General features: G+C 61.5%; 33 protein-coding genes. 13 read left to right on the top strand and 20 right to left on the bottom strand.

Annotated elements, in window-relative coordinates:
* Positions 1-668 precede the first annotated feature (668 nt).
* Positions 669-1,805 (bottom strand): substrate-binding domain-containing protein, encoded by a 1,137-nt coding sequence (locus tag P5205_19480; GenBank protein HSA12547.1) that lies wholly within the window; start codon positions 1,803-1,805, stop codon positions 669-671.
* A 304-nt stretch (positions 1,806-2,109) separates the two neighbouring features.
* Here P5205_19480 and P5205_19475 point away from each other — a divergent pair, with 304 nt between their 5' ends.
* Positions 2,110-3,168 carry an HRDC domain-containing protein gene (locus P5205_19475; GenBank protein ID HSA12546.1) on the top strand — a complete coding sequence of 353 codons (1,059 nt, stop codon included), beginning with the start codon at positions 2,110-2,112 and terminating at the stop codon, positions 3,166-3,168.
* Positions 3,169-3,200: 32 nt separating this feature from the next.
* Here the strand turns inward: P5205_19475 and P5205_19470 are convergent, their stop codons facing one another.
* Positions 3,201-4,403 carry a class I SAM-dependent rRNA methyltransferase gene (locus P5205_19470; GenBank protein HSA12545.1) on the bottom strand — a complete coding sequence of 401 codons (1,203 nt, stop codon included), beginning with the start codon at positions 4,401-4,403 and terminating at the stop codon, positions 3,201-3,203.
* Between the two features lie 30 nt (positions 4,404-4,433).
* Between P5205_19470 and P5205_19465 the strand changes: the two genes are divergently transcribed.
* Positions 4,434-5,810, top strand: a complete 1,377-nt coding sequence (locus P5205_19465) for a dipeptidase (GenBank protein ID HSA12544.1) — start codon at positions 4,434-4,436, stop codon at positions 5,808-5,810.
* 30 nt (positions 5,811-5,840) lie between these two features.
* On the opposite strand, the gene P5205_19460 is transcribed toward P5205_19465, so the two are convergent.
* Positions 5,841-6,431, bottom strand: coding sequence for a Maf family protein (locus tag P5205_19460; GenBank protein ID HSA12543.1), 591 nt, complete (start codon positions 6,429-6,431; stop codon positions 5,841-5,843).
* Between the two features lie 106 nt (positions 6,432-6,537).
* Here P5205_19460 and dapF point away from each other — a divergent pair, with 106 nt between their 5' ends.
* Together dapF and dapA are read left to right on the top strand one after the other, a co-directional pair.
* On the top strand, positions 6,538-7,347 hold the full coding sequence (gene dapF / locus P5205_19455) for a diaminopimelate epimerase (GenBank protein HSA12542.1): 810 nt from the start codon (positions 6,538-6,540) through the stop codon (positions 7,345-7,347).
* 40 nt (positions 7,348-7,387) lie between these two features.
* A complete protein-coding gene (dapA, locus tag P5205_19450; protein ID HSA12541.1) occupies positions 7,388-8,266 on the top strand; it encodes a 4-hydroxy-tetrahydrodipicolinate synthase in 879 nt (292 codons plus the stop codon).
* 71 nt (positions 8,267-8,337) lie between these two features.
* Here the strand turns inward: dapA and P5205_19445 are convergent, their stop codons facing one another.
* On the bottom strand, positions 8,338-9,897 hold the full coding sequence (locus P5205_19445; GenBank protein HSA12540.1) for an MFS transporter: 1,560 nt from the start codon (positions 9,895-9,897) through the stop codon (positions 8,338-8,340).
* 222 nt (positions 9,898-10,119) lie between these two features.
* On the opposite strand from P5205_19445, the gene dapB reads away from it, so the two are divergent.
* Positions 10,120-10,854 carry a 4-hydroxy-tetrahydrodipicolinate reductase gene (dapB, locus tag P5205_19440; GenBank protein HSA12539.1) on the top strand — a complete coding sequence of 245 codons (735 nt, stop codon included), beginning with the start codon at positions 10,120-10,122 and terminating at the stop codon, positions 10,852-10,854.
* Positions 10,851-11,381 carry a 2-amino-4-hydroxy-6-hydroxymethyldihydropteridine diphosphokinase gene (gene folK / locus P5205_19435; GenBank protein ID HSA12538.1) on the top strand — a complete coding sequence of 177 codons (531 nt, stop codon included), beginning with the start codon at positions 10,851-10,853 and terminating at the stop codon, positions 11,379-11,381. The genes dapB and folK overlap by 4 nt, the downstream gene beginning before the upstream one ends.
* Positions 11,382-12,033: 652 nt before the next feature.
* Here folK and P5205_19430 read toward each other — a convergent pair.
* From P5205_19430 to kdsB, 6 genes are all read right to left on the bottom strand, one after another.
* On the bottom strand, positions 12,034-12,780 hold the full coding sequence (locus P5205_19430) for a succinate dehydrogenase/fumarate reductase iron-sulfur subunit (protein HSA12537.1): 747 nt from the start codon (positions 12,778-12,780) through the stop codon (positions 12,034-12,036).
* Positions 12,777-14,693, bottom strand: a complete 1,917-nt coding sequence (locus P5205_19425) for a fumarate reductase/succinate dehydrogenase flavoprotein subunit (protein ID HSA12536.1) — start codon at positions 14,691-14,693, stop codon at positions 12,777-12,779. Before P5205_19425 ends, P5205_19430 begins: the two co-directional genes overlap by 4 nt.
* On the bottom strand, positions 14,690-15,412 hold the full coding sequence (locus tag P5205_19420; GenBank protein ID HSA12535.1) for a succinate dehydrogenase cytochrome b subunit: 723 nt from the start codon (positions 15,410-15,412) through the stop codon (positions 14,690-14,692). The genes P5205_19425 and P5205_19420 overlap by 4 nt, the downstream gene beginning before the upstream one ends.
* A 129-nt stretch (positions 15,413-15,541) precedes the next feature.
* Positions 15,542-16,936, bottom strand: a complete 1,395-nt coding sequence (locus tag P5205_19415; protein ID HSA12534.1) for a folylpolyglutamate synthase/dihydrofolate synthase family protein — start codon at positions 16,934-16,936, stop codon at positions 15,542-15,544.
* A 96-nt stretch (positions 16,937-17,032) separates the two neighbouring features.
* Entirely contained in the window at positions 17,033-18,658 is a 1,626-nt protein-coding gene (locus P5205_19410; protein ID HSA12533.1) for a CTP synthase, read from the bottom strand.
* Between the two features lie 102 nt (positions 18,659-18,760).
* On the bottom strand, positions 18,761-19,501 hold the full coding sequence (kdsB, locus tag P5205_19405) for a 3-deoxy-manno-octulosonate cytidylyltransferase (protein HSA12532.1): 741 nt from the start codon (positions 19,499-19,501) through the stop codon (positions 18,761-18,763).
* 104 nt (positions 19,502-19,605) lie between these two features.
* Between kdsB and P5205_19400 the strand changes: the two genes are divergently transcribed.
* Positions 19,606-21,648: a hypothetical protein gene (locus P5205_19400; GenBank protein HSA12531.1), complete on the top strand. Its 2,043-nt coding sequence runs from the start codon at positions 19,606-19,608 to the stop codon at positions 21,646-21,648.
* On the opposite strand, the gene P5205_19395 is transcribed toward P5205_19400, so the two are convergent.
* Entirely contained in the window at positions 21,645-22,427 is a 783-nt protein-coding gene (locus P5205_19395; GenBank protein HSA12530.1) for a DUF481 domain-containing protein, read from the bottom strand. The genes P5205_19400 and P5205_19395 overlap by 4 nt on opposite strands.
* 250 nt (positions 22,428-22,677) lie before the next feature.
* Between P5205_19395 and P5205_19390 the strand changes: the two genes are divergently transcribed.
* From P5205_19390 to P5205_19380, 3 genes are all read left to right on the top strand, one after another.
* A complete protein-coding gene (locus P5205_19390; protein HSA12529.1) occupies positions 22,678-25,821 on the top strand; it encodes a glycosyl hydrolase in 3,144 nt (1,047 codons plus the stop codon).
* A 404-nt stretch (positions 25,822-26,225) separates the two neighbouring features.
* The gene (locus P5205_19385; protein HSA12528.1) at positions 26,226-27,218 is read left to right on the top strand and encodes a DUF4190 domain-containing protein; all 993 of its coding nucleotides are present in this window, start codon (positions 26,226-26,228) and stop codon (positions 27,216-27,218) included.
* A gap of 148 nt (positions 27,219-27,366) precedes the next feature.
* Entirely contained in the window at positions 27,367-28,683 is a 1,317-nt protein-coding gene (locus P5205_19380; protein HSA12527.1) for a hypothetical protein, read from the top strand.
* Positions 28,684-28,758: 75 nt separating this feature from the next.
* Here P5205_19380 and P5205_19375 read toward each other — a convergent pair whose 3' ends face one another.
* Both P5205_19375 and P5205_19370 read right to left on the bottom strand, forming a co-directional pair.
* Positions 28,759-30,588 carry a Calx-beta domain-containing protein gene (locus tag P5205_19375; protein ID HSA12526.1) on the bottom strand — a complete coding sequence of 610 codons (1,830 nt, stop codon included), beginning with the start codon at positions 30,586-30,588 and terminating at the stop codon, positions 28,759-28,761.
* Between the two features lie 131 nt (positions 30,589-30,719).
* Positions 30,720-32,669 (bottom strand): GxGYxYP family putative glycoside hydrolase, encoded by a 1,950-nt coding sequence (locus P5205_19370; GenBank protein HSA12525.1) that lies wholly within the window; start codon positions 32,667-32,669, stop codon positions 30,720-30,722.
* A 345-nt stretch (positions 32,670-33,014) separates the two neighbouring features.
* On the opposite strand from P5205_19370, the gene P5205_19365 reads away from it, so the two are divergent.
* Together P5205_19365 and P5205_19360 are read left to right on the top strand one after the other, a co-directional pair.
* Positions 33,015-35,393, top strand: a complete 2,379-nt coding sequence (locus tag P5205_19365) for an immunoglobulin domain-containing protein (GenBank protein ID HSA12524.1) — start codon at positions 33,015-33,017, stop codon at positions 35,391-35,393.
* Between the two features lie 118 nt (positions 35,394-35,511).
* Positions 35,512-38,667: a glycosyl hydrolase gene (locus tag P5205_19360; GenBank protein ID HSA12523.1), complete on the top strand. Its 3,156-nt coding sequence runs from the start codon at positions 35,512-35,514 to the stop codon at positions 38,665-38,667.
* Between the two features lie 337 nt (positions 38,668-39,004).
* Here the strand turns inward: P5205_19360 and P5205_19355 are convergent, their stop codons facing one another.
* From P5205_19355 to P5205_19335, 5 genes are all read right to left on the bottom strand, one after another.
* Positions 39,005-41,320, bottom strand: coding sequence for a hypothetical protein (locus P5205_19355; GenBank protein HSA12522.1), 2,316 nt, complete (start codon positions 41,318-41,320; stop codon positions 39,005-39,007).
* A 413-nt stretch (positions 41,321-41,733) separates the two neighbouring features.
* Entirely contained in the window at positions 41,734-41,943 is a 210-nt protein-coding gene (locus P5205_19350; GenBank protein ID HSA12521.1) for a hypothetical protein, read from the bottom strand.
* A gap of 16 nt (positions 41,944-41,959) precedes the next feature.
* Positions 41,960-42,850, bottom strand: a complete 891-nt coding sequence (locus P5205_19345; GenBank protein ID HSA12520.1) for an amidohydrolase family protein — start codon at positions 42,848-42,850, stop codon at positions 41,960-41,962.
* A complete protein-coding gene (locus P5205_19340; GenBank protein ID HSA12519.1) occupies positions 42,847-43,638 on the bottom strand; it encodes an amidohydrolase family protein in 792 nt (263 codons plus the stop codon). The genes P5205_19345 and P5205_19340 overlap by 4 nt, the downstream gene beginning before the upstream one ends.
* Positions 43,639-43,836: 198 nt before the next feature.
* Positions 43,837-44,970 (bottom strand): Sb-PDE family phosphodiesterase, encoded by a 1,134-nt coding sequence (locus tag P5205_19335; protein ID HSA12518.1) that lies wholly within the window; start codon positions 44,968-44,970, stop codon positions 43,837-43,839.
* A gap of 272 nt (positions 44,971-45,242) precedes the next feature.
* On the opposite strand from P5205_19335, the gene P5205_19330 reads away from it, so the two are divergent.
* A complete protein-coding gene (locus P5205_19330) occupies positions 45,243-46,844 on the top strand; it encodes a choice-of-anchor Q domain-containing protein (protein HSA12517.1) in 1,602 nt (533 codons plus the stop codon).
* A 112-nt stretch (positions 46,845-46,956) separates the two neighbouring features.
* Here P5205_19330 and P5205_19325 read toward each other — a convergent pair whose 3' ends face one another.
* Both P5205_19325 and P5205_19320 read right to left on the bottom strand, forming a co-directional pair.
* Positions 46,957-48,336: a DegT/DnrJ/EryC1/StrS family aminotransferase gene (locus P5205_19325; GenBank protein ID HSA12516.1), complete on the bottom strand. Its 1,380-nt coding sequence runs from the start codon at positions 48,334-48,336 to the stop codon at positions 46,957-46,959.
* 322 nt (positions 48,337-48,658) lie between these two features.
* A partial coding sequence (locus P5205_19320; protein ID HSA12515.1) for a hypothetical protein occupies positions 48,659-49,159 on the bottom strand: 501 nt, incomplete at its 5' end.

Genomic DNA, 49,159 nt, shown 5'->3' with positions numbered 1-49,159 from the left:
CCGGTGGTGTGGGAGGACGGTGAGGTTCTAACCCTCACCTCCTACCCGATTTCTTCACAGATCTTCGTGAGGTGCCAATGGTGTTTCTCATCCATCCAGATTGGATGGCCTGGAGCGTTTTGAGGAATGGCGTAGCCCCCCAGACGTCAGTCGGCGCACGCCGCATGGGCAGGAGATGAAATGGAGCGAATTAGCGTCTGCGGCTGCGGGATTCATTGAACCGCCATAGCCAGAACCGCATCGGTGCACGTGATTTCCAGTCCCGCACTGTCCATATTTTGGACAGTAATGCTGGTTGCTCGCCTCCTCCAGTGCCTGCTGACCCCGTCATCCTTGGCTGGGCGATCCGGTGCCGACATGGTGGTGCTACGGTGTGTATCCCATGGGGAGCGCTCCCCATGGGATACACACCGTGGTATCGCCACATTACCAAGCCATCCGCAAGCTGACGCCAGCTTGGGAGCACTGTAATGGCGTCGTCGCTCGTCAGGCGGGGGTGCTCTGGGTAAAGAAAGGGGGTGCGAGGCGACCAATCGTCATCGGGGTTGTCCGGAAATACGCGAAGGACCTTATTCTGTCCACGGGATACTGATGGATGGGGCAAGGGGCGACTCCGAACGGTGACAGCGTTGGATCATTCAGCCCGGGATTGCGCGGCTGGCAATATCTCAGCCTGGAGGAACTGGGGGATGAGCCGGGCCGGGGCCGAGCGTCTCGCCTTCGGTAAACGTCGGCATGATCTGGTAATTGGCCGTGCTGACCAAACCGGTTTGCAGGGTCTCCAGCACTGTGGTGAAGGTGCGGTGCGCCATATTGTGGGGACTGATCACGTAGCGGGCCACGCTGGGCACCATTTGGTCCAGGAAAGGCTCGTGATCGCGCGAGATCAGCGCGACGTCCTCCGGGAGGCGCAAGCCGCGCCGCATCAGGTATCCCATGACGGTAAGCACATATGCCGCGCGGGAAACCAGCAGCGCGGTTGGAAGGGGGCTCCGCCTCAGCAATGCCGCCACGACGTTGCAGATATCGGCGACCGTGCCGTCATGGCGGGCAATAGTGGCTTCGACATTCTCCTGTTTGTGCTGGGCGGCGCCTTCGCGGAAACCTTCCTCGCTTTCGAGGTCGCCGGCGGCGCCGGAACCGGGATTCAGGAGGACCGCACGCCGGTGGCCACGGGCCAGGAACAGGCCCACGGCATGCCGGCAGACCGCACGGTGGGCCTTATCCACGGAAGGCAGCTCCACACCGGGGTATTTGGTTCCCCAGATCACGCAGGGCAAACGCCGCCGGGAGAACCAGAGCTGCATCTTCTCTGTCGAGGACACCAGGACGCAGGCTGCCGGGCGGAGTTGCGTGAGCAACCGTTCGAGGTTGGCGACGGAGCCATGCCCGTACAGGCCCCGCTCGGCGTGGATTTCAAAGTGAAATCCGACCTTCTCAAGCGCCTCGCGCAATTCGTTGGCGCAATAGACATGGAGGTGGGAAAGCACGCTCAGGGGCACGGGTGTCAAGAGCAGTACCCGCCCGCTGACCCCCGGCGCGGCTCGCCGCCGGCGCGTCAGGATTTCGCGGCGTTTGCCCTGGCCGGCCCGGACCAGGCCGGCGCGCTCTAACTGAGCCAACGCCCCGCGCAGCGTCATTCGAGCCACCTGCAACTCCGCGCACAGCTCGTGCTCCCCGGGCAGCCATCTATGCCATTCGCCCGCGTGAATTCGCTCTTTGAGGATGGTCGCCGTCTGTGTCACCAGGGACGATCTTTGTGGCAGGCGGGTCTTGCCCCACGTCCGTACAACAGTCGGTCGCATCTCCCGAGGAATAGCCAATTCCGATGATCCCGTCCAAGCAAATCCACACCGGTGGGCAGTTGGGCAGGGGTGCATCAAACTCGACCATTCGTTGGCGGGGACGCCTCGCCGAGACGTCCGATTCCGCGCAAGCACAAACGTCTCGGTGAAACGTCCCTATCCGACCGATGGGCTTGAGGCAACCCTGCCGTCGTAGTTGCCTGGCTGGTAATGCCCGTGCGAGGGGGCTGCCAGGGGAGGATCGGTGCAGGGTTTCGGCGATTTAGCTATCGCCCTTGGCCGCGCCGCAAATATATTCCCATCTGTGATTGACACTGAACGCAAGCTGGAGACCTTCCTGCCCGTGCTCCGGGCGGCGGCGTGGGTAGCCGTGGACACGGAGGCGGACAGCTTGCATGCTTACCCGGAGAAGATTTGCCTGATTCAAGTCAGCACGGTCGCCGGTGACCGGCTCGTTGATCCCCTCGCGCGCATTAATCTGGATCCGCTGCTGGATGCGTTGACCGGACGGGAACTGATTATGCACGGCGCGGATTACGACCTGCGCCTGTTGCGGAAGCACCACGAATTTGTGCCCAGCGCCATCTTCGACACGATGCTCGGCGCGCGGCTGTTGGGTCTCCGGCAGTTCGGGCTGAGCCATCTGGTGGAGAAGTATCTCGGCGTCAAATTGGAGAAGGGGGCGCAAAAGGCCAACTGGGCCATACGGCCGCTGACGCAGCGGATGGAACATTACGCGCGGAACGATACCCATTACCTCAAGCCTTTGGCGGATCGCCTTAAGTCCGAACTGCATGCGAAGCGGCGGCTGGCCTGGCAGGAGGAATCTTGCGCGCGGCTCATCAAGGACTCAACGGCGCACCGCCTCCCGGATATGGACTCGGTCTGGCGCGTCAAAGGCAGCCACCTCCTGGACCGCCCGGCATTGGCGGTCTTGCGGGAGCTGTGGCGGTGGCGCGAAAAGGAGGCCCTCGCCGCCAACCGGCCGCCGTTCTTTGTGTTGAGCCATGAGGCGCTGGTCCGGATTGCCGCAGCCGCGGTGGCAGATCAAGCCATCGAGCCGTTTCTGCCGCGGCACATCTCTGAACGGCGCCGAAGCGGGGTGAACAAGGCTATTGCCCAGGGGCTTGGCCTTGCGCCCGAGCAATACCCCAGAATCCCGCGCCGAGTCGCGCGCCGCTCGAGCGAGGGTGAACGGCGGCGCTATGCGGAGCTGGAAAAGCGACGCAACGCTCATGGCGCCAGCCTTGGCATTGATCCCACACTCATTGCCAGTCGCTCAGTCCTCTCGGACCTGGCCCACGATTGGGATAAGCACGCCGGTGAATTGATGAGCTGGCAGCTCAACCTGCTCAAAGCGTAGGGCGGGCCGGGCTTGGAGACGGCGGCAGAGGCCTACTTTACCACCTCGAACGCAAATCCCTTCAAATACTCCGTCTCCGGGATCATCGGGATGATCGGGTGGTCGGGGGACTGCGAGTAGGTGTCAATACGGCGCAGGATGCGGCGGGCATCGAACGCGGCTGAGAGGACGGTGTCCTGGAACAAACCGGCATTCACATGATGCGAGCAGCAGAAGGTTGCGAGTGTGCCGCCGGCCTTGAGCAGCTTGAGCGCGCGCAGATGAATCTCCTTGTAACCGCGCAAGGCGTCCGGCACTGAAGCGCGGTTGCGCGTGAAGGAGGGCGGGTCGAGCACAATCAAATCCCAGCGGGGAACGAGCTTCTCGTGAGGCTGGGTCGCAGTCTGCATCTTGAACCAATCGAAGACGTTCACTGTTTCGAATGAGCACTGCCCGGCCAGGTTATTGGCGGCCGCATTGCGCGCGGCAGCGGCCAGGGCCTCGGCGCTCTGGTCGAGCATGTGCACGTGCGCGGCTCCGGCCCGGGCGGCGTGCAGCCCGAACCCGCCCACGAAGCTGAAGCAGTCCAGCACCTGCGCGCCTTTCGCCAAATCGGCCACGCGCCGACAATTCACCTGCTGGTCGAGATACAGGCCGGTCTTGTGCCCGCCGAGCACATCCGCCTCGAATCGCAGGCCGTTTAAGGTAACCGAAGCCGGGCTTCCGAGCGTTCCCGCCAGGACACCGCTGGCCTCTCCCAGGCCCTCGAACTTGCGCGAGGCGACCTCGCTCCGTTGCACGATTGCCCGCGGCGCGAAGAGGGCCTGCAGCGCGGCCACAATCAGATCCTTGCGCTGGTCCATGCCCAGCGATGAAATCTGCACGACCAGCACGTCCTCATACTTGTCTATGATGAGGCCGCTGAGGAAATCGCTTTCCGCATTCACCACGCGGAAGGAAGTGGCGCCAGGCAAATGCTTCTGCCGCACCGCCAGAGCCGCCCGAATGCGCTCCTCGAAGAAGGCCTGGTTTACCTCGACGCGATCCGGCGATAGGACGCGCACGTTGATCCTGGACTTGGAGTTGTAAAAGCCTGTGCCCAGAAGACGCTGGCGATGGTCTTTGACTTGCACCAGGGCGCCATCCGCGGCGGGCTGCGTGAGCCGGAGAACGGACCCGTGATAGACCCAGGGGTGGCCGGCGAGGAGGCGGTCGGCTTCACCGGGCTTGAGCAAGAGAGTCGGCAGCGATTGCATAGCGTGACTTTCCCTGCTACAACGCCCGTAATGCAAGCTGTTATTAACTACCTCAAGCAGAACCAACCTCGCGCCCTGGCTGAACTCTGCGACTACGTAAGGTTTCCCAGCGTTTCCGCTCAGCCGCAGCACCGCCCTGATTTGCGCGCGTGCGCGGAATGGGTCGTGAAGCACTGCCGCCGGATCGGCTTGCAGGCACGGCTCTGCGCCACCGCGGGCAATCCCATCGTGATCGCCAGGACGCCGCAGGCCAGGTCAGGGGGGGCGCGCCGCCCGCATTTTGTGGTTTATGGGCATTACGACGTGCAGCCCCCCGAACCGCTCGGCTTGTGGACCTCGCCGCCGTTTGAGCCGCGCGTGGTCCGTGGCGCTATCTTCGGCCGCGGCGCCAGCGATAACAAGGGCCAAAACCTGGCGCACCTTAAGGCGGTGGAGGCGTATCTCAAGACGGAGACGCCGTTGCCATGCGACATCACCTTCGTGATCGAGGGCGAGGAGGAAGTTGGCAGCAGCAGTCTGGCCACTTTCCTGCGGGAGCACCGGTCCGAGCTGGCTTGCGACGCGATTGTGATCTCCGACACCGGCATGCCGACGTCGAAGCATCCCGCGCTGACCTACGCCCTGCGGGGCATTGCCAGTTTCCAGGTGACGTTGCATGGGCCATCGCGCGATCTGCATTCGGGCATTTTTGGCGGGACGGTGGACAACCCGGCGATGGCCCTCTGCCAACTTTTGGGCAAACTGCGCGACGCGAAAGGCCGCGTAGCGATCCCGGGTTTCTACGATGGCGTGCAGCCGTTGTCCGCCTATGAGCGCAAGCAGTATGCGCGAGTGCCCTTTGATGCCCGCGATTACCAGCGTCTGCTGGGCGTGCCAAAGCTCTTTGGCGAACACGGTTTCACCCCGGCGGAACAGCGCTCTGCCCGGCCGACCTTCGAGATAAACGGCCTGACGAGCGGGTACCAGGGCGAAGGGAGCAAGACCATTGTGCCGGCCTGGGCGCGCGCCAAGATCACCGTGCGACTGGTGCCCAACCAGGACCCGAAGCATGTTATGAAGTGCGTCCGGCGGCAATTGGAGAAGCTGTGCCCGCCGACAGTGCGCCTGGACATCCAAGGGGGCCACGGCGCGGAGCCTTACCTGGTTTCCCCCACGGGACCCCAGGCGCGGGCTGCCTTGCGCGCGCTCAAGCGGGCCTTCGGCCGCGAACCGGTGCTCGTCCGCGAAGGCGGCTCAATCCCAATCGTCAACCACTTCAAGAAGATACTCCGCGCCGACGCGCTTTTACTGGGGCTGGCCCTGCCTGACGACAACGCCCACTCGCCGAACGAGAAGTTTGACCTGGGGTGCTTTGCCAAAGGCCAGGCGATGAGCGCTTATCTGTGGCAGGAATTGAGCCGCGGCTGACGCGCGCCACGTGAAAGTTGAGGCGCACCTTCACGTCGCGGCCCACGACTTCAGTTCGGCGGCAAGTCGTTCCATGGGCAAGCCGACCACGTTGCTGTAGGAACCGGTGATCTCCTTCACAATGAGATCCCCGTGCTCTTGAATGGCGTACGCGCCTGCTTTGTCCAGCGGGTTGACCCGGCTCAGGTAACGAGCGATGGCCGCCTCATCCAGCGGCTTAAAGGCCACGGTGGTAGTTTCCGCGAAGACAGCCTGGCGATGGCCCCGGAGATGCAATAGGCAAATCCCGGTTACCACCTGATGAGATCGGCCTTCCAGGCGTCTCAGCATCTGGTACGCCTCCTGGATGTCGCCCGGCTTGCCAAATAGCATGCTATGCAAGTAAACCAGGGTGTCTGCCGCCAGCACCAGTGCGTCGGGAGCTTTCTTGGCAACAAATCGCGCCTTACGGTAGGCGTTGATCTGGCAGAGCTCGCGGGCCGTCAACTGCTCGTGATGGATTTCCGGCAGGTCCGCCGGCACGACCTTGAACTCCACGCGCAACTGGCGCAGCAAGTCCGACCGCCGAGGTGATGCGGAAGCCAGGATCAGCGGCGGCAGAGCGTTCAACGCAGAGCGCATATTGCGAAGATACACGCCCCGCCGGCGGGCGTCGAGCAGCGGCACCTCGCCGTCTGCGGCACTCCCGTCTCGACACCCGACCCTCCGCAGATTATCTTTTGCACTGATGGTACTGGAATTCACCAAGATGAACGGGGCAGGGAATGACTTTGTGCTTATTGATAACCGGGCACAGAAGGTCAGGCTGTCTCCCGAGCAAGTGGTGCGGCTTTGCGACCGGCATCGCGGGGTAGGGGCCGATGGGGTTCTGGTTCTGGTGCCGTCGGCTTCGGGCAAGGCGGATTGGGCCTGGGAATTCTACAACAGCGACGGCAGCACGGGCGAGATGTGCGGCAACGGGGCGCGGTGCTTTTCGCGCTTCGTGCAGAAGGTCGCCGGGCTGAGTGGGGGGTTGACGTTCGAAACGGGAGCGGGGGTCATCACCGCCAGCTTTCAGGGGGGGCGGGTCACGGTGAACCTGACGCCACCACGCGACTTGCGGCTTAACCAGCGGATCCCGCTCTCGACGGGCATGGAGACGATTCACTCGATCAGCACGGGGGTGCCGCACGCGGTGGTGTTCGTGGCCGACGCCGACCGGGTGATGCTGCAGCAGCTTGGCCCTGAAATTCGCCGGCACCCGCACTTCGGCCCGAAGGGCACTAACGTGAATTTCGCGCAGCGGCTTGGGCCGAATCACATTCGGGTGCGGACCTTCGAGCGCGGCGTGGAAGGCGAAACGCTGGCCTGCGGGACGGGTGTGACAGCCGTGGCGCTGGTGGCGGCGCGGCTGCACGGTTTCACGTCTCCGGTGAAGGTGCAGGTCCAGGGCGGGGGAGAACTGGAAGTCAGCTTCAAGGACGCGGATGGGGAGTTTACGGGTGTGCGGTTGAGCGGCCCGGCGGAGTTTGTCTTCGAGGGAAAGATTGAAATTTGAGATGCGGCATCGCGTCTCATTGTGATGACGCTATCCCGGTATGTTCACTGGAACTCACACAGCTATTGTAACGCCATTCAGGAATGGCAAGGTTGACGAAGCAGCCCTCAAGAACCTGGTGCAGGCTCAGGTGCGGGGCGGCGTGGACGGCATCGTGCCGGTCGGCACCACCGGCGAGTCGCCGACGGTGGACTACGATGAGCACATCCATATTATCGCTTTGTCGGTGAAATTCGCGCGGCGCCGGATCAAGGTGCTCGCCGGCACCGGCGGCAACTCCACCAGCGAGGCCATTCTCCTCACCAGGCGAGCCGAGCAGGCCGGAGTCGATGGCTCCCTGCAGGTGGCGCCATATTACAACAAGCCAACTCAGGAGGGTCTGTTCCAGCACTTCCGCGAGGTCGCGCGCCGGACGCGCCTGCCCATTGTGCTCTACAGCGTCCCTGGCCGGTGCGGCATTGAGATTGGCGTGGACACAGTCCGGCGTCTGGCGCGGGAGTGCAGCAATATCATTGGTATCAAGGAAGCGGGCGGCAACGCTGACCGTGTGAGCCAGTTGCGAGCGGTTCTCGGGCCGCGCTTTGAGATACTGAGCGGTGATGATTCGCTGACCCTGCCTTTCATGGCGGTCGGCGCGCGGGGCGTGATCAGCGTGGCTTCGAACGTCATTCCCCGCCCGGTCGCGCAGATGGTCCGGGCATTCGCAGCGGGAAAGATCCAGGCGGCCTTGAGGCTGCACCGGAAGTATTACCCACTCTTTAAGGACCTGTTCATCGAGACCAACCCGGTGCCGGTGAAGGCTGCGCTGGCGATGCTGGGCCGGATCGAGGAAGAGTATCGCTTGCCGCTGGTCCCCATGAGCCCGAAGAACCGCGAGCTGCTGCGCACGACTCTGAAGGCCGTCGGCGTATTGCAGTAGGCAACGAAACGTGGTGCGTGAGTTCAGGCCTCACGCATCACGCGCGGGTTTAATAGTGTAGCGAACCCTGCCTAGGTCTTCGCGGGTTCGGCTGGAACCTCGGCCGGTTGCCGGCCGAACACGATGAACAAGACTGTCCAGACCAGGACGAAGATGGCCGCAGGGATGAAGAAACCCTTCCAGTTATGCCGCTGGGCCTTGAGATAGTCCTCACGGGTAACCTGAGTGCCGATCTTATCGAAAGTCGCCTTCAACTCGGCTTTGCTGTAGGACACCCCGCCCACCTCCCAGGTTTCCGGCAGTTTGGCGAGGTCAATCGAGCCATCCTCCTTGGTATAAAGGCCAAGGTGCTCCCCAAAGTTAAAGACATTCTTGTCACCCCGCAAGTATTTGACCGATTTGGCCAGATCAAGGTACCGCCACCCCGACGTTTCCATTGCTGGATCATTCCAGGCGGGAAGTCCCTTCGCTGGTTTCCCTTCCTCGATCACGACCGTCTTGGTGATCGCCGGGGCGTTGCGCTCAAATTGGTAGCCGAAAGCGTAACCGCTAAGCACCTGTCCAATTCCCAGCAGCAGGAACGCCAGCAGACTCTGCACACTGGCCTTGAGATGCGTCGGTGCGACTCGGTCGCCGAACATGTAAGCCGCTGTATAAAGGAACGCGTAGCCCATCCCGTGACAGAGCAATCCGATCAGCGCGAACTGGAACCCTGTCAGCGTGAAGATGAAATACCGTGCGGCCCAAGCGCTCATGCCGATCACCAGAACCCACTTGAGACCGATCCGGGCGACGCAGAACGGCAGGATGGCCATGAAGAAGAGCTCCGAGAACTGGTTGAGCGTGCCCAGTGCGACCGGCGCCGGATAGCCGAACTCGCTCAGGTAGGGAACCACGGACGGGAAGAAGTAGTTACTCCCGAAAATACTGGCCATGAACGCGCACAAGACGAAGATGGTGAACGTGGGGGACTTGAACATGGCCAATGCCCCTAGGCCAAACAGGTCCTTCTTCTCCCCTTGCGCCGGGGCTCCCTTGGGGGGCGTATCCGGCAAAGTGAAGGAGTAAAGCCCGAGGAAGATACCGCAGGCGCCACCCACGAAGAAGAAATTAGGACGCGCGGCACCGCCCCCGAAGATCTCCACAACCAGATTCACCAGGATCCAGCCGGCGGTTCCAAATATAAACACTTTGGGGGCCGATGCCGAATCTGGAATGTGTTTGAACACAACGGTGTTGATCAATGCGATGGAAGGCATGAAGCAGATTCCCGAAATAAGCATCAACACCATCAGCGACGCAAATGGAACCACAACCGTCCCCCCTGCCGCACCGGCCTCCGCCTGCACACAGATGACACCACAGGCTACCAACGCCGCGCCGCTGATTAGATGCAGCAGCCCCAGAACCTTTTGGGCGGAGAAGTAACGGTCAGCGATCGGACCAATGAACATCGGCGCGATAATCGCCCCCCACGGAATCGCCATGTAGAGATACCCGATGTGAGGGCCGCTCATCTTCCCGTTGAGGTAACCGCCGAGGGCCACACACCAACTCCCCCAAATCGCAAATTGCAGCAGATACGCCAACTGCAATCTCGGATAAACACCGCGCACGTTGTTATTTGTCATTCTAGATTCCGGTTCGTTTTCGGTTGAACTGACTGATGACCCTTACATAAGGGCGGATTTACGCAATGCGTGTCTTATGGCAGGAACCGTTGCGGGCTTCAAGTGAAAAAGGCATTGAATCCAGGCGCTTGACTTTTCCCAGGGCGGTGGGCGTATTGAAGCAGGATAGTGTTGCGTGATGTGTGTTCCACTCTACCACGCTACACGCACCACGTAACACGTATGACCAAAATCGTCGTCACCGGTTCCAAAGGCCGCATGGGGCGGGCGATCATCGCCTGCGCCGCGCGTTATCACGATCTGCGGATCGTCGGCCAGATAGACAAGGGGGATGATCTGCAATCCGTGATCGGGCGGGGCGACGTGATCGTTGACTTCAGCTCGCACAGCGCCACCCCTGCCATCGCCGCACTTTGCGCCGCGCACGGGAAGGCGATCGTGGTGGGCACGACCGGCCATTCGGAGGAGGGCAAGTCGCAGATTGGCAGCTGCCAGGCGCAAATCCCCATCGTTTTCTCCTCGAACTTCTCTGCGGGCGTGAACACGCTGTTCTGGCTGACGCGCAAGGCGGCGGAGATACTAGGTCCGGGTTTTGACCTGGAGATTGTCGAGATGCACCACCGCCTGAAGCGGGACGCCCCGAGCGGGACGGCCAAAACGCTGGCGGATATCCTGGCGTTGGTGCGCCGGCAGCAACGTGACAAGGTGGTGCGGCATGGACGGTCGGGCATCGTGGGCGAGCGGACGCCGGAGGAGATTGGGGTGCATTCGGTGCGCGGAGGGGACGTGGTGGGCGAGCACACAGTGATCTTTGCCGGGACAGGCGAGCGGGTCGAGTTGACGCATAAGGCTTCGACGCGGGAGACTTTTGCTGAGGGGGCGTTGCGGGCCGCGCGATGGGTGGTGCGGCAGAAGCCCGGGCTTTACGACATGCAGGATGTGCTGGGCTTGAAATGAAGTCCGAGATCCGAGGCCCGAAGGCCGAACTCGGGAAGCTGGCGATTGTGGCGCTAGGGGCTAACCTCGGCGACGCCCGAGAGAATATCCTCCTGGGGATGAGCCGGTTACAGGCGTTGTCCGACACACCTTCGTTGCGGTCGTCGCTCTGGCGGACTACGCCGGTGAATTGTCCGCCGGGCTCACCTGTCTTTGTGAATGCGGTCGTGGGCCTGTGGCCGCGAGCGGGGGAGACGCCGGAGTCGCTGTTGCTCAAACTGCAGGCGCTCGAAAGGGAGTCTGGCCGCCGGCCCAAACAGGTCTTGAATGAACCGAGGCCGCTGGACCTGGATTTGATTGCCTTCGGCAATGAGAGGCGCGCGACCGCAAATCTAACGCTGCCCCATCCCCGCGCACACCTGCGCCGATTTGTGCTACAGCCATTGAGCGAGATCGCACCCGACTTCGTCCTGCCTGGCCAGACGATGACGGTAGTGCGGTTGCTCTTGTCGTTGCCGCCGGACGAGGCGATGCAAAAACTCGAGTAGTTCAGGAATCCGCAATGACAAGGCGCCGGCTGCGGGGCGCGTCTCCACCGCGAGGGAGACGCCCCCATGGGACAGTCCCTGGACGGCCAGCACACGGCCAGAGGATGATTGCTTGGTCGGATAAGTGCGCAGGGGTATGGTACTTGCCGAGCAGGTTCCCTCCCTGGTTATTGGGGACTGCTGCCGAGGTCAGGGAGGTTGGCGCCGACGAGAATTCCGGCGCAGGAGGTTAACGCGAAGCAGTCCTGATCTTCCGACCGGTTGCAAAGCTGACGGCGAGAGTTATGTTGCTCGGTGAAGCGATTGGCCATGGATGCGCGAAGGGGAACGATTGTGCAACAGGCGAGGCCGTTGGCGGCATTGATGAGCGGGGGCACCGTGCGACAGCATGGCTAACGGGCGAAAGAGTTTGACTGCGCTGGTGCGGACGAAAGGCCCGTAAAACGGCAGAGCCTGCATCGGCGCAGTCCTATTTGAGCCGGGTCTGCTAGAATTTGGTTTGGCCGTTGGTCTGCGCGGGGCAGGTCGCTGGAACAAGCTTGGTGCGTGGAAGGAGGTGAGACCCCCGTGGGTGTGTTGTCTTGTGCGCTCGTTGCTGTTCGCTACGGTCAGCCGCACCACCCACCAGTTTCCTATCAGAAGTGATGGTTGACTATCGCCCTTTGAGTATGGCCGCTCCGTAGTCGCGATTCATCTTGGCGATGAAGTTGAGGCTGATTTCTTTTGGGCAGACGGCTTCGCACGAGCCAGTGACGGTGCAGTTGCCGAAGCCTTCTTCGTCCATTTGCTTCACCATGTTGAGAACTCGGCGGTCTTTCTCGGCTTTGCCCTGCGGGAGGAGGTTGAGGTGCGAGACTTTGGCGGCGACAAAGAGCATGGCTGAGGCGTTTTTGCAAACCGCCACGCAGGCGCCGCAACCGATGCACGCGGCGGCGTCCATCGCGGATTCCGCGGCGGTCTTGGGGATTGGGATAGCGTTGCCGTCCGGTGCGCCGCCGGTGTTGACGGACACAAAGCCACCGGCCTGGATGATGCGGTCAAAGGCGCTGCGGTTTGTGATCAGGTCTTTGACGATGGGGAAGGCCTTCGCCCGCCAGGGTTCGATGGTGACGGTGTCGCCGTTCTTGAAATGCCGCAGGTGAAGCTGGCAGGTCGCGGTGCCACGATGGCCGCCGTGGGGGATGCCGCTGATAACCAACGAACACATCCCGCAGATGCCTTCGCGGCAGTCGGAATCAAAGGCGATCGGGTCCCCGCCGCGCGCCATGATGTCCTCGTTGACCACGTCGAGCATCTCCAGGAAAGACATGTCCGGGATGAGGTCGCGGGCCTGGTAGGTTTCGAACCGGCCGAGAGTGGTCGCGTTCCTCTGGCGCCAAACTTTGAGGGTCAGGTTCATTTATAGCTGCGGGTGCTCATATGGACTTCTTCATAGTCCAGGGCTTCCTTGTGTAATACGGGCGGTTTGTCCGGGCCCTGGTATTCCCAGGCGGCGGCGTAAGCAAAGTTCTCGTCGTCGCGCTGCGCCTCGCCGTCGGGGGTTTGGAATTCCTCGCGGAAATGGCCGCCGCAGGATTCGCGGCGGTGCAGGGCGTCGAGGCAGAGCAGTTCGGCAAATTCCATGAAGTCAGCCACGCGGCCGGCGTACTCCAGGCATTGGTTCAACTCGCCGCTCTCGCCGGTGACATTGACCGTCTTCCAGAATTCCTCACGCAACACAGGGATTCGTTTCAAGGCCTCTTTCAGTCCGGCTTCATTGCGCGCCATACCGCACTTTTCCCAAAGGAGTTTGCCCAATTCGCGGTGCAGAGAGGTCGGGGTGCGCTTGCCCTTTACTGCAAGCAAGCGGCTGGTGAAGGCGTTGATGTCGGACTCAGCCTTCCTGAATTCCGCGTGGCTGACCGAGGGTTTCGGCTGTTTGGAGGTCACGAGGTAGTGTCCAATGGTGTAGGGGATGACGAAGTAGCCATCAGCCAGCCCTTGCATGAGGGCGCTGGCGCCGAGCCGGTTTGCGCCGTGATCGGAGAAGTTCGCCTCGCCAAGCACGAACAGCCCAGGCAGCGTAGTCATGAGATTGTAATCCACCCACGTGCCGCCCATCGCGTAGTGCACCGCGGGATAGATGCGCATCGGCACTTGGTAGCCGTTCTCGCCGGTGATCTTCTCATACATGTCGAACAGGTTGCCATAGCGCTCGCGGATGACATTCTCACCCAGCCGCTTGATGGAGTCGGCGAAATCGAGGTAAACGCCTAGCCCGCCCGGTCCGACGCCACGACCTTCGTCGCAGACCGCCTTGGCTGCGCGCGAGGAGATGTCACGAGGTGCCAGGTTCCCGTAGCTCGGGTATTTGCGTTCCAGGTAGTAATCGCGTTCCGATTCGGGGACGGAGCCGGGAGGCTTGGTGCAGTCTTCCTTGCGCTTGGGCACCCAGACGCGGCCGTCGTTGCGCAGCGACTCGGACATGAGCGTCAGTTTCGATTGGTGGTCGCCGCTGACAGGGATGCAGGTGGGATGGATCTGGGTGTAGCAGGGATTGGCGAAGCAGGCACCCTTCTTGTATGCGCGCCAGGTGGCGGTGACGTTGCATCCCTTGGCGTTGGTGGAAAGGAAGAAGACATTACCATACCCGCCGGTGGCCAGCACGACAGCATCGCCGGCATGGGAGGAAACCTGGCCGGTGATCAGGTCGCGCACGACGATGCCTTTGGCGTGGCCGTTGATGACCACCAAGTCAAGCATCTCGGTGCGCGGGAACATCTGCACCGCACCGAGGCTAATCTGGCGGCAGAGGGTCTGGTAGGCACCGAGCAGCAGTTGCTGGCCAGTTTGGCCGCGGGCGTAGAAGGTGCGTGAGACCTGCGCTCCGCCGAACGAACGATTGGCGAGGAGACCGCCGTATTCGCGCGCGAAAGGAACGCCTTGGGCGACACATTGATCAATGATGTTCACGCTGACCTGGGCGAGACGATAGACATTTGCTTCGCGGGCGCGGAAATCTCCCCCCTTGATCGTGTCATAGAAAAGCCGATAAACGCTGTCGCCGTCGTTCTGATAGTTCTTGGCGGCATTGATACCGCCTTGGGCGGCGATGCTGTGGGCGCGGCGAGGGCTATCCTGGAAGCAAAAGCATCTGACTTGATAGCCCAGCTCCGCCAGGGAGGCTGCGGCCGATGCGCCGGCCAGGCCGGTGCCGACGACAATAATGTCAAATTTCCGCTTATTCGCAGGGTTGACCAGTTTGAGGTCGAACTTGTGCTTGTCCCACTTCCCGGCCAGCGGGCCGCTTGGTATTTTGGCGTCGAGGGTCATTTCAAGGCTTCCTTTCCGAAGCCGCAGAGGACTGCAATCGGGATGGAGGAATAGCCGAGGAAGATCAGCCACGCGACCACCCGGGCCGCTCGATCGAAGAATGGCCGATAGGTTTCGTTCTTCCAGCCCAGCGATTGGAACATGCTGCTGGCCCCGTGGCTGAGGTGCAGGCTCAGCAGCGCCAATCCCAGCAAGTAGAAGCCTGACACCAGGGGCTTGCTGAAGCCTACAACCATCATCCTGTAAATGTCGTGCCGTTCCGGCGGAAATTGCCCGGGGAGCTTCTCCATGAAGGCAGCGAAGTTCTGGTGAGTGAAATTGAGGTGCTGCACTTGGGCGGTGTAGTGCAGCAGGTGATAGACAATGAACACGAAGACGATGATTCCGCCCATCAACATCGTTCGCGAGGCGTAGCTGGACCCAATGGGTTTATAGGCATCATAGCCTACGGGTCGCGCCGCCTTGTTTTCCAGCGAGACCACTATCGCTGACCAGATGTGCAACACCAGCACCACTAACAGACCCAGCCGCACAGGCCAGATCAACTCGGGATTGGATTGCAGGAAGTGGCCGTAGCGATTTATCGCCTCCCGGCCCAGGAAGATTTGGAGGTTGCCCACCATGTGCCCAATCACAAACAGGAACAGGCAGCAGCCTGTTACCGCCATGATGTATTTCTTACCGAGTGACGACTTGAATACGTTCGTAATGATGTTCATCGGCAATCGCACCCGGCAGGCCAGAGTTTGCCCGGTGCTGGGTAACGCATGAAATCTAGTCGCAAGCCGCCAGCCGTCAAGAAAACTGAACTGATTTCAGCTAGAAGCTCCATTATTAGTCAATCTGACTCATCTGCCAACATCGTTGTTTGGCAGGGGGGTGGTCGGGCTGCTCCATTCATTGAGGCCGCGTTCGTCAGCCGGCTTTGCCGGAGACAGGTGCAGTAGTTCCATGGCCTCGCCGACGAGATAAAGCGAACCGGCGACGGTGACAAAGTCGTCGCCAGAAGTGCTGGCCAAAGCCTCGCCCAGGGAAGGATATGAGCTGACGCGTGCGGTTGGATTGGCGCGCCGGCACGCTTCGGCGAGCTCCTGCGGTGTAGCGCTGCGTTCGCTGGGCGCTGGGACCAGCAGAATGCGCCCGGCCAGCGGTGCTAGAATTCGGCACATGCCTGGCCAGTCCTTGTCGCGAAGGATGCCGAGCACCAGGGTGGGTTTCGCGGATGGAAAGTAGTCCTTCACCGCGGCAACGAGGATTTGAGCGCCGCTCACATTATGGGCGCCGTCGAGCAAGACCTTCTGCCCTGTGGGGCGAGTCACCAGTTGCAGGCGGCCGGCCCAGTGCACATGGGCCAGACCGGCGCGGATCGTGTCCTCACCTGCGGGAAGCTGCGGGGCAAGCGCCCGCACGGTGGCTACCGCAACGGCGGCATTCATCCGCTGATGTTGGCCGAGCAGCGGCAGTTGGAGGGTATCCAGGGGCGGGCGGAGTGCTTCCTGGGAGGAGAGGGTTGTGAGCGGAGCCTTCTGACGCCGGGCGGTATCCGCAAGCACCTTCAGTGGTTCGGTTCCTTCCGTGGCAGTGATAACGGGAATGCCGGGCTTGATGATGCCGGCTTTCTCGGCGGCGATGCTGGCCAGCGTCTCGCCGAGCCACTCCTGGTGATCGTATTGGATGTTGGTTATGACGCTGAGTAGAGGGGTGACGATATTCGTGGAGTCCAACCGCCCGCCCAAGCCGGTCTCCCAAATTACGAGGTCACATTGTCGCTCGACGAAATGGCGCAACGCCATAATGGTGACGACTTCGAAGAAGGTTGGATTTTCCACTCCGCTGGAAGGGGGAGTCACCGGTCCGCGTGGTTCCACAGTACGTGCCGAGCCAAGGGCCTGTGCGGTGCTGCCAGACGTCCCCCAGCCATCTTCCAGCAGCGGCTGCATCTCGGCAACCAACCGCACGGTCTCGCGCTGCGAGAGGGGGTGGCGGTTGACCTGGATGCGTTCGCCAAAGGCGACCAGGTGAGGGGAGGTGAACAGGCCCACCCGCAAGCCCGCCGTTCGGTAAATGCTCTCCAGCATGGCGCAGGTCGAGCCTTTGCCGTTCGTGCCGGCGACGTGGATGAAGCGCAGTCGGTCCTGGGGATTGCCTGCTAGCGCCGCTAGCTTGAAGGTGTTGCTCAGGCCGAGCTTGGCTCCAAACCAGCGGAGGTTATACAGGAACCGGATGGCGTGGGGGTAGGTCATTCGCTGGAGGTGGAGACTGGCGGCACACCCTTCAACACGAGATGGCGACAACTCGTTGGTCAGAGAGGCATCTCTGGGTGATCGTTCGAGATATTCTCACGAGTGAGGCTCCATTGGCTTCTGGCGACCATGGGCCAGGCTTGCGGCGATGAAGCCTGTAAACAGCGGGTGCGGTTGGTGCGGTTTGCTGCGGAACTCGGGATGGAATTGGCTGGCGATGAAGAACGGGTGATCTGGCAGTTCTATGATCTCGACCAGTTTGCCGTCGGGTGTCTGACCGCTAAAGGCAAAGCCCGCCTTGAGGAATCGCTCGCGGTAGGCGTTGTTGAACTCGTAACGATGGCGGTGGCGTTCGCGGACCACGAAGGCCTCGTAGAGCTGCGCCGTCCTGGTCCCCACCTTCAACTGGCATGGCTGAGCCCCTAACCGCATCGTGCCCCCCTTGCGGGTCACCTTGGTCTGAGCGTCGAGCATGGCGATAACCGGATGAGGGGTGCTGGGATCAAACTCCGTGGAGTGGGCCTTGGCCAGCTTGAGGACATTACGCGCGAACTCGATGGTGGCAATTTGCATGCCCAGGCAGAGGCCGAGATAAGGAATATGGCGTTCGCGAGCGTAACGCGCGGCTTGGACCTTCCCTTCAATTCCCCGGTTGCCGAAGCCGCCGGGCACCAGGATGCCGCCCAAGCCCTTGAGGTATCGCTCCGCGCCGTCCCGTTCAATTTCCTCGGCATCAACCTTCTGAACTTCCACCCCGCAATCGTTGGCGATGCCGCCGTGGCTGATTGCCTCATAGACCGACTTATACGCGTCGTGCAACTCGATATACTTGCCCACAACGCCGATGCGGACCCGATGTTGCGGGGCGATGAGCTTGCGGATGATCTCCTGCCAGTGCGCCATTTTGGCCGGCGGTGTATCCAGGTGCAGTAGGTTGCACGCCAAATCATCGACGCGTTCCCGCTGGAGCATCAGCGGGACTTCATAAATCGTGTGGTCAACGTCCTTTTCCTCTACCACCGATTCAAACGGCACATTGCAGAACAGAGAGATTTTTTGCCGCACTTCCTTTTCTAAAGGCTTCTCGCAGCGGCAGACAACGATGTGAGGCGTTATGCCGATTTCACGCAGCTTGGCGACAGATTGCTGTGTCGGTTTTGTTTTGAGCTCGCCGGCGGCTTTGATGAAAGGCACGTATGTGACATGGACGAAGATCGCATTGTGCTGCCCGACTTCGAGCACGAATTCCCGGATGGCTTCAAGGAACGGCAAGCCTTCGATGTCGCCGGTGGTGCCACCAATCTCGGTGATAATTACGTCGGCACCAGATTGCTCCGCCAACACATGAATCCGGTTCTTGATTTCGTCGGTTACGTGCGGGATGACCTGCACGGTCTTGCCGAGGTACTTGCCTTCGCGCTCGTTGTTGAGCACCGTTTGATACACTTGGCCGCTCGTCAGGTTGTTAAGCCGCGTCAACCGCACGCTGGTAAACCGCTCATAGTGGCCAAGGTCGAGGTCTGTTTCCGCGCCGTCGTCTAGCACATACACTTCGCCGTGCTGGTAGGGACTCATGGTGCCCGGATCAACGTTGAGGTAAGGGTCAAATTTCTGCAGGGCGACCTTTAAACCGCGGTTTTCAAGAAGCGTGCCGAGCGAGGCGGCCGTGAGACCCTTGCCCAAAGAACTAACCACTCCGCCCGTTACAAATATGTACTTCATGGATTGGTCTATAGGTGTTTGAGTTAATTCTGGGGCCTGGTGGCGTCGAGCGCGGCGGGTTTCAGGGACTGGGGTTTATTAACGGCCTGCTACCTGTTGATTCTATCCCCCGGTGAGCAGCCGTTCGACACGTTTGACGTCTGCCGGCACATCCACTCCTACGCTATCATATTCCACCTTCACGACGGCAATCGGGATGTCGTTTTCCAATGCGCGCAACTGTTCCAATTTCTCCGCTTGTTCGAGCGGAGAGGCCGGACATTTGACCAGACGCAGCAATGCCTCCCGGCGATAACCGTAAATGCCGAGGTGTTTCAAAAAGGGAAACGCCGCCAACTGTTCGCTCACCGAGCCACTGGCGGCGTCGCGCACGTACGGTATCGTGCGCCTGGAAAAATATAGCGCCCGGCCAGCAGCATTGACAACGACTTTCACCACGTTTGGATCCGCATACTCGCCCGGCTCCTTAATTGGGGTCGCAGCGGTGGATATTTCCGCTCGCGCCAGCGCGTCGGCCACGGCGTCAATCACAGCCGGATCAATCAGCGGTTCATCCCCTTGAATGTTCACGATGGCATCGCAGGCGCAGCGCTCAGCTACTTCGGCGATGCGGTCCGAGCCGGTCGGGTGATTGGGGGAGGTCATCTCGGCATGGCAGAAGCGCTTTGCCAGTTCCCAAATGCGGGTGTCGTCGGTGGCTACGATCACCTGCGCAAGCGATTTGGCCCGCTGGCAGCGTTCGACCACATGCCGGATCAGCGGTTTGCCAGCAACCAGTGCCAGCGGCTTGGCCGGGAAGCGCGTCGAGGCATAGCGGGCGGGGATAATGCCAATCACTTTCATAGCTTTCCTTTTACCCGTGGCGGCAGGGAATTGCACGGACGAAAAGGCTGGCCTTTTGGGGGCTAGGCACGCTAAATGCCCGGAGACCCGCAAGTCGGGGCGTTATGCAACTGGAACTGATTGGACCACACCCTTTTGAGGTGGATGCGCAGGGCCGGCAGATGAGCCGCATCGGCAGCTTGTTTCCGTCCTACGGCGCGCTTTGGACCCAATTGCCCGGCGTGCATGCAGTGCAGCGGCTCGGGTTCATTGAGCGCGTGAACGCGGAACGCACCCGGAAGGAGTTGCCTCCCCTGAGCCGGGAGGAAGAGGAGGGACTTTCCGCCGGCTCGGTGGATCTGATCTTTGAACCCGACCATATCCTGATCCGCCCCAATCCAGAGCGCATGGACTTGGCGTTCATGGCGGACGAAATGCTGCAAGACCTAGTGTCCAAACGACAGGTGAAGTTCCTCTCGGTCGCCGACCGGCGGGTGCGCGAAGCGATCCGGCATCATGGCGAGTACTGGCGGCTGAGCGCCATACCCAAAACCCGTGAAGCCAAGGAGCGCATGGTGTTTAGCTCCAAGGTAGCTATCAGCGGCGAGCCAATTTACTACTACAACCGGCTGACCGGCACCCGTTGGTTGACCTGCCAGGAACTTGATGGCCTCGGCAAGTTGGACGACGCCAGCCTTGCCCGACACCTCCAGGAGATCGCCGATCATGCGGTCCTGCGCAACCACTTGGGCCGGCCAGAGGTGGATTTCTTCGCGGCGGACTTGCGACGGTTCGGAACGAGGCAGTTTCTCGGGGTAGCCTACGACCAACTGCCCGCTGAGCAGGTGCGCGCTAGGTTCGAGGAGTTGCGCGCCCGCTTTCGCTCCGCGGTTCACGAGGGCTACTGGGCTGATAACTGCAATAACACGGCTTGGTGCGAGCGAATGCTTTCTGCACTCTTCCTCGAAGGCAACGAAGCGCAGAGCGAACAGATTCTCAGCGGGCTAAGCCCCGAGTTTTTTCTGCAGATTGAATGGCTGCCGGGTGGGCGGTTCGAGGAAGGGGAGTTTTTGTTCGACTCGATCTTCGACGAGGCGGCAAATCGGCCCGAGGATGCGGAGTTGCAGCGGCTTTGTGACCCGCGGGCCAAGGGCATTATCTTCAATCTCATCCGCGAGTACGGGGACCTGGAATTCGTGAACGTCGGCTGTCTGCCGGAGTCGCTCTCGCTCGACCGGCCGCAGAAAGAGGGGCGCCGGGGTGTCTTCCTGGCGGAGTTCCATTCGCGGAGCGAGAGGGCCACCCTCAAGCGGTTCCTGCGACTTCAGAAATGGGGCGTCTGGGAACACCTGGATGAAGGCAAGGACTTGCTCCAATCCATCAAGGAGAGCGAGGATTACACTGATTTCTGGCTGGACCGGCGGCTGGGCTGCCGCCAATTGGGGATGAACCTCACCCGCCGTGTGGCGGTACGACGGCTGAGTGAAATCTACGGCGGCACCAACGCCCGGTTCCAGGGCGAGTTGATCCGCACCATATACTCCGAACGCCAATACGTGCCCGGCGTTGCCACCGACAAAGTGTCGCCGGCGAAATATTCCCGGCCCGGCTACAGCCTTCGTTTGGCGGAACTGCTGGGCCGGGCTGCGGTTTCGAGCATCATCGTGGGGCGCGCGCTGGAAAACGGCACACGCCCGGTCTTCGATGACGGCGATGAGGTCGTGCGCGAGGGTGAGGATGGCCTGCCGGCGGAAATCATGGTAGGCGACCACAGCGGCGCGTTTGGTGAATACAAGCTGCCGTTAGAGAATTTCGCTTTTCATTATGCCCGGCCGATCAACATCCGTGAGAAGGCCATCCCGGAGCTCCAGGAATTTGCCATTGCCTACCTCAAAGCCTTCCGCGAGCAGTTCCTTCGCATCCAAGGCGATTACCGCAAGCGGCGCCGTGCATTCGACACTCTGTTCAAGCACTGCCGATATGACCAGGCAGGCAGCTTCGCCTACCGTTGGGAATGCGTGCTGCGCCGGTTGGACCAGACGAATCCCTATGCCTTGGTGGACGCGATTCGACAGCAAGTCCATGTCCTGAATCGCGGGGCACCGTCGCCGGACCTAATTAACAAACTATCGTCCAGCCATTCGCAAGCCAACGCCAGACAGGCTTAGAACTTGTACGCCGTGCCGGCAATCAGGCGAATGTCGTTGTGCTGGTGGTCTGGCGCGGGTTGGCTGTCATAGATGTGCTGGAACACGACGCGCAGGCTCCACTTCTTGGTAATGGCAGCGTCAATCCCGGCTTCGGTGGTGAGGATATACTTCTCCGACCATTTCTCCACATCCGGGACGTAGCTTGTGCTCTGCCAAAACTTGGTGGTGGCAGACAGCTTATGCTCGAATCGGTCGGCGATCCGCAAGCCGAGGTAAGTGTTGGCGGGTTCGTGCTGGTATTTCTCGAAAACCACTGAGGGGCCGACCTCAAGTGCCAGAAAGGTGTTCGTTGTCTTGATGAGATAGTAACCCACCAACGGGCCAACGCTCACGCGATAACTCAGCTTGGCAATGCCGTCATAGTTGAAGTCCGTTCGCAAACCTGCATAGAAGCGGTCGGTGAACAACCGGTTGTACTGGCCGAACGCATTGACAAACTCGGTGTTCCGCACGTCGTCGTCCTCGCCATAACCGCCCGCGATGCCGAAGGCGATTTCGTTGCGATCCCACTTGCGTTTGGTGTCCAGGCTAAGCGTGCCCAGCAGGGTCTCGCTATTGCCGCGCGTCAGCGTGAAACCGGCCGAAGCAGTGGTCTCCCAGGGGGCAGGCGGCGGCGGCGCATTGGTGATGGCAGCACTTTGATCCTGCGCAAAGGCCAGGCTGGTTCCAAAGAGAAGAGCAGTGGCGAAGCCCAGCCCGCAACGCGGACGGCACCACTGTGTTTTGACTATAAGCATATGTTTAGTGGTTAGTGTAGGTTTGATGTCAAACAGCGAAGGCTGCCTGATTGAGGCTTGAGTCTTTGGTGCTCCCAACTCCGGATCAAGCCCGAATTGGAGGCGGGTCTCACTTCTGAATTCACTGTGGAATCATGGCAATTGCGGTAGTGTCTATGCAAGTGGTTTTTGAGCCAGAGCCTCGTGGCTTGGAGATTGGCATTGATTACGGGGACATTGTCTGGAGTCATGTAGGGCGTTGAAACGAATTATGAAACCGCTGACGATTGTCTTCACGCGAGCTTGTTACGCAGCAACCTTCGTTCTCATCAGCGCGATGACGTGGCCGTTGCTCGCTCCAGCCCAAACCCAGCCCGCCGCTTCGAGCCTGGCCGCTCTGGAAAAGCAGTTTCGGGAATTGCCCCCTGAAGCGCGGCGACTTACCGGCCCGCTGTTGTGGCTGCATGGGGATGAGTCCAGAGAACACCTCGAAATGTACGTCGGCAAAGTGGCCGAAGGTGGCAACGGCTGCTTCACCACCGAATCCCGTCCGCACAATGATTGGCTGGGGGAGGGTTGGTGGCGAGACCTGGACATCTGTTTGAACGCGGCGAAGAGACACAATCTCCAGCTCTGGATCTTTGACGAGAAGTGGTGGCCCAGCCAGGCGGTCGCCGGAAAAGTCCCACCGCGCTACGCGGCCAAGCGCCTAGTGGCGGCTGCTATTGAGGTGGAAGGGCCCCGCCTCTTTGAGTCCGAGGACTACGGCGGGCACCGTTATGTTGCCGCCATCGCAGGGCAGGTGAGCGCCGACGGCAAGATCCGAGGCGATACGCTTTTTGACCTCGCCTCCCATATCAACAAGGGCAAGCTGAGCTGGCAGGCCCCAGCCGGCAAGTGGCGCATCCTCAAGTTTACCCACGAACAGGCCCCCGGCCTTATCCAGGTCGGTGGCTCGCAGCTAAGCGTGGACGGCGCAAGCCAGGATTGCGTGGATTGGTACCTCCAGGAAGTGTACCAGCCGCACTTTGAGCACTATAAAGCCGAGTTCGGGAAGACCATCCGCGGCTTCTTCTACGACGAGCCCGAGACCCCCGGAGACTGGGGCACCGAAGTGAACCGCGTGCTGGCCGAATGGGGCGTGGACTGGACGAAGGCTTACGCAGCCTACAAGTCCGAGCTGGCTGGCGAGGAGCAGGTCGCGGCGCGCTACCGGTACTTGGATGCCTTGGCGGAGGCCTGGGGCCGAACCATGTACGGCGGCATCGCGAAGTGGTGCCGCCAGCATGGCGTGACGTCCACGGGCCATTTTATGGAGCACAGCCACCTTTACTTCAATCGCGAGTTCTGCGCCGGAGATATGATGCGCCTGCAGGGCCACGGCCACATGGGGGGCATTGACGCCGTGTTCAGACAATTTGAGATGGGAAAGCGTGTCACGCGCGACAAGCCCTGCTGGCAGACACCGAAACTGGGCAGCTCGATCAGTCATGCCTACGGCAAAGCGAATGACGTTGCCATGGTCGAAATCTTCGGCGCCCGCGGCCAGGACCTCACCTATCCGGAGATGAAGTGGTGGACTGACCACATGCATGTATCGGGCATAAACTTCTTCATCCCGCACTCGTTCAATCCGCGCGCGCCCAAAGACACCGATTGCCCGCCCTATTTTTACAACAACGGTTTCGAGCCGCGCTGGCCGCTCTATCGGGTGTTTGCCGATTACACCAGCCGCCTGAGCCTCATGCTTACGGGGGGACGGCATGTCTGCCCGGTGGCGCTGCTTTACCTGGGACAAAGCGCACATTGCGGGAAACACATTCTGCCCGATCAGATGAGCGAGAGCCTCCAGGACGCCCTCTACGATTGCGACTGGCTGCCCTACGAAGTGTTCGAGAGGGACACCAAGGTCAACCGGTCCGCCCTGAAGCTGCGTGAGGAGTCATACCGGGTGCTCATCGTTCCGCCAGTGGAGGTCATTCCTTACGCTACGCTGGCCAAAGCCAGGGAGTTCTTCGACCACGGCGGAGTGGTTCTGGCATATGACTTCCTGCCGACCAAGTCTGCCACGATCGGCAAGACAGCCCAGGACATTGCTCATTTGCGCGAGGCGATCTGGGGCCAGCCGGCACCAAGCGGGGCGGTTTGCAAGACCAGCCCGGCCGGCGGACGCTCCTACCTATTGCCGGGCCAGCCCACACCCGGGCTGCTCCAGCAAGTGCTGGCGGGGGATGCCGGCGTGCACCCGACCCTGGAGGTCATCGAAGGTGCGACCGACAACTGGCTGCACGTCCTGCACCGTGTGAAGGAGGGTCGCGATGTGTTCTTCATTGCCAACCAGAACCACGAAGGCGAGCCGCGCCGCTTCCGGTTTCGCATCACTGCTGAAGGCATCCCCGAGTGCTGGGACGCCATGCGCAACGAGATCACCACCGTGCCATTCTCCCGCAAAGGCGGGCAGGTTGAGCTGGTCCTAACGTTTGAGCCGAACGAGAGCGTCCTGCTCGTCTTCCAGCCAACGCCCCGGACCCTGCCGCCGCGCCTGGAGCCGGGCGGCATTGCGACTCTCCGCACGGTGGCGGTGACGCGAGAAACCGTCCCAGCGCCGCCGGACCCTTTACTGTCCCTCTGCAACAGCCCCGCTCTGGCGCTGCGCGGCTGTTCCTGGACGTGGTATCCGGAGGCGAACCGCCGAGAGAATGCCCCGCCCGGCACCCGCTATTTCCGGAGGACGATTGATATTCCAGCCGGGGCAACAATCCGGAAAGCCACCTTCGCTGGCACGGCGGACAACAGTTTCACACTCTTCATCAACGGCAGGGAAGCCGGCCAGGGCGACAGCAGCCCCGAGGGATGGCGCAACCCGGCGGAACTGGACGTGACAAGGTTCCTTGCTCCCGGCCGAAATCAGCTTGCCATTGCCGCGGTCAACGGCGGTGATAAACCCAATCCCGCGGGGCTCCTGGGCTGTCTGACTGTCGAGCTTGCCTCCGGCCCACCGTTGACCGACCGCGTCGGCAAGACCTGGAAGACCTCTAAAGAAAACCCCGAGCACTGGACTGAGGCAGGCTTCGATGACAGCTCCTGGCCGGCCGCGCGCGAACTCCTGGCCTTCGGCGCCGGCGTCTGGGGAACGCTGAACGGCAAGCTGACCCTCAGCCCGGTCAAGGCCGATCCCTTCCTCGGTCACTGCGACTTCGCTGCGGCTGATTTGCAGCGTTCGCGCGTTTACCTGGAACTGGGGACCATTGCCCCGGAAGTTGCCGCGCGTGTGACGGTCAACGGCAGTGAAGCCGGGGGCTTCATCGGTATGCCCTCGCGCCTGGAGATCAGCAAACACCTCAAGCCTGGCGCCAACACCATCCGCATCGAGCCTTTTGCCCCGGAATCGGTCAGACTGGCGGTCTACCCGTAGCTCAAACAACCAGGCTGCCTGCGTTGCAGTGCCCCTTTTCCAGCCTGGGACCGACAATAACAGGTTAGTGGGGCTTGCGTACCGCGACTGCTGAAGCTCCCATAAGAAATAAGCTGTAAACGCAGAAATTTCAGATGCTTATGCCATTCCTATGGGGACCGCACCGTATCCTCACCGTATCCTCGCCGTATCCACACCGTGGATACACACTTGACACCTTGGGGAGAATCTTGGCGTAAACGCCACTTTTTTAGTGGGTTACACAGAATCCTGTGGAAGTCATGCAGAATCAGCAGGTTATGCAAGCCAGCCCGCTTCTTCGATAGATTCGGTTGACCGGGGCCACGCCCTTGCGGCTTGATTGACACCAGGCTGGCGGCTTTGTATGTAATCAAATCAATCTCATGAGCGACTTCAAATTCAGCTGTTCCAACTGCGGTCAACACCTGACCGGCAACGATAGTCATGCCGGACTGCAAGTCGTCTGTCCCTCCTGCGGCCAGACAATTGTGGTCCCGGCTGCGCCAGGGTTGGCGTGTGCGACCGCCGCACCGACTGCGCCGCCGACTGCCGGATTCCGCCCGCCGCCGGTTTCGTCTCCGGGGCAGAAGACCTGCGGGTTGGCCGTCGCCTCGCTGGTTTGCTCGATTGGGAGTTTCGTCATTATCCCGCTTGGCTTCATCCCCGGCATAATCTGTGGTCACATGGCCAGGAAGAAGATCGCGGCAACGCCGGGCCTGCAAGGGGGCGGACTGGCTAAAGCGGGCCTGATTGTCGGCTACGTCGCGCTCGGCCTGACCGTGTTGGCGACGATCGCCTTGGCGGCTTTCTTTCTCTTCGTTACCGCACGCCTCAAGCAGATTCCGCCCGCTACCCAGCCGCAACAATCCACCTCCAGGACCTTCCCACGGAGCGCGACAAAGGCGGAAAAGGAGACCACGGATACCGAGCCCGACGGCTCCGGCTGGACGATGAACCTCGCGGGCGCCGAAATTCCATCCGGCCCTGTCACCGGCCGCATCCAGGGAGAATCCTTCAGCCCGAACAACATCACCTTGGCAGGCAGTTGGCTGAAGTTCAAGCAGGGAAAGGACTTCATCGCTGACCTGGAGATGGATGTCGTATTATTCGAGAACGACCTGACCAAGCTTAGCAATGGGACCTTCACCGTGCCGAAAGAGGGATCTGGAATCACTCCTCACATCTGGATGAAGTGGAAGGAGACGGACCGCAAAACGCTGAAACAGAGGTGCTTCATAGACCGCTACGTACTGCGGCTGGAATTCGGCCAGCTATCGGACGGGAAACTGCCGGGGAGGATTTACCTGTGCCTGCCAGACCTGGAGAAGAGCTTCATTGCCGGCAGTTTTGAAGTGCCGGTGAAGCAGGGAAGGTAGCTCGCAGAGTTCCAGTTCCTGCAGCCCTTATTTTTCTTTGCCTGAAATGTGTCTGAGATATACCGGTCCTCCACCTATGTCGCGACAATTGCCAGTTGGCTGCAAACTCCCGAGCTGGTTGAGCCGCGTTTTGGCTGGGTGCTGCTGCGTGGCCGCAGTCGCCGCGCAGGGGGAGTGGCGCGTGGCGACGTTTGAGGCAGATATCACCATTCCCATCGGCCACGCCTGCATGGGGGGCGGAGTTGCGAGTGCAAAGGAGATCGCGGACCCGCTTTTCGCCAAGGGCTTCGTGCTGCTCGGGGCGGATCAGCCGGTGGTGGTGGTCGCATTGGATTGGTGCCAGTGCAACAATGATTCGTACGACCGCTGGCGCGAGGCGCTGGCGGAGGCCGCAGGCACCGCCGCCAAACGTGTTGTGCTCGCCACCGTGCATCAGCACGACGCGCCGATTTGCGATCTAACCGCCCAGCGGCTCCTTGATCAGCACGGCCTCAAAGGCTGGAATTGTGATCCTGCGTTCCATGAGACGGCCGTGCGGCGGACGGCTTCGGCGTTGAAGGCTGCCCTTAAATCCCCGCGGCGCGTCACTCACTATGGCATTGGGCAGGCGAAGGTGGAACGGCTCGCGTCGAACCGGCGCGTCGTGCGGCCGGACGGCCGGATTACCTGGGAGCGCGGCAGCGCGAGCGGGGACATTTTCAGCGCGCCGGAAGGTGAAGTGGACCCGTGGCTGAAGAGCATCAGCCTATGGGATGGGGATAAGCCGGTGCTGGTCTGGAGCTGCTACGCCGTGCATCCCATGAGCTACTACGGCAAAGGCCAGGTGTCCGCAGACTTCCCCGGCCTCGCCCGGGCGCGACGGCAAGCGGACCACCCCGCCGTGTTCCAGATCTACTTCACTGGTTGCGCGGGCGATACGACGGCCGGCAAATACAACACGGGCACGCGGGAAAACCGCATGTTGTTGGCGGACCGCCTCTATCGCGCGATGGTGGAGGCCTGGCAATCAACGCGCAGACGACCGCTCAAGGAGGTCGGGTATCGCGTGGCGGACTTGCGCCTGCCCGCTCGGAGCACGGGCAAGTTTACTATTGAGGCAATGCAGTCCACCTTGGCCAGCACCAACGCGACCCGTTGGCAGCGGATCGAAGCCGCGCTCGGGTTAAGCTGGCGGCAGCGCGTGGACCGGGGGCAGGGCATCGACGTGCCGTGTCTCGACTTGGGCAATGGGGCGGCGCTCTTTACGGTCCTGCCGGCCGAATGCTTCGTCGGCTATCAGCTCGCGGCCCAGCAGTTGCGGCCCGCCTCCTTCATCATGGTGGCCGGATTCGGCGACGGCGCGCCGGGCTACGTCCCCACTGACCAATGCTGGCGGGACGGCTACGAAGACGATTACTGCTGGGTGCCGCCCATGACTGAAACCACCATCCTGCGCGCAGTCCGACAGGCATTTGACGGGAAGTGACTTATCACCGGACCGGCAACGCGACCGCAGGCTGGGCGGCCGGAATCAGGTCCACCAGGCAGTTGATTATGCCGCCTATTCGGAAGGCGGAGCCGCCTCAGGCACCGCGCGATAGTAGCGTTGCGCTTCGTCCTCCGCGTCCGGGTCCACGAAGTGGACCGCGCCATCGGTGACGGTAGTGGTGCAGATGGGGGTCCAGTCAACCAGGTTGGCGGACCACTCGATGCGCCAGGAGGTGCCGTTGGCGCCGGGGTGCGTGATGTGAACGCAACGGTCGGACAGCACGCTGGTGGCCGGGCGCGGCGCATCGTTGTCCACGATCACAACGGCGGCGCGGCCTGGATAACCGATGATATACGGCGGCACGGCGGCGGAGGTGTTCGGGGGCACGCAGAGGCGGGCGACGACGCTCTCCAGCCGCTCGGGCAGGAGGTCGTCAATAGGCACCACCTTGAATTCGGCGGCGCGGAGGCCGGGGGGAATGGTCACCCAGGGGGCCAGATGGTAGTAATCCACACCATTGGAAGCGGTGCCGCTGATGCAAAGGTGAAGCGTCAACGCGGCGTTGGTCGGCCCCGAGCGGCGCACGACAAAGGTGGCGGTGTTGGTCCCCAACCAGTTCGTGGGCGCCGGGCAGCAGTTCCATCCCGTCCAGAAGACGCAGTTGGTGCCCTCGGAGGCGACCGGGTCGGGTGCGGAAATGGTCACGACGGGCGGGAGGTTGGTGACGGGCGGTTCATTGGTGCGGACGACCCAGATGTTCACCGGCGGGGAAACCGCCTCGGCGCCGCGGTTGTCCGTGGCGCGGGCGGTGAGCACATGCCGGCCCAGCGGCGGGTTGGTCCAGATCGTCTCATAGACAATCGGCTGTCCGGGCGGCGGCGGGACAAAGAAGTATCGCGTTTCCTCGCCAATCAGGAGGGAGCCTGCGTAGAACTCGATGTGCGGCACGTAGCCGTCGGGGTCCACCGTGACGGCGCGGAGGGGGATCCTGGCCGGGGCCGCAAATGTCTGACCGTCCAGTGGCCTGGTGAGTTGGACAGTCGGCGGCAGGTTCGCGGGCGGATCGTTGTCGGCGATGAAGACGACGGCTTCGCGCGGTGTGCTGAACTTGTAGCAGGCGTAGGGCGCGGGGATAACGGTGGCGGCGCAGGCCGTGGAAAGCTCCAGCCGCAGCACGACAGTTTCGGTCGGCTCCGGCAGGTTGTCGGGTAGCGGATGCACCGTAACCTTGGCGGCGAGTTGACCCACGGGAATGACAACGGAGTTGGAGAGATGGGAGTAATCCCCGCCGTTGCTGGCTGTGCCCGCGATGGAGTAATGCACGATGAGAGGCACATTGGTCCCGTAGCTGCGGGTGATGGTGAATTCACCCGACTCCACGACAGTGAGTACGCCCGGTTCGGCGGCGTGGGGATCGGTCGCTTCCACGGCGACGAACGGCTGCGCGTCGTGGATGAACACGACGGCGTTGCTCGGGCTGCCGATGAGATAAGCGATCGGCGGCATGATGGGCGGGTAAACCAGGCGCGCCTGGACCGATTCGCGTCCCTCGACCAGGTTGTCGTCAATGGGCCGAACGAGAATTGGCACGGTGCGGACGCCGGCGGGGATGGCAATCCAGCTCGGGATGGTGACATAGTCCACGCCATTGGCGGCGGTGCCGCCGATCTGGAGGAACACATTCAGCGTGAGATTGGTCGGGCCCTCGCGCTGGAGGTGGAACACCGCGTTATTATCTCCGGGGTCGAAGGCTTCCGGGTCAATGGCGCGGATGGTTACGATTGGCACGATCGAATTGGAAGTGCCGGTGGATTGGGCAAGACCGCACTCAGCCAGTAACAAGAGCAAACCCGCGGTCAGGCTCACGCAAATCGAGAACTTCAACAAAGGTCTTGTCCTCATAAACTCAAGGGATTGGACTAGGTGACGTGCGTTATGCTGGCATAGTAGCAATCCATCGCGGCGTGTCAATCACCATCTGGCAGGAATTGCTGCCGGTCGCAGCGGGCAGTTCAATGAGCCAAAGACACTGACTACTTCGGCGCCTTCGCCACGTGCTCCCGGATGAGGCCGAAGAAGGTGTAAGGATCAACCACTGCGACCGGTGCCTGAGGGTGCTTTTCGCGCAGGAACTTCGATACCTCCACGTGCCAGGCTGGCGACTTCAGAATCGTGCGTGCCCAGAGGAAGCGTGGGGCGTTGGTCGCCGCGGCGGACTGCTGCGCCAGGTAGGCTGCCGTAGCCTGCGCCGAATCGGGCATGTCCCACTCCCGAATGGTCGGGACGCCAGCGATGACACGCGGGGCCAGATCAAAGTGGTTCCCGCAGCCGTCGGGGCTGAAACGCTGATAAGCGGAGAATTCCTCCTCTGTCGAGGCCCCGGCGGAGCCGTCCAGCATGAATCCGGTGATGCTCATGTCCCATTGCTTGAAATACCTTGCGCAATGCTCTGTCCAGAGCTTGAGTGCCGGCGACAGCTTGGAGTCCGGGCGGACCGTCAGTGCGCGCGGGTTCAGGTAGCCAGCGCCAGAGTCCCCCGCGATGAAGTAGTCGTTGGTGGTCGCGTGGCGATAGGCATAAACCAGCGCTTGTGGGGCCCGGTCGGCGAGATTCGGATCAAAGGCCCAGCCGAGGGGAATACGCCCCCGCTGCGGGTCAGCGAAGAATGCGGCCACTGCCTTGTAAAGCCACGAGGGTGAGTCGTAGTCGCCGACGTAATAGCCCACGTAAAGTCTCGACGCCACCATGCCTTCGACCGTGAGGTGTCCTGCCTTCCGCCATTCCGCGAACGACGGCTTTGGATTAGGCTGCGGGTACCGCTCTCTGAGCGGATAATGCGTGTAGAAAGAGGCGTTGGCGATGGTCCCGACTCCTATGGCGTCGGCCTCCATGTAGCCATTATATTGCGAGATCAGCCGAGCGAACTCCCATTCCGTTTCCACGCCGCCGTGCTTGCCGCCTGCGCCGGGATGATCGGTGTATTTGAAAGCCCACGGCGTGAAGCCCCCCACTTTGATCATGCTGTTCGAGGCTTTGCGGTTCAGGGCAGCCATCATCTGCAAGAAGGTCTGGCGGTCCAGGCCGGGCTTCTGGTCTGGGTCGTCCAGCGGCGCTTCGTCGCCCCAGGTGGCCAGGTCAAAAAAGAATGCCCTGCGCGATATGAAGTAGTCGTGGTTGGGCAGTGTATGCAGGTCCGACTGGCTTCCCCTGGCGCGTTTCATCCAGTAGCTGTCAATGTAATAGGCCGCATAGCGGGGATCACACTTGCCGGAATCAACATAGTGCCGGATCGCCCAGAGGTAGGCGTCGTTCTTGGCGCTGCCCGACGACGGCTCCTTCAGGTCAGGAATCATCCCCTTGCCGGTGAATTTGGGCGTGCCGTCGGGATTCAGCAGCCACAGGCGAACGGGCAACCCTAGCTTCCCGGTCAGCAAGTTGAACATCGAATTCGTCGTGCGGCTGTAGCGCACTGGCAGGAGGTCCTCGCACCCGGCGGCCGTTGAAGCAACGCAGGCAGTAGCCGGAACCGCCGGGTCATAGACAACCAGACCTTTGAAGCACTTCATGAACGACCGGACGACCTCCTCGACGGAGGACAGGGGGGCCACTTCGGCATTCTTCAACCAACCATCCTCCCCGCGGAACCAGTCCAGCCAGAACTGGTCCGTCTCCACTCCGAAACCGGCGCAGTATAGCACGTAGAGCCGCGGCGCCTCGCGATTCGCCAACCCCTGCAATGCGGCCAGCGTGTGCATGGTATCCCAGAGCTGCGCCGTTTGGTTTGTGTCACTTAAGTCCAGGCTGCGAAGGGGGCGGGCATCGAAAACCTGTATCGTTCCCGGCGACCTGGTCCCGGCCGGCGCGGCGGGCGCTGGCGTGGCACACGTCACGGTCGCCGCAAGAACAACCGCCGCAATGACACTAAGAGTCGTTTCTAGACGCACGCGGTATTGGATGTGGAAACTATTCCAGTCGTCAATCATAAAGCCAGAACTGATGGACCCGGGGGGCGCATATTGCCACCACCAGCGCGTAGCGACAGGCATCCTGCCGCCCGGATCGGCGTGTCCAGCCCAGCCCGCGCCTATTCCGCCGGGCCAGAACTGATCCCGGCAATCCGAATTCGGCATTACGGATGATCGGCTGCGAGGCTGAGCCGGGTCACGCGCTAATCACCTGGCTGCTACCGGGGCTTGTTATGGAACGCTAGAGCCGTTTTCGGCGGATTGACTTGGTCCCAAAAAGCACTTGCGCGTAGCGCCGGGTGCGACTGATCATGCGTGTGCGGCCGCCGGGCAGACGTTCGTGAAACCGCATTCAGTGACATTATGAGAACACATTCAGAGTTTCCGTTGCTCTGCAGCGTCGCCGTCGTTTGCCTTTTCATCGCGCTTTTGCCCACGATGGCCGGTCCTCCGCAGCCCAAAATCGGCCCGATACAATTCAACGGCGGGACGCTGTCGGTCAGGGTGAATAACATGCAGGCGGACGCCTACTATACGGTGCTCGCCGCAGACTCGCTCTCGGGCGGTTTCAAGCCGCTGTCGGCTGTGCGGGCCACTTTGGGTGACGCAGCAAATGGCAAATCGTTCAACATCGAAATTGGCGATGCGGATGCCCTGTTCGTGAGGGTCGAAGCGTCCGATATGACGTACTCCGACGGCACGGGCGCAAGCGTATGGAAGCCGTACGAGGCGACAATGACGCACCGCGGCGGCATGGAACTGGAGAAGGTGTCTGGGACGACCGTTACCTCCGGCACCACGTACACGCAGCAGGTGTGCGTCTTCAAGATGAAGACGGATGGCGCCAGTTCGAAGCTCGTGACCTGGGCGATTTCGTCGAACGGTAAGGACTATGTGCGGGCGGCGGTTTCCGCGATCGCCCAGGATTATGAGGCCCATCACCCGGGTTGGATCGTCGTCGGCGGCATCAATGCCGACCAGTACTTTGCGAAGTTCGGGAACGGTCTAATCGATGGCTCCGCCTACGTCCAGCCGCAGCCGTATTATCCGCTCGTTGCGGACTACGGCAATCGCTTCACGGTAAGCCTGACCGGAAACGCGACACAGGTCGTAGGATTCAAGAACGACGGTTCGGCGAATGGTCTCGTGACCAGTAGCGGCGGGGCGGGCAGCTACGTGCTGAGCCTCCTGGGGACCAACGAGGAAGTCCTCACGGAGTACGCCGTCGCAAACATTAACTCCTCGCCGTCCCCCGGCAAGACGGCGGTGTGGGCGTCTCTCCACGCTACGAACTCGTCTTCCTCCTGGGTTCCCACCTCATTTAACACCGCCAACACGCTGTTCGTAGTGGAGGGTGATCTGGTGTACCTGTCAAACTCCTCAGGCTATGCCTATGCGAATGGCATCGCCGGCAGAAACTCATTCTTCGGCATCGGAACGGTTACGAACGTGGCGGTGGGGCCGTTGTCCAGTGTGGCCATCGAGGCTGGCAATTTCGGCATTGACACATCGGATCCGGCCCTCATCGCGGCGCTGACTCTCGGCATGCGGGTCCGCGTGGAGCAGAAATTCGGCAACGCGGCGATGAACGCCGTCGAGGCGGCCAGCGGTTACCATTCCGACCACATCGTCAACGGGGTTGAGCAGACGACGCGCGCCAACGACGGCTACAACACGATGCACTATTCGAGGTCGCTGTTCGGCATGACGGCCGATGGCACCTACTGCCTCATCACCGCCGACATCAATCACGGATACAACGGGCTCACCTACACGGAATGCAACGCTCTGGCCAAGGCCTACGACCTGCGATACCTCTACCAGCAGGACGGCGGCGGTAGCGTGACCGCGGTCTTGCGGACTGACAGCGGCGGCTTCGAGGTGGTCAACACGCTGCGCGACGGCAGCCCGCGCGCGGTTTTGAGCGCGCTGTTGTTCGTCACGAATCTCAACGTCTCCGCCACGCCGCCTACCATTACCATTCAGCCCCAGAGCCTGACCGTCAGCCCGGGCGACAGCGCCACGTTCACCGTGGCGGCCAAGGGTTCCGCGCCCCTTTACTACCAGTGGTTGTTCCACGGCACCAACCTCGCCGAGGCGAGCGGCTCCAGCTACACTCGCGCCAACGTCCAGCCGGCCGATGCCGGTCCCTACTCGGTGATCGTCTCCAACGCGCTGGGCTCAACCCTCAGCGCCGATGCGCTGCTGACCGTAGGCCCGGCCACGCTGGTGCGCAACGGGAGTTTCGAGACGCCGCTCGTGGCCAGCTGGGCTTACCAGAACACCAGCGGAGCCGCCAACACCTATAACTTCAACGGGGCGACGGGGTTCGGCTGGGTTTTGGGGACGAGCGCGGGGATAGACCATAACAGCGGCACATGGTACGCGCCCGCGGCCCCGAACGGGAGCCAGGCGGCGTTCATCCAGGGGGCCAACGGCGCGCTCTCGAGCTTTGCGCAGCTGCTGCACTTCTCCGCCACCGGCAGCTACGCGGTCACGTTCGCGTGCGTAGGCCGGGCCGGCAGTTATGGCCCCAATACGATTCAGGTGCAGATGGACGGCGGCGCAATTTTGACGGTGAGCCACGCTAGCCAGAGCCAAAGCGAGTGGCAGTCGTTCACGGCGACGTACAATTGCACGGAGGCCGGCAGCCACACGCTGGCATTTGTGGGCGCCCGGACCGGAGGCGACTACAGTTCGTGCATTGACAATGTGAGCGTGACGGGCGCCGGCGATCCCTGATGGCGACAAGCTGATGTAAGGGCGCGGACCAGGAAGCTGCCGCATGCGCAGTTGAAGTTGGAAACTGACTATTGCGGGCTTTCGCTCCTCGTCTACTATGTCGGCGCAGATCGAACTTATGACGTCATTACTTTCGAAGGGCACTGAGATGAAGAGAACCTGGATGGCAAGCGTGGATGTGTTGCTGCTATGGTTCGCGTTGCTGGTTGCGCCGGCGTACGCGGACAAACTGGAGGATAGTTTCCGTAGTCCGCCGCCAGAGGCCGCCCCGTGGACCTACTGGTTCTGGATCAACGGCAACATCACCAAAGCGGGAATCACGGCGGACCTGGAGGCGCTGGCACAATCGGGCATCAAGGGGGTGCTGATCATGGAGGTCGCCAACCCCAGAAGCATGGCTCCAAACGGGCCGTATCCCTTCGGCAGCCCGGAGTGGCGGGAGTTGTTTAAGTTCGCCGTCGCTGAGGCGGGGCGCCTGGGGATCGAGGTCAACATGAACAACGACGCCGGCTGGTGCGGCAGCGGGGGACCGTGGAACACCCCGGAGTATTCCATGCAAAAAGTTGTCGGGAGCAGCACGACGGTCAAGGGACCGGCCCGTTTCGAAGGGAGGCTGCCTCAGCCCAAATTAGCAGGCGCGGAACCGGCGAAGGTCGCGCCTGCCGAGGGCAAGAAGCAACCGGCCGCGAAGTCCGCCAAGGCGCGGAAGAAGGCCAAGAGACCCCCCGCGCCCGCACCCGCGCCCGCCAGCCTAAGCCCGGCCGCCCTGGCCGCGGCAAAATACTATCGCGACCTCAAGGTGCTGGCCTACCCGGCCATCCCGAAAGGCGCCGCCATCGCTCCGGACACGATCCTTGACCTGAGCGCCAAGATGGACGCGAGCGGCAAGCTTACCTGGGACGCCCCGGCCGGCGAGTGGATCGTCATGCGCATCGGGCATGTCTCGACCGGAGTAGAAAACCGTCCCGCGCCGGAGGCCGGCAAGGGGCTGGAGTGCGACAAGTTCAGCGCCGAGGCCATCAAGCGCCACTTCGCAGGGCTGATCGGCATGCTGGCGGACGACGTCGGCCCGGCCGCCGGCAAGGTGCTGACCTACACGCATATAGACAGTTGGGAGGTCCATTGGCAGGACTGGACTCCGCGCATGGCCGAGGAGTTCAAGCAGCGCCGCGGTTACGACATTATCCCCTGGCTGATCACCCTGGCCGGCGGGCCGGGGCTCGGCGATGCGGAGCAAACCGCGCGGTTTCTGCGCGACGCCAAACGCACGCAATCCGAGTTGCTCGATGCGAACTACGCCGGCGCCTTGCGCAAGCTCGCCAACGCCCGCGGCCTCAAACTCTCGATCGAGGCCTATGGCCCCAGCTCCCGCGGCATCAATCCCCTGACCTATGGCGCGGAGGCTGACATGCCGATGGCCGAGTTCTGGATCATGCGATGGAACGCCTGGCACCTCAATTCCGCCCGGATCGTCTCCTCGGTGGTTCACGGGCTGGGCAAACCGTTCCTGGGCGCCGAGAGTCTGACCTCTAGCGGGGAAAACGACCCCTTCACGGAGCACCCTTATTCCGTCAAGAACATGACCGACTGGGCGCTCTGCCAGGGCGTCAACCGCTTCATCTTCCACCGCACCGTGCTCAACCCCTGGGTGGACAAGTGGCCGGGCATGACCTTCGGCCCCTACGGCTTCCACGTGGACCGGACGCAGACCTGGTGGAAACCGGGCAAAGCTTACATGGATTACCTGGCCCGCTGCCAGAACCTCTTGCAGCAGGGCCGTTTTGTTGCCGACTTCTGCCGGCTCCTGCCCGACGGGGAGAATTACGGCGGCAGCCCAATGATGGAAACGTTGCCCGCCCAATACGACGCCGCTCCGGCGGGTTACAACTACGATTACATCTCGGACAAGCTCACCATCGAGGGCCTGAGCGTGAAGAACGGGCGGCTGGTGTTGCCCTCGGGGATGAGCTACCGGGTGATGCAACTGCCCAATTACGAGGCCATGACGCCGGAGTTGCTGGCCAAGGTGCGCGACCTGGTCAAGGCCGGCGCCGTCGTGGTCGGACCTCCGCCCCGCCGCTCGCCGAGCCTGGTGAACTACCCCGCCTGCGACACTCAAGTGAAAGAAATGGCCGCCGAACTTTGGGGCGACTGCGACGGCAAGGCAGTCCAGCAACACGCGCTGGGTGCCGGCCGCGTCATCTGGGGCCGGCCTCTCGAGCAGGCGCTCAAGGACCTGGCCGGAGCCGAGGATTTCAGCTTCACGCTGAGTCAACCCTACGATCCCGCCGCGGCCATTCCGCCGAGCTTTGGCCCAAACCGCCCGGCACAATCGGTCGGGGCCGAAGGCAAAGGACCCGGCCTGGCGCAGCAAAAACAGATGCCCACCGACGGCATAAACTGGATCCACCGCCGCATCAATGACGCCGAGGTTTACTTCATCGCCAACGCGCAATACCGAGCCGTGGAGGCCCAATGCGCCTTCCGCGCAACAGGAATGATCCCCGAATTATGGGACCCGGCCGACGGGACCATTCGCGCGCTGCCCGAATACCGCCAGGAAGGAGTCCGCACGATCGTGCCGCTGCGCTTCGACCCGGCCGGCTCCATGTTCGTGGTATTCCGCAAGACGCAAGAGGGTAGTTCGAATGCTCAAGCCGGAACGCGGGGACGAAAGAACTTCCCTGCGTTCAAGCAGGTGATGGAGATTTCGGGACCCTGGGAAGTCGCGTTCGACCCGAAGTGGGGCGGCCCGGAGAAGGCCTCCTTCCAAATGCTGGAGGATTGGACCAAGCGCAGCGAGGAGGGCATCAAATTCTACTCCGGCACCGCCGTTTACCGAAAGTCCTTTACTGTGGACCAAGCCGCGCTCCGCGATTCGCGCCTGGCCATATACATCAACCTGGGTGACGTACGGGAGATCGCCGAAGTAACCCTTAACGGCAAGGCTCTGGGTGTGCTGTGGAAACCGCCGTTCCAAGTGAACGTGCGCGGGGCGCTACGGCCCGGAGCCAACAAGCTGGAGGTTCGTGTGACCAACCTCTGGCCCAACCGCATGATCGGCGATGAACAATACCCCGACGATTGCACGCCGGACGGGAGTTGGCGCACGGGCAAAATCCCAGCCTGGCCGGACTGGGTGCTCAAGAACCAGCCGCGACCAGAGCCTCGACGACTGACTTTTTCGACGACCAAGTACTTCACCAAGGATGCGCCGCTGATTCCCTCGGGTATGCTGGGGCCTGTGCAATTGCAGGCCGAGGCGGCCGAGTAGATCGTGACGGGGGTAGCCATTGAGAATGTCAGGTTTTCACCTGCATAGGCCGGATGGCCGAGGCACAGGGAATACGTTGTTATCATTTCTCCCCAGCCAGGACCGGATGGGATCCCAATCTCTAACCCGCGCACTGTCCATATTTTGGACAGTGACGCTGACTGCCTGCCTTCTCCAGCCCCCTCTGACCCTGGCACCGCTGGCTTGAGTTTACGGTGACGGCACGGTGGTGCCCCGGTGTGTATCCCATGGGGAGCGCTCCCCATGGGATACACACCGTAGCCAGACCGCACTAACAAGCCATACTCCAGCCAGCCGCAAGCAAACGCCAGCGTGGTTACCGGTCCATAGGTGCGGGGACGCGAAGGCGCGTCCAGTTCGTGGTCAGTTGTGTTAACCGGGCGGGCAACGGGCCCGTGTAACCCTGCAAAACTCCCTGCCACTGGCCCTGAGAATTCCGCCACAAGGCCAGATCCGCGCGCTCGGGCAGCTCCAGCGTCAGGTCGGGTGACTCGAACTTCTTCAGGCCGCCCGCCGCCAAGGCTTCAAGCCGGCCCGAGCGGTCATGCCGGGCGGCGGCAATGCCGATGGCGTCGAAAGTCAAATGCCGGCCGCTGAGCAGCATCGTCTTCCGGATGGGGTCGCCCATGACATCTTGCTCGCCTGATGCCAGGATTACGGTGCCGTCCAGCAAATGGCACTCGCCGCTGGGCTTGGGCATCATGGAGCCGGTAAATTGCAGTCGGCGCGGGGTGCAGGTGGTTTGCGGCGTCAGACCTTTCGACCGCACCGCGGCAATGGACTCCTGCGCCGCTTCGGCCGCGGGGAGCGTCTTCATCTGTGGTGGCAATTCCGCTGCGGCAGCGAAGGGTTTGCCTTCAAAGTCCAGCGTCCAGTCGCCTACGCGGAATAGGGCGGTACGGCCGGCAGCGGCAGCCTGGCGGAAGAACCTGGCCACCGCCGGACGTTCGAACTCAGGTTGGTAAAGCACCATGGCGGCATAGCGCTGCGGTCCATACTGGAGGGCCCCGTCTTCGGCGAGCTTGAGATGCCCCGCCGCAATTTCACTGCTGGGAATCAAGTCGGCATAATAACCCGCCGCCCAGAGCGCATCAGCCACGGACATTCCTACATCGGCCAGTCCCGGCCCGGCCCAGTTCAGCGCCGCCGGATGACCAAACACCACCGCCACCGGACAGTCAATCGGCGCCGTGGAAATGAAATTCAACAGGCGCACCCGGCAGTCGGCGGCCAGCAAGCGATCTCCGAGCATGGAGGTTGTGAGGCGATTGGTGGGCGAGTCGGCTGAGGGTGGCCAAACGGGGTGGAAATTGATCCGGCCCCCGCCGAGTGCATGACGCCAGAGGTCTTCGCGATAAGAGTCCAGTTTGCCGTCGTAATACATGTTGACCCAAATCGGGCTGTGCCACTTTTTGGCCAGGGCGGTGCGCGCACAGAAGGGGGTGGTTTCATCGGTTTGCGCAAGGTCACGCCGGGCGGCCCACCAATGAAGACCATTCTTAAACACCTCCTCTTTTGTCGCCGGGTCAGGAAACCAGGTGGGATGCGTCGCCACCATGGCGTGCGGGCCGAAGACCTGCTTGATGGACTTATAGAAGGCGGTTTCAACCTGGGCGTTGCGCTGCCAACTCATTTCCATGTAGTGGTTGATGGCTGCGGCCCGTTCGGGGACGAGGCCGGCGTGCGGTTTGAACATGAGCAGCAGGTCACGCGCGAGGTCGCGCCCCGGTCGCCGCCGCTTGTATTCCCGGGCCATGGCGGTGGAGAACCAGAAGTCATCGAGGCGGGGATTGAACCGCCCGGGGAATCCCCATTCATCCTTGCACGCGCCGGCCAGGGGCGCGTCGGCATATTGCCGGAGGATGCCGCGTTCGAAGGCGATCAGATGCGGCGCAAAGACGTCCGGCGTAAACAAGGTGAAGGCGGCAAGCACACAAGCGGCGCGTATCTGGTCGGTCGCGTGGCCGCGGATGGTTACCTCCAAGCCGTCGGTGTCCGACCGGGTGATTCGGCAACGGCGGGTGATGTCCTGGACGGTGTCGGGCTCAATGCCGCGCGGGCCCGACACGTAAGAATAGGCTCGCAACAATCGCGCCGCGAGCGTTTCGTACGGGCGCACGCCCCGCTGAGTCGAAGTGTAGTGATCCGCCAGTGTGATGGCGGGGATCTCGATCGAGGCATCGGCCTCCGGTCGAAGCGTCAGCTCCCGCAACCGGACGATCTCCTGCATTTCATTCGGATGCCTCTGCATGAACGCCTGTCGTGCCAGGCGCACATCCAGGTCCATTACGACCTGCATTCCGTGGGCACACGCATACTCCGCCGCGCGCTCTATCTGGTCATGGACAGCCGGCTGGGTCACCTCGACATTGTGGCGGATGCTGGTGGTGAGCAGTGCATAGCCTGAGTGCGTTTCGTGGAGGTCCACAAACTGTTTGAACCCGTCTTGCGCGAAGTCCGTAGCGGTCAGGAACCAGCAAACGATCCCCGGCCAGGAGGTTCGGATGAGGTTTTGCTCCTGCCCTGGCAGGTCCACGCGCAGCGAGCGCAGCGGCGTTTCTGCGGCATTCACGCAGGCCAAGGGCCACAGCCAAAGCAGGGGCAGGACAAGGTGTTTGCGCAAGCTTTTCATCACAGGGTCAGAAACTTGCCCGAGTTTCGCAATAACGGCGAGCGTCATCGTTCAACCGTGTCCCATGGACGAGATCAGAAAGGCATGCTGTCCACAGGACTGGCGTCGGCTCCGTCCCGCCATGTGTCACGCAGGCGCTCGGTCGCCGCGCGGATTTAGTTGCTGGTTTGTATCCTAACCAGCGGAAACCCGTCGAAGGCTCATGCGCAGCAGAACCGGAATTGGCATTTGGCTCTCATGCGTTCACTCCCGCTCATCTGCAGCAGATCCAAAAGAGTCCGCCTTACCCGGGGATCGAGCTCTTGGGGGCCACCTCAAAGTGAACGGGCTGCAATCAGGACTCGGGGGTGGGGTGTGCGATCCTCCGGCTCCACCGTTCCGCGCCCGAACATGTTGGACTGACCCAGTAGCAATTAGACAAGCTGCCTCGTCTTCCCGGCCGCCGCCATTTCCGGTGCCAGGCCAGCCGAGTTGACGTCGAGTGTCGCGGGTTCCGCAGAACCGAGGACGCCCCCTGCGGGCTCGGGGCGCGGGTCGGGTGCCGTCAGGCCGGGGAACGTTGTCAGCACGAATGCGCAGACAAGGGCCAGGCAAATCTTCTTAAAGAACATCGAGCTATGCACAGTGCCAAACCGGCGATCAAATTCGAATAGACGCCGCGTTCAGCCGCCTGATGCGCGCCAGGTCCTCTGGCTTAATCTCGGACTCCCTGAGCTTTAGCAACGCCGATTCAAAGTAATAATAAGGGGAGTGCGATCCGAACACGACCGCGTGGGCAGGCACCTGCTGAAGAAGGCTCTCGACGCCGCCCACAGTTTCCTGCGTAGCGATATCAAGCCATACCCGGCCGCTCGAAACCAGGGCAGCCGCGAGCTTTGCGCTGAGTGAGCGATTCCAGTTCAAGAGCACCAGTTTCAACGCCGGCTCGGACTTCAAAAGGCCCAATAACGGCTTCAGATTCACAGGGGCCGCCTTCATCCGCGGGTGCTGAACACGCACATCTTCCACCGTCGCCACAATCTGCACGATCAGGTTGCGGCTTGCGCATGCGCGAAGCAACTCCGTGCAGTTCCCATCCTCCAGAGTGTACCCATGATAGCCGGGGTATAGCCGGATGCCCACCATCCCATGCTTCTCCTGGCATCTTTGCAGATCCTCTCGCCACCACGGCTGGGCCGGGTTCACAGCCCCGAATGGAACAAACAGGCCGCCGCCAACTGACTTGCAGACACGACCAAGTCGTTCATTCGCCCCTGCAAGGTCGCGCTCCAGCAGCGCTTCAAACGTGCATGCCCACGCTTCGGTGACACCTTTCTTCCGAAGCGCCTGCGCCAGTTTCTCAGGATCATCCAGCCGCAGGCGCCTCATCGGCCATCGCATGAGGGTGACGTTTACATCCACCAACCCTTCCGCTTTACCGCTCGCGGCAGCCTCGATCGGCAGGGGCATCCCCGCCCCGGTCAGGCAGAGCCCCGCAACGCCGCATGATCTGATAAAAGTGCGGCGATTCACACCGGATTCCTCCTTCATACCCGCACTCCTTTCCGTTTCAGAATTGGAGAGAGCATTCTCTTCATGTTTCCGGCCAGCACAAGTTGTTTCGTCCTATTCGGCAAGTCGGCTCCGAATACCTTCCCCAGTTGCGAGGCGTAGCTGCGCCCGCCGGCGTCGCTCCCAAACAGGACCCGCTCCGCTCCGAGTTCCTCCACGACCATCTCCGTCAAACCCGCAGTGGGGTCCGAGCCCGAAATATCCACACTCACATTGCGACAACCCCGCAGCGTTCGTATGCCCGTTTCCCACTCAGCCCCGACATGCGCACAGATGAATGCCGTCTGGGGATGTCGCCGTGCGAGCTGCGCCAGGTCGTCCGGAGTGGATTCGCCCGGCAGGTTCTCGCTGCCGCCGGCCTTCAGGTATGCATGCTGGAGAAACGGGGCTTCAAGTTCCGCCGCCCGCTTGGCAATCGGATCGAGCGCGGAATCGTTGCACCGCCTGGCAACCCATAATTTCAGCCCCACCAGCGGGCCGTCCTTCACGCATCGCTCCATCTCCGCAAGGCTGGCCTCCAGGTGAGTGGGGTTCAAGTAAACGAAACCAAAGACCCGGTCAGGCCGGTGTTGTACCGCCTCGATGACCTCGTCATTTTGGCGTCGCATATCCGCCGGGTCTGGGTCGTAAGACCATTTCATCCCCATGAAGACGCAGATTCTCTCGATCCCCACGCGGTCAGCGTAGCGCAGCAACTGGTCCGTTCGCGCCTTGGGACTATCGCCGGGAACGCCCGACAAATGACAGTGAACATCCCAGATAATCACGGGCGGGATTCTGGCACGAACGACCGAAGAAGCAACAGCTGTATTGACCCTTGTTCTGGAGCTTGCCAAGGAGCAAGAGGAGCGGCAGCAAAGCGGGCCCCAGGTCGAACGGCTGGGGAGTAATGCCTGCTCATCGGAACGGTTTCTGGCGGCAGGGGGCGGGATCTGAGTGTGTCGGGAGCGGCGCTAATTGTGCGGTCACTCCACCTGCAGCTTTAGCTGAATCTCCAGCGGGGTGTCGGGGGCGGGGAGATAATTCTCGACCTTGAACGGCACCGCGATCTCTCCCTTCTTCTTTGCGTCCCCCCGAATCTGCATGAGGACGATTTTGCCCGCGGGGACAACTGTCCGCTCGGGAAGCTGAAGACCTTCCTGGCCGCCAGCAGACCTGAGCTTGAGGTTCACGTCAGAGAGATTCTGAAGCTGCACATACTGGCGCTCCCGGGCTGAGCCGGCGATGCGCGGGTTTAGAACCGCGAGGGACTGCTCGCAGAGCGGTCGCAGGTACTGTTCGGTCCCGATGATCTTGTCCTGGAAGTAAACGGCGGTGCGGCGTGCCTGCAGCGCTTCCTTGATGCTTGCGGCGGTGCGCTCGCGCGCGAAGACAAACGTGGTGGTCCGAAAATCGCCATCGTGAGGGTAGTCCAGGCCGATTGGGTTATGGATGTCGGTGTTGCTGACCATGGCAAGGTTGTGCTCGACGGCCCAGCGATGCGCCTCCGGGTAGTACTCGTCGCCATTGGCCACCTCGACGCCGTGCAGCATCCCTTTTTGCAGCAACTCCGTGTGCTCGGGATACCAAACCGCCTTGCCGCCCGGCGCCTGCGGTTTCCAGCCCGGGTGGTTCCAGAAAATAAAGGCGTCCTGGCTGTGGGCCGCCGCGAGCGCATCTCTCCAATTCCTGACCGCCAGCGCGTTCGCATCCCGCAGGAACACCGCGTTCAGATGGCCCGGAGGCATGTCGCGCGTGATCTCGGACCCCTTGATCACCAGGACATCCAGGCTCTTGCCCGCGGGCGAAGCGACTTCGAATGAACGGTTGTGGTTGGTGGTGATGTCCCCCTTGTACGGCTGATACTCGATGTGGTCGGTGATAGCGATGGCATCCAGACCATTTCTCCAGGCCTCCTCCACGCGAATGGTCGGCCAGACGTAGCCATCGGAGAAAACCGTATGGGTGTGAAAGTCGCACTTAAGGGTAAGGAAGTTGAGGATGTTCGGAATGCGCACCGGTGTGCGGACCCTGGCGACCGGCTCATGGGAGACGGCGGTCAGGACTGACAGAAGGAGTGTGGCGGCGGACGCCAGCGAGGCAACTAGATTCGTGACCATGGGTCAGCAAGCTACCCAGTCGGCACGGGCGATTCAACAACCTATGGGTGGATTAAGCCGCTTTTGCACTTCACTGGCTGGCATGCATCCTGCAGTCTCAGTTGTGCCAGAAACGATGGGCATACGTAGAATTTGAACTCATCCGGGCGGAGCTTGCCGTACGAAAGGCAGCACGGGCGCGGGGCCGAAGGCGCTGCGACTCCAGGCCATGAGGCCTTGGTCACTATTGCTTTCAAATTACTGCCAACAGCATCCAGTGAGTTAAAATGACCATGAGCAATCAATTGAGAGGTTATTGTGCGGCAGTCCTGCTGCTGGGGGCGGATATCCAGGCGGCGACCTGGTACGTCAAGACCGCGGGAAACGACGGCGCGGACGGCACGAGCTGGGCTACGGCCAAGAGGACGATCCAGGCCGCAGTGGACGCTACGGCGGACGGGGACACGGTGCTGGTCGGTGACGGTGTTTACGCGACTGGAAGCCGCGTCACGCCGGAAGGGACGAGTTCAAACCGCTTGGTGATCACGCGGAAAATCCTTGTGAAGAGCGTGAACGGTCCGGAGGTGACGCGCATCCAGGGCGCGACTGGCAGCGCCCCGCTGCGCTGCGTGTACATGTCCAGCGGAACACTGTCGGGCTTCATGCTGACCAACGGGGCAACTCCATCCACAGCGGCATACCCTGACAATAGGGGAGGCGGTGTTTACGCGAAGTACAACTGGAACGCGGTATTGACCAACTGCGTGATCACAAAGTGCACAGCAACAAATGGAGGTGGATGTTGTGGCGGCGATTTGCGTGGATGCAAAGTGATTTCCTGCCAGGCGCAATGTGGTGGAGGTGCCTGCGGTTCTTGGTTGACCGATTGCACCTTGGAGAGCAACAACGCACTGTTGTCGGGTGGCGGTGCCTACCTCGTTGACTTGGAGAGGTGTCTAGTAAGAGGCAACTCCAGTGACGGAGACGGCGGAGGCTGTTCCATGGGGTCGTGCGATGATTGCGTCTTCTACAGCAATACCGCAGGCAGGTGGGGAGGGGGGATTGCTGGTGGCACCGCCGAAAACTGCTTTTTCATGTTGAACGGCGCTCCGGAGGGCGGCGGGTCGTGCTATAGCACCCTCAGGAACTGCACTCTTGTCTTAAACAACGCCTCCGTAACCGGAGGGGGGTCCTTCCAGGACACACTGCAAAATTGCATCGTGTATTACAACAACTGGATGAGGAACGATGACAACCATAGCGGTTCCACCTTCACCTATTCCTGCACCACGCCGGCGGCCCCGGGAATCGGGAACATCGCTTCGGACCCTCAGTTTGAGGGGGTCATGCTGGGCCTGTGCAAACTGATGCCCGCTTCGCCTTGCATCAACCGGGGGGACAACTCTGTCCTTGCGACTCTGGTTGACCTGGCGGGCAACCCGCGAATCAAGTTTGGCACGGTGGACATGGGTGCCTACGAGTATCAGTTGCCGACCGGTTATTGGAAATGGATCGAGGCGGTGACCAACGGGTTGACGAACCACACGGACTGCGCGGCGGGAGACGGCTACCCGAATCTGCTGAAGTACGCCACAGGCGGCAGCCCGACCAACAGTGATCACCAGGCCCGAGTGACCTGCGGGATGACCAACAATCAGTTTGGGATTCAGTTTGGCCGGAACAAGAAAGCCTACGATACCACGATCGTCGTGGAAGGGACAGACTCGCTCACGAACACGGGGTCGTGGCAACCGGTGGCCGTGAACTTCAACGGGTCATGGGGCCTGGCGACCAACGTGACGGAGAGCGGGGCGGGCGACGTCGCCCTGGTGACGGTGAGAGACACGGCCGCCGTTCCGAAGCGGTTTCTGCGCCTGCGGGTCGCCCAACCGTAGCTTGGAAGCTGACCTGAGGTAGTCTGGCGCAGGCCCCCCCATTACACCCGCCCCCGCTTTTTACGCCCCGTGCACCTGTGCTCTTGCACGCTTTGGCGGTAAACGACGCCGCCTATGTCTTCTTCAATTTCGAAGCGTTCTTCTGGATCTTCTCGATGGCGCGGACCACGTCGTCCATGTCAGCTTTGGTTCCCAGGAACATGCCCGTGGTGCTGAGCCACACGGAGGTATCGAAGGTCTGCATCAGGCCCGGGCAATGGTTGCGTTGTTTGTAAGCTTCCCAGTCCAGTTGCTCGCTGGTGTAGAACTTCCTGTAAATCTCCGTCTTGAACATCTCGTGGATGAATTCCTGTGTGTAGATCGGATATTTCGGATATCCGGGGCTGGCTGGCACGCCTTCCGCCGACAGCGCTTTCACGAAATCCGCCCGTGACAAGCCGTCGAATTTGGCGGCGTCGTAGATGAACGGATACATGTAATACGACAGCCGGGTCACCCCCGGGTAAGTCTTGACCGGCGTGATTCCGGGAATGGCGGCCAGTTTCGGCGTCAGGTAAGCCGCGTTCTCGGTGCGGACGCGGATTTGTTCCTCCAGCTTTGGCAGTTGGCAAAGGCCGATTGCCGCCTGGTATTCGGCCATGCGGATCTTGTTGCCCAGCCTGAATGCGGCGATGTTGTCGTAGGAGCCCGGGGTGATATTGGTTTTGTAACCGTAGTTATGGTAGGAGTAGAGCTTGTCGTATAGCTCGGAGTCATCGGTGATAATCGCGCCGCCCTCGCCGATGGGCATCACTTTCGAGGTCTGGAAGCTGAAGCAGCCGGTCGTGCCGAAGGTGCCGAGGTTCTTGCCATTAATGTTGCCCATGTGCGCCTGGCATACATCCTCGACGACTTTGAGGTTGTGCTTGCGCGCAATCTCCATAAGCCGCGGCATGTCGCTCGCGTAACCGCAGATGTGCACCGGGAGGAGTGCTTTGGTTCGCGGCGTGATTTTGGCCTCCACCTTGGCCGGGTCCATCTGGTAGGTGAGAGGATCGATATCCGCCCAGACCGGCATCGCGCTCTTGTAAAGCACGCCCAGCATGCTGGCGCTGAATGTGTAAGGGGCGCAGATCACTTCGTCGCCGGGGTTCAGGTCCATCACCATGAACGACGCGCTGAGGGCGTTGGTCCCGTTCACGACCGCCAGGCAATGCTTCGAGCCCATCAGGGCCGCCCATTTCTCCTCGAATTCCTTCACCAACTTCCCCCGGTGCCACGTGCTGCCGTGCAGCACCTTGGTCACCTTTGCATCGCCGGCTGGGTCCCACGCCGGCCACGCCGGCCATTGCTTGGCGTGGGCTTTGGCGCCGCCCAGAGCTGCCGGGGTTGAAGCGTCCGTGCCCCCCGCCTGGGCGAGCAATGACCCTGCCGTGCCCGCGGCCAAAACAGCGGTGCCGCCCGCAACCGAGCTGCGCTTGATAAACTCACGCCGGGAGATGTCGTTCTTCATAATTGCATCTGTATCAACGGAACAATGCTGAAAACCAAACGGCAGTTTGAGCCACCAGAGTGGGCGAGGCCAGATAAAAAAGTTGAAAATTGGCTGGTTCTCGCAGTCCCCGCTCCTCGGGTAACGTCAATCCCGAAGGTCAACCCGCGTCCGATGTCGTCAGTCCATGCCGTGTGGCGGGGCTGCGCGGGACGTTCGAGCTACTTCTAAATTCGAATTGGACGGCTGTGAAATGTGACAGCAATTCGTGCCTCACAACGCGGCTGCTTTGTCGCCATCCGTGTTTAGGGCAAAACTCAATTGCGGGTTTTAGATTGAAGGGTCATTCGGTGCGGATGCGGTAAAACGTCGGGTTCCAGAGCGGCAGCTCGCCGTATTGGATCAAGCCATTGGAAGCGGCGGTGTTTGTTACCACGTCTGACCAGGCGCCGAGGTCTGGCGAACGCTGGATGACATACTTGTAGTCCGGAATGCCGCTAGATGTGAGGGTTATGTTGCCGGCAGCGCCGTTGGTGATCGTGACGATGCCGATTGAAGCGGCGAGCACGTTGATCGTGACCCTCTTGGTCCGCGCGCCGCCGCGATTATCCGTGACCGTGTAGTCGAAAGCGTCATTATTATCGTTAGTCGGCTCGTAGATGAGAAAGTTACCGCTCTGATAGATGCTGGCCCCTTGCGATCCCGCGGTAAAGCTCTCCAGCGCCACCGCGTCCCTATCGGCCGCATCCGTTGCCGGGAAGAGGTCGCCTAGCGAGATGTTGACCGAATTGCCCTTGGTGCGATAGACGGTCTTGTCACTGGCGCTGGGCACGTGGTGCACTCT

Source organism: Candidatus Paceibacterota bacterium (assembly GCA_035452965.1).
In the GTDB taxonomy this organism is placed as follows: Bacteria; Verrucomicrobiota; Verrucomicrobiia; order Limisphaerales; family UBA8199; genus UBA8199.
Note: the sequence above shows the minus strand (reverse complement) of the source record. Positions and strands in the feature narration are given on the sequence as shown.

What these genes read in the sequence shown, in the direction of transcription:
- P5205_19480 (HSA12547.1), bottom strand. Translation starts at nt 1,805, where the DNA reads ATGCGACCGACTGTTGTACGGACGTGGGGCAAGACCCGCCTGCCACAA.
- P5205_19470 (HSA12545.1), bottom strand. Translation starts at nt 4,403, where the DNA reads ATGCAATCGCTGCCGACTCTCTTGCTCAAGCCCGGTGAAGCCGACCGC.
- P5205_19465 (HSA12544.1), top strand. Translation starts at nt 4,434, where the DNA reads ATGCAAGCTGTTATTAACTACCTCAAGCAGAACCAACCTCGCGCCCTG.
- P5205_19460 (HSA12543.1), bottom strand. Translation starts at nt 6,431, where the DNA reads ATGCGCTCTGCGTTGAACGCTCTGCCGCCGCTGATCCTGGCTTCCGCA.
- dapF (HSA12542.1), top strand. Translation starts at nt 6,538, where the DNA reads ATGGTACTGGAATTCACCAAGATGAACGGGGCAGGGAATGACTTTGTG.
- dapA (HSA12541.1), top strand. Translation starts at nt 7,388, where the DNA reads ATGTTCACTGGAACTCACACAGCTATTGTAACGCCATTCAGGAATGGC.
- P5205_19445 (HSA12540.1), bottom strand. Translation starts at nt 9,897, where the DNA reads ATGACAAATAACAACGTGCGCGGTGTTTATCCGAGATTGCAGTTGGCG.
- dapB (HSA12539.1), top strand. Translation starts at nt 10,120, where the DNA reads ATGACCAAAATCGTCGTCACCGGTTCCAAAGGCCGCATGGGGCGGGCG.
- folK (HSA12538.1), top strand. Translation starts at nt 10,851, where the DNA reads ATGAAGTCCGAGATCCGAGGCCCGAAGGCCGAACTCGGGAAGCTGGCG.
- P5205_19430 (HSA12537.1), bottom strand. Translation starts at nt 12,780, where the DNA reads ATGAACCTGACCCTCAAAGTTTGGCGCCAGAGGAACGCGACCACTCTC.
- P5205_19425 (HSA12536.1), bottom strand. Translation starts at nt 14,693, where the DNA reads ATGACCCTCGACGCCAAAATACCAAGCGGCCCGCTGGCCGGGAAGTGG.
- P5205_19420 (HSA12535.1), bottom strand. Translation starts at nt 15,412, where the DNA reads ATGAACATCATTACGAACGTATTCAAGTCGTCACTCGGTAAGAAATAC.
- P5205_19415 (HSA12534.1), bottom strand. Translation starts at nt 16,936, where the DNA reads ATGACCTACCCCCACGCCATCCGGTTCCTGTATAACCTCCGCTGGTTT.
- P5205_19410 (HSA12533.1), bottom strand. Translation starts at nt 18,658, where the DNA reads ATGAAGTACATATTTGTAACGGGCGGAGTGGTTAGTTCTTTGGGCAAG.
- kdsB (HSA12532.1), bottom strand. Translation starts at nt 19,501, where the DNA reads ATGAAAGTGATTGGCATTATCCCCGCCCGCTATGCCTCGACGCGCTTC.
- P5205_19400 (HSA12531.1), top strand. Translation starts at nt 19,606, where the DNA reads ATGCAACTGGAACTGATTGGACCACACCCTTTTGAGGTGGATGCGCAG.
- P5205_19395 (HSA12530.1), bottom strand. Translation starts at nt 22,427, where the DNA reads ATGCTTATAGTCAAAACACAGTGGTGCCGTCCGCGTTGCGGGCTGGGC.
- P5205_19390 (HSA12529.1), top strand. Translation starts at nt 22,678, where the DNA reads ATGAAACCGCTGACGATTGTCTTCACGCGAGCTTGTTACGCAGCAACC.
- P5205_19385 (HSA12528.1), top strand. Translation starts at nt 26,226, where the DNA reads ATGAGCGACTTCAAATTCAGCTGTTCCAACTGCGGTCAACACCTGACC.
- P5205_19375 (HSA12526.1), bottom strand. Translation starts at nt 30,588, where the DNA reads ATGAGGACAAGACCTTTGTTGAAGTTCTCGATTTGCGTGAGCCTGACC.
- P5205_19370 (HSA12525.1), bottom strand. Translation starts at nt 32,669, where the DNA reads ATGATTGACGACTGGAATAGTTTCCACATCCAATACCGCGTGCGTCTA.
- P5205_19365 (HSA12524.1), top strand. Translation starts at nt 33,015, where the DNA reads ATGAGAACACATTCAGAGTTTCCGTTGCTCTGCAGCGTCGCCGTCGTT.
- P5205_19360 (HSA12523.1), top strand. Translation starts at nt 35,512, where the DNA reads ATGACGTCATTACTTTCGAAGGGCACTGAGATGAAGAGAACCTGGATG.
- P5205_19355 (HSA12522.1), bottom strand. Translation starts at nt 41,320, where the DNA reads ATGAAAAGCTTGCGCAAACACCTTGTCCTGCCCCTGCTTTGGCTGTGG.
- P5205_19345 (HSA12520.1), bottom strand. Translation starts at nt 42,850, where the DNA reads ATGAAGGAGGAATCCGGTGTGAATCGCCGCACTTTTATCAGATCATGC.
- P5205_19335 (HSA12518.1), bottom strand. Translation starts at nt 44,970, where the DNA reads ATGGTCACGAATCTAGTTGCCTCGCTGGCGTCCGCCGCCACACTCCTT.
- P5205_19330 (HSA12517.1), top strand. Translation starts at nt 45,243, where the DNA reads ATGAGCAATCAATTGAGAGGTTATTGTGCGGCAGTCCTGCTGCTGGGG.
- P5205_19325 (HSA12516.1), bottom strand. Translation starts at nt 48,336, where the DNA reads ATGAAGAACGACATCTCCCGGCGTGAGTTTATCAAGCGCAGCTCGGTT.